Raw genomic sequence first — 55,777 nt, forward strand, 5'->3', positions numbered from 1 at the left:
CGGGTGCGCTCGTCGACGGGGAGCACCTCGCCCATCAGGGCCCGCAGGCGGGCGAGTCCGCGGAGCCCGGTCGTGGCTGCGGCGATGCGCTCGTCGGTGCGGCGGGTGACCTCGGCCGCCGCGGCGCGCACGACGTCGTCGAAGCCGTCGAAGTAGTGCCACAGGGAGCCGGTTGCGACGCCGAGCTCCTTCGCGACCGCCCGCGAGGACACGCTCTCATGACCGTCCCTGGCGGCGACAACGAGCAGCGCGTCGGCGATCTGGCGGCGACGCTCATCATGGTCGACGATGCGGGGCACGTGCTCATTGTGTCGCATTGCGACCGGGTCTCGCTTTTTTGAGCGACCGATCAATATACTTCGGCTGTGGACCTCCTGCTCCCGGCAGCATCGTGGCGATGGCGGCGGCGGCGCTCGTGTCGGCCGGCGCCTGCCTCGCTGCGCGCCGTGCCGTGCCGTGGCAGGGACGCCAGGCGGCAGTGGTGATGGCGTCGGGGATGCTGCTGATGGCCGCGGGGGTCCTCGACGCGCTGGGCGACATCATCTGGGGTGCGTTGCTGCTGCTCTCGGCCATGCTCGGGACGATGGGGGTGCGCGGAATGCCGTCCGCGCCCGCGTGCTGCCACCGGGCGCTGGGCTCGCTCGTGATGGCGGCGTGCATGTTCGAATCCGCCTCGACCCCGGGGTCGGTCGCCGGCGTCGAGGCCGCTCTTGGTCACGGCGGGCATGGTCTCGGCGGTGTGCTCTCGGCGTTCGTGCTGGTGGGTGCTCTCGGGGTCGTCGGGTGGGCGTTCGCGGCCTCGTGGCGCCGTTCCGAGCTGCACCGCGGGGGAGCGGCGCGGTCGCTGACGGTCGAGTCCTGGGCGATGGCCGGCGGTGTCGTCGTGATGTGCGCCGGGATGTGATCGTGGAGCGTGAGGGAGGTCCGCTACCGTGAACGCATGCCCCTCGCCCTGATCACCGGTGCCGCCCGCGCGAACAGCATCGCCGCCGGCATCGTCCCGCGCCTGCGCGCCGCGGGGTGGACGGTCGTCACCAGCGATCTGCGCGACGCCGACCACCCGGCGGACCTGTCGACGCCGGACGGCCCCGCATCCCTCGTGGCGGAGGTGAATGCAGAGCACGGCCCGATCTCGGCGCTGATCCTCAGCCACGCGCACGATGTCGAGTCCGGAATCCTCGACACCACGGCGGAGAGCTTCGACCTGCACGTCGCTGTGAACGCGCGGGCGAGCCTGCTCCTGATCGCAGCGTTCGCACGCCAGGTCGGCGAGGACGGCGGCGCGATCGTGGCGCTCACGAGCGATCACGTCACCGGCAACCTTCCGTACGGCGCTTCCAAGGGCGCGCTCGATCGGCTCGTCATCTCCGCCGCCCGCGAACTCGGTCCGCGCGGCATCTCCGCGAACGTGCTGAACCCCGGCCCGATCGACACCGGCTGGATGGATGACGAGACCCGCACCTCCCTGGGGGAGATGACGCCGCTGGGCAGGCTCGGGCGACCCGCCGACATCGCCGCCGTCGTCGAGTTCCTCGTCTCAGAAGAGGGGCGATGGATCTCGGGTCAGCTCCTGCAGGCGGACGGCGCCTTCTCGGCCCGCTACTGATCGCGGGCCGCGGGCCGGACGAAGGCCCAGGCGGCGAACGCCGCTGCCGCAGCCGCGACCGTCATCGTCACGGCCATCGTGATGGCCGTGGTCCCGCCGAGACCGGCGGCCACGGGGGCGAGCACGGGGCCGAACAGGAATGTCGCCATCCCGAGAAGGGCCGAAGCGGTGCCGGCACGGACTCCGTGATGGGCGAGCGCCAGCGTCTGACCATTGGGCCCGCCGATGCCGGAGCACAGCATGAACGCGACCAACGCGATGACGACACCCCTCATGCCGACGCCCAGAAGCGCCAGCACGAGGAAAGCCGTCGTCACCAGGAGCGTCGCGGTGATCCCGCCCAGGTAGACGCGCAGGGGCCCCCAACGCCGCACCACGAGTCGGCTCAACTGGCTGCCCGCGATACTCGCCAGGGCGCCGGCCGCGAAGGCGACGCTGAACTCCTGCGGGCTGAGACCGAACTCGTCCTGCAGCACGAACGACGACATCGACAGGTAGGTGAAGAACGCGACACCGCCTCCGGCCGCGGCGCACAGCACGGCGACGAAGAGCCGGTCGCGGACGACCGCTCCGGCGTGCGCGCTCCAGACCCGGAGGCCCCCGCGGTGACGGGCGCATGGCGACAGGGTCTCCGGCAGGGCGAACACCACCACGAGCAGCAACAGCACGCCGACCGCGGACAGCACCCCGAAGATCCCGCGCCAGTCCATGATGCGGGCGAGCTGACCGCCCACCACCGGCGCGATGATCGGGGCGGTGCCCGAGACGAGGAACAGCAGCGAGAGCATGCGGGAGAGCTCGACCCCCTCGAACTGGTCGCGGGCGATCGCCAGGCAGATCACGATGCCCGCCGATCCCGCCAGCCCCTGCAGGAAGCGCGCGACGAGCAGCAGCTCGATGTTCGGAGCGACGGCGCACACCGCGGAGAGCACCGCGAACGCCGCGACGCCGACCAGCAGTGGCAGGCGTCTGCCCAGCCGGTCGCTGAGAGGACCGGCGACGAGCTGTCCCAGGCCGAGGCCGATCATGCACGCCGACATCGTCGCCTGCGCCAAGGCCTCGGTCGTGCCGAGCGAGGCCGCGAGCTGGGGGAGCTGCGGCAGGTAGAGGTCCATCGACAGCGGACCGAAGGCTTCCAGCATGCCCAGCACCAGCATCGCCCGCAGAGTGCCCATGCGGGGCCGCGGGGCGTCAGCGGCGAACGGAAGACTCATCCCTCGAGGCGCAGCACGCGGCGCAGCCAGCTCTCCCGCGCGGCCACTGCGGCCCGGGAGACCTCGGCATCGGGGGAGAACCCGGAGAAGCCGTGGTAGCCGCCCGCCCAGACGTGCAGTTCGGCCTGCCCGCCCGTGGCCCAGATCCGCGACGCGTAGTCGACGGCCTCGTCGCGGAAGGTCTCGGCGGCGCCCACCTCGATGAACGCCGGAGCGAGTCCCGACAGATCCGTGGCCCGTGCCGGTGCCGTGTACGGCGACACGCGATCGGTGAACCGGTCCGCCCCGGCGATCGCGTCCCACGCGGTGTCGTTGTTGTTCCGGTCCCAGGCGCCGAAGCCGTCGTACTGGTGGCTCGACGGGGTCTCGTTGCGGTCGTCGAGCATCGGGCAGCCGAGGAGCTGCCCGGCCAGCCGGGGCCCGCCGCGGTCACGGGAGAGCAGCGCGACCGCCGCCGAGAGCCCGCCCCCGGCGCTCTGCCCGGAGGCGATGATGCGGGAGGTGTCGATGCCGAGCTCGTCGGCGTGGGCGACCATCCACTCCAGCGCCGCGTAGCAGTCCTCCGCCTGTGCCGGTCCGGGGTGCTCGGGGGCGAGGCGGTACTCGACCGCGACCCCGACGACGCCGTGCCGCGCGGCGAGGTCGATGAGCTCGGCGGTGCCGAAGAAGCGCGTGCCGAGCACCATGCCGCCGCCGTGGATCGACAGCACCGCCGGTGCCGGGTCCGTGGGCGCCGGCGCCGGGCGCACGACGGTGATCTCGAGGTCCGGAGACCCGACGGGGCCGGGGATGACCCGGTCCTCCCAGGTCACGGCGCGACCGTCCGCCTGCACGGCCATCGGCGGGATGATCGTGGCGAAGTGGTCGCGGTTGGCGTGGATCGTGTCCGCGCGCAGCGGGATGACCTCCACGAGGTCGACGAAGGCGTCGAGTCCGGCGACGAGCTCCGGGTCGTAGGGCACCGGCTCCGGCGTGCTCATGCGGCGGCCCGCCAGATCCGTCGCAGCCAGGAGGCGCGGGCGGCGAGGGCGGCGCGGGTGATCTCGGCCTCCGGCATGTACATGTCGAAGCCGTGGGCGCCGCCGCCCCAGACGTGCAGTTCGGCCTGTCCACCGGTCTCCCAGATCCGGAGGGCGTACGCGGTGTCCTCGTCACGGAACATCTCCGCCTCGCCGACCTCGATGTACGCGGGCGGGAGGCCGGAGACGTCCGTCGCGCGGCTCGGCGCGGCGTAGGCCGGGGCCTCGGTGCTGAACGCGAGCTCCTCGCCGAGGACGCATGACCAGGCGAGGAGGTTCATGTCGCGCTGCCAGGTGCCGATGCCGTCATACTGCCGACTGGCGACCGTGGTGTTGGTGTTGTCGATCATGGGGCACAGCAGCAGCTGCCCGGCCATGACAGGGCCCCGCCGATCGCGCGCCAGCAGGGCGACGGCCGCAGTGAGACCGCCGCCCGCGCTGCCTCCGCCCACGACGATGCGCGCGGGGTCGATGCCGAGCTCCGCGGCGTGGGCGTGCGTCCACACGAAGGCCGCGTAGCAGTCCTCCACGCCCGCGGGGTACGGGTCCTCCGGTGCGAGGCGGTACTCGACGTTCACGGCCACGACGCCGTGCTCCGCGACGATGTCGACGACCCGCGCCGTCTCCCACGAGCGGTGGCCGACGATCATGCCGCCGCCGTGGATGTTCACGAAGCCCGGGAGCGTCGAGGTCTCGGACCCCGCGGGGCGGAAGATCGTGACCTCGATGTCCGGGGCTCCGGGCGGGCCGGGGATGACGCGGTCCTCCCACGTGATGTCCCGGCCGGCGATCACGGTGTCGTTGTCCGGGAACATCCGGTCGACGCCGTCGCGCGGCAGGGTCTCGCGGGTGAGCGGGGGCTGCGGGTTCTTCGCGATCTCGTCGAGCACGGCCTGCACGTCGGGATCGAAGGGGACGGGGATGGTCATGGTTCTCCTCGGGTGGGACGGCGTCAGGGGCCTTCGGGGTCGACGACCCCGCGGTCGGCCCAGAAGGGCTCGACGAGACGGCGCAGCTCGGCGGCGCCGATGCGGTCGACGAGGGCGGCCGCGTCGAGGTTCGCCTGCAGCTGCGCGAGGCGGGAGGCGCCGAACAGGGTGGTCGTCAGGGCGGGGTGGGTGAGGGTGAAGGCGATGCCGAGCTGGGCCGGGGTCACGCCGAGGTCTTCCGCGACCGCGGTGAACGCAGGGACGTCGGCGATGATCCGCTCGCGGATGTCGCCGGGGTCGCGCCCGATCTGCCGGCCGCCGTTCACCGTCCCGGCGAGGATCCCGCCCTCCAGGCAGTCTGAGGCCTGCAGCGTGAGGCCCTGCTCCCAGAGGCGCGCGAACGGCTCGCCGTCCGGGATCGACCGGCGCGAGACGCTGTACTTGAGCTGCGCGATCTGCGGACCGGGCACGCCTTCCGCGGCGGCGAGGTCGATCAGGGTCTGGATGCTCCCCGCCGACCAGTTGTTCACGCCCCACGCGCGGATGAGGCCGGCGTCGGTGAGGGCGGCGAGGTCGAGCACGAGATCGCGCAGCTCGAGGTCGTCGCGGCGCAGGTCGCCGAGGATCACGAGGTCGGCGTGCTCCGTGCCCACCCGCATCAGGGCGTTCTCGAGCTGCGGGCGGAAGCCGTCGGCGCCGAAGGCCTCCAGCCAGAGCTTCGACGACAGCAGCCACTCCTCCCGGCGCAGCCCCGCCGCGCGCACCATCGCCGAGAAGATCACGTCGGTGAAGACGGGCGGGGCGCCGGGTGCGGAGTACACGCCCACATCGAAGAGGTTCACGCCACGGTCGGTGGCCTCGCGCAGGAGTGCGACCGCGTCGGCGAAGTCCATGCGGTCGTAGGTGTGCCACGAGCCCAGCGAGAACAGGGAGGCATGCAGGCCGCTGCGGCCGATCTCGCGAAGGGGGAGGGGAGTGGTCATGATGCTCCTCAGAGGCTCGGGTCGATGACGGCCTTGACCTCATCGAGGTGGTGCATGTGGGCGATCTTCGCGGAGGCGTCGGCGAGTCCGACCGGGGCGCTGAACAGGTCGTCCCACGGGAAGCGGTCGGCGAAGGCCGTGAAGAAGTCGATCGCGCGGGCGTAGTCGGAGATGTCGCCGTTGAGCGAGCCGACCACCGTGAGCTCCTTGCCCATGATCGTGCTGAGGGCGAAGCCGTCTCCGGCGGGGCCGGTCGAGCCGACGATCGCGACGGTGCCGCGCTGGGCGGCCATGCCGACCGCGTCCGGCCCGACGCTCGGGGCGCCCGCGAAGTCGAACACGTGGTCCGCCCCCTGGTCTCCGGTCAGCGCCAGGACCTGGTCGACGACGGGTCCGTCGCGGAAGTCCACGACGGCGTCGGCGCCGAAGCGGGCGGCGAGCTCCAGACGGGCCGCGGGAGCGCCGACGGTGATGACCTGCCCGGCACCCGCGATCTTCGCGACTGCCGTGGCGAAGATGCCGAGGGCGCCGGAGCCCTGCACCACCACGCGGGAGCCGGGGCGGATGCGGCCGGCCCGCTCGAACGCGCGGAGGACGGTCTTCGCGGCGCAGCCTGCCATGGAGGCCCAGGTGTCCTTCACCGCCGCCGGGAGCAGGAGCTTGGCGGCACCCGGGGTCACGTACGCGTACTCGGAGAGCCCGGCCGTCGCGAACGGCGGCACGTCGGCGCGCTGGAGGAAGCCGTAGCCGCGGCGGGAGCAGGCGACCGGTTCCCGCAGCACGACGCACCCGTGGCACTCGCCGCAGGTGGACTCCGACCAGCCGATCCGGTCGCCAGGGGAGAGCGGGCGGCCGAGCGCGTCGCGGGTGTCGGGTCCGGTGGCCACGATCTCGCCGACCATCTCGTGACCGAGGACCATGGGCAGCATGCCGGGGAACGACATCCTCCCCTCCCAGATCTCGATGTCCGTGCCGCACAGCGTGGTGCAGGCGATGCGGACGAGGGCGGCGCCGGGTTCGATCTCGGCGGGCAGCGGGAGATCCTGCAGGGTGAGCGGCTCGCCGTGCGCGGTGAGCACCGCGGCGCGGGTGGTGGTGGGGAGGGTCATGGTTCTCCAGTCGCGGGGCGGGTGGCGGGATCGAAGACGGTCCTCCGCGGTGCCCGGGAGGGGCGGAATCGATCCCGCACGGAGGGGGACGGGGGTCAGACGAGGAGCTGGCCGCCGTCGACGGGGACCGAGACCCCGGTGATGTGGCTGGCGGCCTCGCTCGCGAGGAACAGCACGAGCGGGGTGACCTGGTCGACCTCGGCGATGGTGCCGAGCGGGATGCGCGACTCCCACGAGGCGCGGGCATCGGGGTTCGAGGCGAAGTCGGCGGTCAGGGGCGTGAGCACGGGGCCGGGGGCGACGGCGTTGACCCGCACCCCGGAGCCGGCGAGCTCGATGGCCGCCGTCCGGGTGAGCGCGTCGACCGCGGCCTTCGTGGCCTCGTAGTGCCCGAGGCCGGGAGTGGGCTGCCGGGCGCCGATCGAGGAGATGTTGACGATGGCCCCGTGACCGGCCGCGGCGAGCAGCCCGCCGAAGACCCGCAACATGAGGAACGTGCCGCGGACGTTGACGCGCAGGGCCGCATCGACCGCATCGACCGCGACCTCCTGGAGCGTTCCCCCGCCGGCGACGACGCCGGCGTTGTTGACGAGGACGTCGAGTCCGCCGGCCTCGCGGATCCGTCCGGCCGCCGCCTGCGCCGACGCTTCGTCGCCGATGTCGAGGGGGAGGGCGGTGGCGCCGATCTCGGCGGCGACGGCTGCCGCGGCGCCCTCGTCCACGTCGCCGATGAACACATCATCCCCGGCGGCGCGGAAGGCGGTGGCGATGCCGCGGCCGAGCCCGGAGGCTCCTCCGGTGACGAGGATACGGCGCGGGGAAGCGGTCATGGTCGTCCTCACTGACGGGTGTTCTGACGGGATGAGTCCGTTATATTCTACAAACATAGAAAAATACAACCCCGTGCCCCGAGACGGCGAAGGAGCCCTCATGCCTGATGCGACATACCCCCGCAAGCCGCTGTCTCCGGGAGGCGCGACGGTGCCGCCGCTCGCCCTCGGATCGTGGAACACCTGGGATCGCATGGAGTTCGACGACGCCGTGCAGCTCATCCACCGGGCGGTCGAGCTCGACGCCGGATTCTTCGACATCGCGTACTACAACATGGGACCGCACGCCGAGAACTCACGGACCGACATCCTCTTCGGGGAGGCCTTTCGCGCGAGCGGGGTGGACCGTGCCGACGTCGTGCTGTGCGGCAAGCTCTGGCTCTGGGACTGGCCGAACCAGGGCTTCCGTGGGCAGATCGAGGAGTCGCTCGAGCGGGCCGGCCTCGACCGCTTCGACACCCTCGTGGTGGGGGACTACCTCGACGCCCCGGACATGCCGCGACTCGTCGCCGACGTGAACGCCCTCCTCGTGGACGGCCTGGTCGACTCGTGGGGGATCAACAACTGGCGGATCGCGGACACCAGGGCGGCGCTCGCCGAGGCGGACGCGCAGGGGCTGATCGGCCCCGCGTTCGCGCAGCTCAAGTACGGCATCGCCCGACGGGCCATGGCGGAGGGTGACGCGTACGGCCCGCTGTTCGCCGACGGAACCCTCGCGCTGCAGGCCTCGGACGTGTTCGAGGGCGGAATCCTCGCCACGGGACGGATGCCTCAGCGCAAGATCGGTGCCGATGTCGGGGGTATCCGCGAGCGGATCCTCGCCGTGTACCCCGAGGTCGCGCGGGTCGCGGGGGAGTTCGGGGTGACCCCGGCCGCCCTCGGCATCGCCTTCTGTCTGGCGAACCCCGCGACGGCCACCGTGCTCTTCGGTGCCTCCCGCGTCGCGCAGCTCGAGGAGAACCACGCCGCCCTCGCCCTCGCCCGCGACCACGGAGCCGAGGTCCGCGCCGCCCTCGCCGACTGCCGCGTCGACCATGCCGTCCGCCCCGACGGCACCTGGTGACCCCCGTACCTCCCACGGGATCCCCCTCCGGCGTCCCGCGCCGGCGTCCGCCCCGCCTCCGCCGCCGGTGTCCGGGATCACTTCCGCACCTCCCGCGCGCCCCGCAGGCCCTTTCCTGATCCCGCCTTGCTCCGCGCCCGCGCTCCACTCCGCGTGCGGGATCACTTCCGCACCTCTCGGGCGCCCCACGGGCACGCTTCTGATCCCGCACGGTGTCACCTACTGCGTCCCGGCGGGAAAACGTGCCTCGAGAAGAGAGGGTGCGCCGGGAGGCGACCCTGGTGCCCCGCCCTGTGCCCCTGAGGACCGCTTCGCCCGCGGGATCAGTTCCGCCCCTCGCGCGCGCTCTGCGGGCACGTTTGTGATCCCGTCTTGCTCCGCCTCCACCCCCACCCCGCTGCGGGATCCATTCCGCGCCTCGTCGGCGGCCCGCTGGCACGTTTGTGATCCCGCACGGCGCGACGCTCCGCGCGCCGATTCGAGAACGTGCCGCGTGGGGAGGATGTGTGGTCGATTCTGATCCCGCTTCTGGTGGCGGCTGTGGGTCCGTCGCCGAGTCTGCTGTCCTCGCACGACCGAACCGCTCTCCGGCACCCCGGATCAGAAACGCTCCTCGCCTCCGTGCTGGATCAGAAATGCTCCTAGCCTCCGTGCCGGATCAGAAGTGCTCCTCGGACCGGGGTGGGAGGTGCGTTCTTGATCCCGGGAGGGTGGGTGTGGTCTCCCTCGGGAGCGGCAGCGGAGACCGTTCCCGCCGTCACTCGCTCCGGTTCGGGGTGAAAAGAGTGCCTTGAAGGCGCCGCGGAGGGGTGTTTCTGATCCGGCTGGAGGGGTGCGCGCAGTGGCGGGAGCAAGAACGGGCCCCGCGGGGAGGGGGCGGGTGCGGTATTGATCCCGGCACCGCCACCGGCACCGCCACCGGCACCGGCACCGGCACCGGCACCGGTACCCGCACCGGCACCGCCACAGGCACCCGGGGGACGGGGGTGTGCGCGGGGGAGCAAGGTGCGTGCGCGCTGAGGCATCGGTCCGTGCGGCCGGGGGCGGAAACACGCTTGCGCTCTTTTTCCACGCATGTAGACTAACCAGCACGACACATCGAAGTGGCGTCGGTCCCGGTCTCCGGTCAGCGGCTCTTCGAACCTTCTTCACCACCCCCTGCACCCGAGAGAAGGAACCATGAAACGAATGCCCCTCGCGGTCGCCGCCGCCGTCGCCGCGACCCTCGCGCTCGCCGGCTGCAGCGGCGGCGGAACGCCCTCGCCGTCCGACGGCGGTGGCGCCGAAGGCCCCGACGCCCTCAACATCGGCAACTTCCTCGATGTCACGTCGTGGGATCCGTCCCTCGCCGACATCGGCTTCGACGGCCCCTACCTGTCCGCGGTGTACGACGCCCTGATCGCCCTCGACGCCGACGGCACCCCGATCCCGTCGCTCGCGACGAAGTGGACCGTGGCCGACGACGACCTCAGCATCGACCTCGACATCCGCACCGACGCCGTGTTCAGCGACGGCACCCCGGTCGACGCCGACGCCGTCGTCGCGAGCCTCGAGTACCTCAAGGCCGGCGCCCGGTCCGGTGAGGCCTACGTCAACGCGAAGGGCTTCGAGAAGGTCGACGACGACACCGTCCGCATCGCCCTCACGCAGCGCGACGACACGATCCTCTACCTGATGGGCCTCGGCCGCAGCTACGTCATGCCCCCGGCCTCCATCGAGGCGGGCACGCTCGGCAGCGACCCGGTCGGCTCCGGCCCCTATGTGCTCGACAGCGACACCAGCGTCGCGGGCGCCGAGTACCACTTCACCAAGACCGAGGACCACTGGGACGCGAAGACGTACCCGTTCGCCGAGCTCGCGATCTACCCGATCACCGACGCGACCGCCCGTCACAACGCGATGCTCAGCGGCCAGATCAACGTGCAGTACGGCGACGTGGCCAACCTCGACCAGGCCGAGCAGCAGGGCTGGAACACCGCCCAGCGGGTCTCCGGGTGGGCGGGCCTCGTCATCACCGACCACACCGGCGCGAAGAGCGAGCCCCTCGGCAAGCTCGAGGTGCGCCAGGCGCTGAACTACGCGTTCGACGGTGCGGCCGTCCTCGCGGCGGTCGGCAGCGGTGCGGGCGTGGCCACCAACCAGGTGTTCCCGGACGGCGGCGACATCAACGATCCCGAGCTCAACGACGCCTACGCGTTCAACATGGACAAGGCGAAGGAGCTTCTGGCCGACGCCGGCTACCCGGACGGCTTCGACATCTCGATGCCGATGTCCCCGATCTTCGAGATGTGGAAGCCGTCGGCCGAGCAGGCCCTCAACGAGCTCGGCATCACCGTCACCTGGGACAACATGCAGATGCCGGACTACCAGCTCAACGCACCGAACTACCCGATGTTCATCTCCTTCCTCGCGATGGACGGCAACGACGTGGCCACCGTCTCCCGGCAGCTGACGAGCGTGCAGTGGTTCAACCCGGAGCCCGACTACGCGAAGAACGAGGTCATCGCCCCGCTCGTCGAGAAGGTGCAGACGGAGCGCGGCGACGCGCAGACCGCCGCCATCAAGGAGCTCAACGAGGCCCTCGTCGACCAGGCCTGGTGGTCGGTCTGGTACCAGGCGAACAACATCTACTACACGGCGCCCGGCATCCAGCTGCAGCCCGTCGTGGGGATGATGTTCCCGACGCTGCGGTACATCACGCAGGGCTGAACGCCCGCCGGGGCGGTCGCCACGCGGCCGCCCCGGCACCCCTTCCCCTCCTCCTCACCCTCGAGAGGCCCCCATGCTCCTCTTCACGGCGAAGCGGGTGCTGTCCGGCATCCTCCTGCTCGTCGCGGTCTCGATCGGCACGTTCTTCCTCGCCCACCTCGCGATCAGCGATCCGACCGCGTCGCTCCTCGGGACCACGGCGAGTCCCGCGCAGCAGGAGGCGCTGGCAGCGAAGATCGGTCTCGACCGCCCCCTGATCGTGCAGTTCTGGGACTGGTTCTCCCACGCCGTGCTGCTCGACTTCGGCGTCTCGTGGCGCAACTTCCAGCCGGTCGGTGCGCAGCTCGCGGTCAAGGTCCCCGTCACGCTCTCCGTCGTGACCCTCGCGACCCTCATCACCGCGGTCATCGGCGTCGCCTTCGGCATGATCACCGGACTCCGCCCCGGCACCTGGTTCGACCGGATCATCAAGGGGATCTCCGTCGTCCTCTTCGCGCTCCCCGGATTCTGGGTGAGCCTGGTCCTGGTGATGTGGCTGGCCGTGCAGCTCCAGTGGTTCCCCGCCGTCGGCTACGTCCCGCCGACCCAGTCCGTCGAAGGGTGGCTGCGCTCGATCACGCTGCCGGCGATCTCCCTCGCCCTGGGCGGCATCGTCGCCGTGTCCGAGCAGCTGCGGAACGCCGTGATCGCCCAGAGCCGCCAGGACTGGGTGCGCACCCTCCGCAGCCGGGGCCTGTCCGCCGCCCGGGTGAACCTGCACATCCTCCGCAACGCCTCGCCCGCCGCGCTCACGGTGATCGCCCTGATGTTCGTGGGCCTGCTCTCCGGTGCCATCGTGGTGGAGCAGATCTTCAGCCTCCCCGGTCTGGGGCAGCTCACGAACCAGTCGTCGCAGAACGGCGACATCCCCATGCTGCTCGGGATCACGGTGGTCTCCATCGTCTTCGTCGTCCTCATCAACCTCCTGCTCGACCTCGTGCTCGGCTGGATCAACCCGAAGGTGCGCGTCGCATGACCACGACAGACATCCGCGTCGCCTTCGACCGGGCCGCCCAGAAGCGCCGGTCGAGCCTGTTCCGACGCTTCCTCCGCCACCCCGGCGGCTCCATCCCGCTCGCCATCTTCGTACTCATCGTGCTCGTCGGGGTGTTCGCGCCACTGCTGGCGCCGATGGACCCGAACCTCGTCGACCTCGCAGCCGCGAAGGCCCCGCCCTCCCCGGAGCACCTCCTCGGCGGCGACTCCACCGGCCGCGACATCCTCAGCCGCCTCATCTACGGGACGAGGACGACGCTGTGGGGTGCGCTCATCACGATCGTCACGGCGCTCGTCATCGGGGTTCCGTCGGGTGTCGCAGCCGGGTACTTCGGCGGTGTCTTCGACCGGGTCGCGACCTGGATCAGCGACGCCCTCCAATCGATCCCCGGGATGATCATCCTCCTCGTGGTCGCCGCCGGCAGCCGCAACAACTTCGAGCTGCTGATGGTCACCGTCGGCGTCTTCATGGTCCCGGGGTACTTCCGCATCGCGCGGTCGCAGACGCTCGCCGTCCGCGGCGAGGCGTACATCGACGCCGCCCGTGTGTCGGGCCTGTCGGACGCGCGCATCATCTTCCGCCACGTCATCACGGCCGTCTATCCGCCGGTCATCATCCAGACCGCGCTCACGGCGGGTATCGCCATGGGCATGCAGGCGGGGCTCCAGTTCCTCGGCATCGGCGACTCGAACGTGCCGAGCTGGGGCGCGATGATGCTCGAGGGCTTCCGGCTCATGCTCACCTACCCGCTCATGCTGCTGTGGCCCTCCGCTGCGCTCGGTCTCACGATCGCCGTCCTCGCGATCATGGGCTCCACGCTCGCCGAGCTCGTGCAGGTGCGCACGCCGCGCGCGGCCCGACGGCGGCGGCGCGGAGTGCTCGAGACCGCGGACGAGGTCGCCGCGGCTCCCGCCACGGGCAGTGTCCGCCACGAGGCTCCGGCATCGGCCCTCCGCGTCGAGAACCTGCACGTCGTCCACGCGACGCCGACGGGGGAGACCGAGGTCGTGCACGGCGTGACGCTCGACGTCGCGCCAGGGGAGGTCGTCGGGATCGTCGGCGAGTCCGGGTCGGGCAAGTCGCAGACCGTGTTCTCGGTGCTCGACCTGCTCCCCGCGACCGGCCGGGCGACCGCCGACGCGATCTGGGTCGGTGGAGCGGAGGTCACCCACGCGACGCCGAAGGAGCGCCAGGCCCTGCTCGGACGAACGATCGGCTACGTGCCGCAGGAGCCGATGAGCAATCTCGACCCCTCGTACACGATCGGGCATCAGCTCATCGAGCCGCTGCGCCGCACGCACGGGCTCGCGAAGGCCGCCGCCCGGCAGCGCGCGCGGGAGGTGCTCCTGCGGGTCGGGCTGTCCGACCCCGATCGCGTGATGCGCAGCTATCCGCATCAGGTGTCCGGCGGCATGGCCCAGCGCGTGCTCATCGCCGGCGCGATCGCCGGTCGGCCGTCGCTTCTCGTGGCGGACGAGCCCACCACCGCCCTCGACGTCACCGTGCAGGCCGAGGTCCTCGAACTGCTGCGGGAGCTGCAGGCCGAGTACGGCATGGCGCTGCTCATCGTGACGCACAACTTCGGCGTCGTCGCCGACATCTGCGACCGCGTGATCGTCATGCGCGGCGGCGACATCGTGGAGACGGGGCCTGTGGACGACCTCTTCGCCGCGCCCACCCAGGAGTACACGCGCGAGCTCATCGCCGCGTCGCTCGATGAAGCCGACGGTCGCGCCGCGCTCGACGGACGGCGGACGGAGGTCCCCGCGTGAACACCGCTCCGGTGAACCCCCTGCTGCAGGTGGACGACCTCGTGGTCGAGTACGGCCGGGGTCGGCATGCCTTCCGCGCGCTGCACGGCGTCTCCCTCGACATCGCCCCCGGTGAGTGCCTGGGCCTGGTCGGCGAGTCCGGATCCGGGAAGTCGACGCTCGGCAAGGCCATCCTCGGCCTGGCCCCGGTGACGGCGGGCCGCATCCGCTTCGACGGCCGGGACATCGGCCGGCTCGGCGGCCGGGCCCGACGGGCGCTCGCCGACGACGTGCAGGTCGTGTTCCAGGACCCGTACGGCTCCCTCAACCCGGCACTGACCATCGGCGATATCCTCGCCGAGCCGCTGCTGACGACGGGGATCGGGGCGAAGGCCGCCGAGAAGCGCGTGCGCGACATGCTCGACCGCGTGCGGCTGCCCTCCGCGAGCATGGACCGGTACCCGAGCGAGTTCTCCGGCGGGCAGCGGCAGCGCATCGCGATCGCCCGCGCCCTCGTGCGCGGTCCGCGGCTGATCGTGTGCGACGAGCCGGTCAGTGCGCTCGATCTCACCACGCAGGCCACCATCCTCGACCTCTTCATCGAGCTGCAGCGCGACACCGGCGTGGCCTACCTGTTCGTCTCGCACGACCTCGGCGTCGTCCGGCGGGTCTGTCACCGGGTCGCCGTGATGTACCGGGGCGAGATCGTCGAGATCGGAGACGGGGAGCAGGTCACGCGCGCGCCGCGTCACCCGTACGCCGAGCGCCTGCGGCTGGCCTCGCCCGTCGCGGACCCGGTGGCTCAGCGGGAACGCCGGGCGCAATGGCTCGCTCTGCGGGAGGTGCCCGATGCGGCGGTACGGTAGCTCCAGGCCGGAACACGCCACACCCCGGACTCGGCCGGAAGGACGCCATGCCGAAGATCATCGACCACGACCAGCGGCGACGGGACATCGTCGAGGTGGCCAAGAGCATCATCCTGAAGGGTGGGTTCGAGGCGGCGACCATGCGCAGCATCGCCGCGGAGGCGGGCTTCGCGAACGGTGCGCTGAAGCACTACTTCCCCGGGAAGGAGAGCATCGTCGCGGCGACGTTCGAGACGATCCTGCAGCAGATGTCCGAGGGCGTGGAGGCCGCGGGGCAGGAGCCGGTGGCGGCGGACGACGCGCTGCGGGGCTTCCTGCAGGCCACCGTGCCGCGCGACCCGGAGCAGATCGCCGCGGGCCGGGTGCTCCTGGCGCTCTGGGAGTACGCGATGGCGAACGAGTCGCTGGCCGAGCTCTACCGCGGACACCTGGGCTCCTGGCGAGCCTCGCTCATCGCGCGCATGGAGGCGGCCCGCGACGAGGGGTCGATCCGCGATCAGGACTACGGCCCGCTGGCGGACGAGTACATCTCCGCGGCGGTCGGGGCGACGGTCATCAACCTCATGTACCCGGACGGCGACCGCATCGCCGACTACGAGAACTACATCGACCGGTTCCTCGCGCGGCTGCGCTGAGGGCGAGGGGCCGGTCCCGAGAGGACGGCCCGTCATGACCCTTCCCCCCGAACGACCCGTGGTGTTCCTGCACGGCCTCGCCTCGCGCGGCACGCAGGACTGGCCGGACAGCGAGTGGACGGCGGTGCTCGGCGACCGGCCGCGCCGGGTCCTCGACCTGCCGGCGCACGGCGACGCCCCCGGGCTCGGCGTCGTGCCGACCTCCGCGGTGCTCGACGCGCTCGCCGACGCGATCGGCCCGGACGAGGTCGACCTCGTCGGCTACTCGCTCGGTGCCCGGCTCGCGTGGGACCTCGCGCGGCACCCGGGTGTCACGGTGCGGCGCCTCGTGCTCGGCGGCCTCAGCGCGGGGGAGCCCTTCGCGCTCGTCGACCTCTCCGCCGCGCGGGCCGCGCTCGCCGGCGGACCGGCTCCCGTCGACCCGCTGACCGGGATGATCGTGCACATGGTGAGCCTGCCCGGCAACCGCCCGGACGATCTGCTCGACCTCATCGAGGGGCTCGCGACCGAGCCGTTCGCGCCCGAAGCCGGAGCGCCGGCGGTGCCGGTGCTGCTCCTGGGCGGCGAGGACGATCCGATGGCCGCGGGCATCGACGAGCTCGCCGCGCGGCTGCCGGACGTCCGGGTGCGGCGCGTCCCCGGCGATCACCTCGTGGCGTTGCACACCGCCGCGTTCCGCGACGCCGTGCGCGGGTTCCTCGCGGACTGACCTCCGCGACCGCCGCCCGGCCTCTTCCTGCCCTTTATTTCCCACGTTCGTAGACATACCGAAAGGCATCCGCCATGACCGACACCCCCACTCCCGATGCCGCCCGCATCCTCGACATCGCCACCGGCTACATGGCCGCGAAGCAGCTCTTCCAGGCCAGCCGCATCGGCCTGTTCGCCGCCGTCGCCGCCGGCGCCGACACGGCCGCGGCGATCGCCGAGCGCTGCGGGGTGAGCGAGCGGATCGCCCGGCTGCTCGCCGACGCCCTCGCCGCGAAGGGTCTCCTCGTCCGGACGGAGGGGCGCTACGCCCTGGCTCCCGACGCGTCCGCCTACCTCACGGGGGACGACGCGGTCATCGACCTCGCTCCGTTCCTGACGTTCCTCGACGAGATCAGCTACCCGCACTGGCTGCAGTTCGCGCACACGGTCGACACGACCGAGCCCGGCGACCTGCAGATGGACGACGCCCGGTGGGGCACGTTCATGGCCGGCGTCATGACGTACAACCGCCTGCACGCGCAGGAGTTCGGCCGGCTCGTCGACCTCGCCGGCGCGACGAAGGCCCTCGACTTCGGTGGCCTGTCCGCCGAGTTCGCCCTCGCCGTCATGGCGCGCAACCCCGAGCTGCACACGACGTTCGTGTACGCCCCGGGATTCGAGGACGGCGTGGCCGAGGCGGTCGCGGCCGCGGGTGTCGCCGACCGGGCTGCCGTCGAGGTGGGGGACACGGCGACCGCGGCCCCCGAGGGCGCCTACGACGCGGTGTTCGCCAACCACGTGATCCACCGCTTCTCCGCGGAGGAGAACGCGCAGATCTTCCGGCGGCTCCGTGCTTCGGCGGTCGACGGGGCGACGCTCACCGTGCTCGACTTCTTCCTCGACGACGATGACGAGCAGCGCGCGCTGGACGCCCTGCACGCGGGGGAGTACCTCGTGATCGACGGCACCGTCGTGTACCCCGAGTCGCAGGTCCGCGGCTGGCTGACGGACGCCGGATGGGCGGTGCGCGACACCGTCGCCCTGCCGGGGAGCCCGCGCGTGCTCCTGGCCACCGCGGTCTGACGACCGCGGTTCGAGACTGGTCCGAGGGGGATCAGAGGCGGGCGGCATGCGTGAACATGCCGCCCGCCGTTTTCGTGGGGCGGGTGGTCAGCCGCGCGCGAACACCGTGCGGCCGTCGACGATCGTGCGCTCGACCTGGAGGGCGGCGAACGGGCGCCCCGGGCTGCACGGATCCTCGTCGAGCACCGTGATGTCGGCGACCTTGCCGGGCTCGAGGGTGCCCTTCCAGCTCGCGGCGCCGTCCTGGATCGCGGCGTCGGCCGTCATGGTGCGCAGTAGCCGGCGCCGCGTCGCGGCGTCGTCCGCGCGGCCGTCGGCGGCGAGGAGGGCGAGGGACGCATCGAGGCTGGGGCGCCAGTCCGGCGTGGCGATCGGGGCGTCGCTGGTCACGGTGGTCAGCGCCCCGGAGGAGAGCATCTCGGCCAGCGGCCACGCGGCGGCGACACGGGCCTCGCCGAGCTGCACCGCCGCCCAGGAGTGCGTGTGCGCGGCGATGAGGGGCTGCACGGCGAAGCCGACGCCGAGGCGTTCCGCGCGACGGATCTGCGCGGGGGTCGCCAGGTCGCCGTGCACGATGTGGTGGGGCGCCGGCGGCGGAGGCGTCCGGCCGTGCCGTTCCAGTGCGGTCAGGAACTCCTCGATCGAGCGGTCGCCGGTGGCGTGCACCGCGATCTGGAAGCCGCGACTCGCAGCCAGCGCGATCATCTGCTGGAAGGCGCTGAGCGGATCCGCATCGCCGCGCGTGAGGAGGTGCCCGGTCGTCCCGTCGGGGTAGGGGTCCGACGTCCAGGCAGTGGCCATCGGCGGGATGCCGTCGGCGAAGATCTTCACCCCGGGGATCGCGAGCCAGCGGGAATCGGTCGACGGGGGCGGCACCGGGAGCCCGGCGGCGAAGTCGTCCAGGGAGCTCTCGCCGTCGATCGTCCCGAACAGGCGCAGCAGCGTGACGCGCGAGGTCTGCGCGCCCTCCCGGTGCAGCTCCACGTACGCGTCGAGCATGTCGGTGCCGAAGCAGCCGGTCTCGCCGTGGTCCTCTCCGGGGCCGATGCCCGGCTCCGTGTAGCTCGTGACGCCGAGCTCCGCGAGGAGGCCCCAGGCCCGACGCAGGGCCGCGCGTCGCTCATCGGCCGTGGCCACGAGGCGGCCGGTGGGCTGCTCCTCGGGCGTGGTGTCGGAGAAGAACAGGTGCGGCCAGCGCGCGCCCAGCCAGGCGGCGTGGAGGTGGGCGTCGTTGAGGCCGGGGATCGCGGTGCGACCGTCGAGCTGCACCACTTCGCGGGCCGAGAGGGCTTCGGCAGCGGCGTCGGTGGCGACGATCACCCCGTCCCGGACGGCGATCGCGGTGGCGACGGAATCGGTGGCGTCGACGGTGTGGATGCGGCCGCCGCGGACGAGGAGGTCGGCGTCGTCGCCGAGGAGTGCGCTGCTCATTATTCCACCAGTGTAGACGTAAAACTCTCGTGCACGGGAGGTCCCGTGCCGGCCGATTCGGCGCGCGGTTCCGCGGCTTGTACCCTGGACTCATCCCCCGAACACCCCGGCAACCTCGCGCGCGCCGGCGACCTCGGCGCGCGCTCACACATGCAAGGACGCAGATGAACGATTCCGCGGCACACCGCGACGAATGGACGGCGAGCGAAGAGCTGGCGGAGCGGATGATCCCGCTCATCGGGGCTCTCAAGCGCGAGCGCGACGTGGTCACCTCGTTGCACGGCCACCGCCTGCTCGGCCTCTCGGCGACCGGCCTCGTCGAGGTGCACGAGCGCGTGGCCCAGCTCGGGCACGAGCGCCTCGAGGTCGAGGACAGCCTGGCCGTGCTCGAGGGCATCCACGCCCTGGCCCCCGGCGCCTCGTCGATCGACGTGGCCCGCCTCGTGGAAGGGTACGCGGAGAGCGGCCGCCCGCTCGAGGAGTATCTCGCCGAGACCCTGGCGCCGGCCGTCGGCGCGGTCCCGGCATCGCCGACCGACGTCGTGCTCTACGGCTTCGGGCGCATTGGCCGCCTGCTGGTCCGCATCCTCATCGCGCACACCGGCGGCGGGAGCGGACTCCGGCTCCGCGCCATCGTCGTGCGCCGCGGCTCCGAGAACGATCTCGTCAAGCGCGCGTCGCTGCTGCTGCGCGACTCGGTGCACGGCCGCTTCGCGGGCTCGGTCACGGTGGACGAGGATGCCGAGCAGATCATCGCCAACGGCACGCGCATCCAGGTCATCTACTCCGACGACCCGGCCGCCGTCGACTACACCGCCTACGGCATCGACGACGCGATCGTCGTCGACAACACCGGCCGCTGGCGTGACGAGGCGGGACTCTCCCAGCACCTCCGCGCGAAGGGCGTCGCCCGCGTGCTGCTGACCGCCCCCGGCAAGGGCCCGCTGAAGAACATCGTGCAGGGCATCAACGACGACACGATCACCGACGAGGACCGCATCGTCTCGGCGGCGTCGTGCACGACCAACGCCATCACCCCGGTGCTCGCCGCGATCGACGAGGCCTACGGCGTCGTGAAGGGCCACGTCGAGACCGTGCACTCGTTCACGAACGACCAGAACCTCATCGACAACTTCCACAAGGGCGACCGCCGCGGCCGCTCCGCCGTGCTGAACATGGTCATCACCGAGACCGGGGCGGCGAAGGCCGTGGCCAAGGCCCTCCCGCAATTGGAGGGCAAGCTCACGGGCAGCGCGATCCGCGTCCCCACGCCGGACGTCTCGCTCGCGGTGCTGCACCTCACGCTGGAGAGCCCCGCCACCAAGGGCCAGGTCAACGACTACCTGCGCCGCGTGTCGCTGCACTCGAAGCTCCGGCAGCAGATCGACTACGTGGAGAGCCCCGAGGTCGTCTCCACGGACTTCGTCGGCTCGCACCGCGCGGGCATCATCGACGGCCTGGCCACCATCGCCGACGAGGACACCCTCATCCTCTACGTCTGGTACGACAACGAGTTCGGCTACTCCTGCCAGGTGATCCGGGTGCTGGAGACCATGGCGGGGTCGCACCCCGTCGTCCTCCCCGCCCGCCGCGAAGTCACCCTCTGACCGTCGACCCACCCCCTTCCGCTCGACCCGGCCCCCTGGGTGCGCACGCAACGGGCCGGGGCACGCGAAAGGGGGTGGGTCGCGGCATGATGAGGGGCATGAAGACCTCACGATGGCGGGAGGAGCGGCTGCGGTGGCAGGGGCTGACCGCGCCGGGGCGGGACGTGGTAGGGGCGGCGGCGCGGCTGCTCGCGGTGCAGAGCCAGGACTTCACGGCCGGACGGTGGGCGCTGGCCGTGCGGACGAAGGGCGATGTACGGCTTCGTGACGTCGACGCCGCGTTCGACCGTGGGGACCTCGTCCGGGCCTGGACCATGCGGGGGACGCTGCACACGATCCCCGCACGTGACCTCGGCTGGGCGCTGGAGGTCACGGCCGCACGACAGCAGCAGCAGGCGGCCTCCCGACAGCGGCAGCTCGGCATCGACGACGCCATGATCGACGCGGTCGTCCGGGAGCTCACGCCGCGGCTCCGTGACGGCGGCCTCACCAGGGGCGAGATCTTCCCGGTGCTCGAGGGCATCGGCATCGACCCCTCGGGCCAGCGCGGCATCCATCTGCTGTTCGCGCTGACGGTCTCCGGCGTGCTCGTGCAGGGGCCGGTCGTGCCGCGGGAGGGCATCACGCGGGAGCAGCGGTTCGTGCTCGCGGCGGACCACATCCGCGACCACGCCCACCCGGAGCACCCGCTGGCCGAGCTGTTCGTCCGCTACGTCGAGGGACACGGGCCCGCCGGGGTCGCGGACTTCGCGTGGTGGTCGGGGCTGACGCTCGGGCGGTCCCGGGAGGCGGCGGAGCGGGCGGCGACCAGGGTGAGCGAGGTCGAGGACGGGGTCTTCGTCGGACGCACCCCGCCCCGGCGCGCGGCGGGCCGTCCGTCCGTGTTCGCCCTCGGAGCCTTCGACGAGTACTACATCTCCTACGCCGACCGCACCGTCGTCTGCGCTCCGGAACACCTCGCCGCCGTCGGCCCGGGGAAGAACGGGATGGTCCGGGCGACCGTGGTGGAGCACGGCCGCGTGATCGGCTGCTGGACCCACGCCGCCGCCGCCCACACCACCCCTCCGGCTCTCTTCGAGCCACCCGAGGACCCCGCCGCCGTCACCGCCGCCCTCGCCCGCTTCGCCGCGTTCCTCGCCTGACCCCTCGTCGACCCGCCCCCTTCCGTGCCTCCCGGCCCCCTACGCCCGCGCGTAACGGGCCGGGGCGGACGCAAGGGGGTGGGTCGACAGTGTCACTCGCCGGCGAGGGCAGCGATCGCGGGTGCCAGGGCGATGAGGCGGTCGTTCGCCTCGGTCTCGGCGACGGTGGCGCGAAGGCCCTCCCCGGCGAACGGGCGCACCAGCAGGCCGTTCTGCTCCAGGAGCGCTGCAGCCGCGCTCGTCGCGGCGCCGAGCGGCAGCCACACGAAGTTCCCTCTGCTCTCCGGAAGGGGGAGGCCTGCGCGGGCGAAGGCGGCGAGGACGCGCCGCCGCTCGGTGACCAGCTCCGCAACCCGGCGATCGAGCTCGTCCTCGGCCCCGAGCGAAGCCACCGCCGCGGTCTGTGCCAGATCGGTCACTCCGAACGGGATCGCGACCTTGCGCAGCGCGATGCCCAGCTGCTCCGGTGCGATCGCGTATCCCACACGCAGGCCGGCGAGGCCGTACGCCTTCGAGAACGTGTGGGCCACGGCGACGTTCGGGTACCGGCGGAAGTACTCGATACCGACGGGAGAGTCGGCGCGGTCGTTGAACTGCACGTACGCCTCGTCGATCACCACCACGATGTGATCGGGCACCTGTGACAGGAATCGGTCGAGGTCGGCGTCCCCGACGGCCGTTCCGGTCGGATTGTTCGGGTTGCACACGAGGATGAGGCGGGTGCGGTCCGTGATGGCGGCGAGCATGGCGTCGAGGTCGTGGCGGTGCTCCGTGGTCAGCGGCACCATGACCGGTACTGCTCCGGCGGCCCTCGCGAGCATCGGGTACGCCTCGAAGGAGCGCCATGCGAACATCACCTCATCGCCCTCACCGGCCGTCGCCCGCATCAACTGCGACACGACCTCGACCGACCCGCTGCCGAGCACCACGTTGACCGGCTCGACGCCGAAGCGCGTGCACAGCTCGCGGGTGAGGGTGGAGGCTGCGGTCTCGGGGTAGCGGTTGATGTGCGCCAGCGCGTCGGCGATCGCGGCGGTCACCGAAGGTAGCGGGGCGTAGGGGTTCTCATTGGAGGAGATCTTGTAGACGGGCCCGGTGGTCTCGGCCTGCGGTGCCGCCTTGCCCGGCTTGTAGCCGGGGATCGCGTCCAGATCTCCCCGCAGTCTCAGCTCCGACATCCGATGGCCCTTCTCTCGTTGCGCTCCGGGACCGTGTCCGTTTGACAGGCCCGCGCGGACTTCATACTATCGCAATTGAATATAAAGAATGTTGTCATTCTGATCCGCGGCGATCGGATGCGATGGAAGGAGCGGAGCGACGGTGCCCCACACTGCGGTCGATTCCCCGGACCAGCGGCTCACTCTGCGCGTGCGCGCCATGCGTCAGGAGGCGCGGGACGTGCTGTCCCTCGAACTGGACGATCCCACCGGTGCTGACCTGCCGGCGTGGGAACCGGGCGCCCACATCGACCTCCGCTTCGCGAACGGCGTCGAACGCCAGTACTCGCTGTGCTCCGACCCCGACGACCGCACCGCCTGGCGCGTGGCGGTGCTCGCCGAGAGCCCGAGTCGCGGGGGCTCCCGCTACGTCCACCAGACGCTGCGCGTCGGCGACCCGGTGACAGCCTCCGGCCCCATCAACCACTTCGAGCTCATCCCCGCAAGCGAGTACGTGTTCGTGGCGGGCGGGATCGGCATCACCCCCATCCTCCCGATGGCCCAGGCGGCCACCCGACGCGGAGTCCCCTGGCGCCTGGCGTACCTCGGCTCGGCGGGGGAGCGCATGGCGTTCCTCCCGGCGACGCAGCTCGTGGGCGGCGAACTGCTTCTGGTGCGCGGCGACATCGACGACCGGCTCGATCTGGAAGCCTGGATCGGCACGCCGACCGCGGAGACCGGAGTGTACGCGTGCGGTCCGGAGCGCATGCTCGACGCGCTGGAGGAGATGAGTGCCGCATGGCCGCGCGGCGCGCTGCACGTCGAGAGATTCCAGGCGAAGACCTTCGGTGAGTCGCAGGGGGCCGAGTCATTCGAGGTGGTGGCCAGCCGATCCGATCTCGTCGTCACGGTGGACCGCGGCTGCAGCATCCTCGAGATGCTCGAGAGCGCGGGGATCGGCGTGCCCAGCTCCTGCCTGGAGGGCGTGTGCGGCACATGTGAGACGGCCGTCGTCGACGGTGCGCCGGAGCACCGCGACTCAATCCTCACCCCTGACGAGCGTGAGAGCAACGAGACGATGATGATCTGCGTCTCCCGTTCGCTCGGCGATCGCCTCGTCCTCGACATCTGACAACGAACGGAGCCACATGGACACCGGAACCGCATACGGGCTGCGACTCGGCCAGCCCCTCAACGAGCTCGCCCAGGTCGGTCCTGGCACCCCGTACGGCGAAGTGCTGCGCCGCTACTGGCACCCGGTCGCGAAGGTGGAGGACGCGACCACGCGCCCGGTCTCGCTACGGGTGCTGGGCGAGGAGCTCGTGCTCTTCCGCACACGGAAGGGCAAAGCGGGCCTGCTGCACCCTCGCTGCATCCATCGCGGGGCGTCGCTGTTCTACGGCGGAGTCGAGGACGAGGGCATCCGCTGCTGCTATCACGGCTGGGTGTTCGACACCGAAGGGCACTGCCTGGAGCAGCCGTGCGAACCCGACCTGGGCCTGCACCGCGACCGCGTGCGGCAGCCCTGGTATCCCGTCGAGGAGCAGTACGGACTGATCTGGGCCTACATGGGCCCACCGGACAAGAAGCCCGTGCTGCCGCGGTACGACACCCTCGAGGCGCTGGCCGCCGACGAGCAGCTCATCGTGAACGACCAGGGGGTGGGGGGAGGCGGTCCGGCGCAGCTCGACTTCAACTGGCTGCAGCACTGGGAGAACGTGATGGACCCCTTCCACGTGCCGATCCTGCACGCGAGGTTCAGCGGGAACCAGTTCACGCCGGAGATGGCGCTCATTCCTGAGGTCGAGTACGAGTACACGCCGCTGGGCGTGCGCAGCATCCAGATGCGCGACCTCGGCGACGGTCGCCAGCTGCGGCGCGTGACCGAGGTGATCTTCCCGAATCTGCGCGTGGTCGCCAGCCCGAAGCTCGCCTCGGGTCAAACGAACATGATCGGGTGGGTGGTGCCGATGGACGACACGAACTTCCGTATCTTCACGGTGGCGCGCGACAGCGATCCCGACTTCCTCGCCAAGCTGCGGTCCACGCACGAGGGGAAGCCGTGGAAGGAGCTCACCGACCTCGAGCACCAGCGCCTGCCCGGAGATTACGAGGCGCAGAAGTCGCAGGGGCCCATCTCGCTGCACTCCGAGGACCACCTGACCACCACCGATCAGGGGATCGCGATGATTCGTCGCATGATGGCCAAGCAGCATCGGGCAGTGGCCGGCGGCGGCGACCCGGTGGGGGTCTTCTTCGATGAATCCGAGCGGCTGATCCGTATCGAGGGCGGCAACTACTTCGAGGGTGCTCCTGACGCGCCTCTGCTCGCCGACGCCGTGGACGACTGACATGGCCAAGTACACGGCGCGGCCACCCGGCGGGGATCGTCCGGTGCTCGTCCTGGGGATCAGCGACGTGGTCGTGATCGAGGGCGAGCCCGCCGTGCCCGTGAGCGTGCACCACTTGTCCGCCTGGGGGCGCTGGGTGCGCGACGTCGCGATCCCCGACGCTGCGGCGCAGCGACTGCACGAGCTGGCCGAGCACTTCGACATCGTCTGGGCGTCGGAATGGGGGCATAACGCGCACACCGCGTTCCGTGAGGCGCTGGAGCTGCCGGAGGAACCGTGGCCGTTCCTGCCGGTGCAGTTCGACAAGCTCGCCCACATCCGTCGATACGCCGGAGGGCTGCCGTGGATCTGGGTGGACGATCCGCTGGTGGACCTGAGTGGCGAGCCCCCGGAATGCGACGACGGCATCGTGGTGCGGGTAGACCCGGCGGCGGGCATCCTCAGTCTGGACGTCGACGATCTGCAGGAGAAGACGCGGGAGCTGATGCGACGCCGCACGAACGACGAGGAGAGAGCATGACGGACGCGGTCGCGATCGTCGGAGGTCGGGTCGTGACCGGCCTGGGCCAGGAGTTCGACGGCGGCACCGTGCTGCTGTCCGACGGGCGCATTGATGCCGTCGGGTCGGACCTCGCGGTGCCGGGCGGTGCCAGGGTGCTCGATGCCACCGGATGCTGGGTGCTGCCCGGCCTCATCGATCCGCACAGCCACATCGGCGCGCATGAGGAGGCCAACGGTCCGGCCGGGTTCGACGGCAGCGAGGTCTCGTCGCCGGTGACCGCGGGGGTGCGAGCGATCGACGCGATCAACATCGAGGACAGCGCGTTCCGTGACGCGCTCGCCGGAGGCATCACCGCTGTGGTCGTGAAGCCCGGATCGGGCAATCCGATCGGCGGGCAGAGCGTCGCCATCAAGACGGCCGGCGGACGGTCGGTCGATGAGCGGGTGATCCGTGCCGCGCTCGGCATGAAATCGGCGCTCGGCGAGAACCCCAAGCAGACCTACGGGGAGCGCAAGCAGCTGCCCTCCACCCGGCTCGGCATCGCGCTCGTCATCCGGCAGGCGCTGCGAGACGCCCAGGACTATGCCGCGCGCCGTGACAAGGCTCATGCCGACGGCACGCCGTTCGCCGTGGATCTCGGGAAGCACGCACTCACCCAAGCGCTCGACGGCACGCTCACGTGGGAGCAGCACGCGCATCGGCATGACGACATCGCGACGGCGCTACGCATCGCCGACGAATTCGGCCTCCGGCTCGTGCTCAACCACGGCACCGAGGCGCACAAGCTCGCCGGTGTCCTCGCCGAACGCGATGTGCCCGTGATCTACGGGCCCATCCTGTCAAGCCGCTCCAAGGTGGAGGTGCGCGAGGCTGACCCCGCGAACCTCGCCGCGCTCGCCGCCGCGGGCGTACGTGTCGCGCTCACCACCGACCACCCCGTCGTGCCGATCGGTCTGCTCGCGATGCAGGCGGCCGTGGCCGTGCGGGCCGGGCTGGCGAGGGAGACCGCGCTCGCCGCGATGACCTCGACCGCTGCGGCGATCGCCGGCATCGACGACCGAGTCGGCGCGCTGGAGCCCGGCAGGGACGCGGACGTGGTTCTGTGGACCGGAGACCCGCTCGACGTCGCCTCGACCGTCCGGGAGGTGCTCATCGAGGGCCGCACGGTGTACACCGCACCGTTCGCGCCGCGAGAGGAGAACGGATGACGCTGCGCGACGACGCCGTCGGAATGCAGTCGGACCTGGTGGAGCTGCGCCGTCGGCTGCACCGCATCCCCGAGCCCGGCTTCGACCTGCCGCTCACACAAGGCGCCGTGCTCGACGCGCTCGACGGTCTGGGGCTGGAGATCACCACCGGATCCGACCTCAGCTCGGTCACGGCCGTGCTGCGCGGTGCGACCGAGGGGCCGTCCGTGCTGCTGCGCGGTGACATGGACGCCCTCGCCATCGTCGAGGAGACCGACCTCGACTACGCGTCGACCAATGGGGCGATGCACGCCTGCGGGCACGATCTGCACGTCGCCGGGCTGGTGGGAGCCGCACGTCTGCTGGCGGCCCGACGCGACCGCTTAGCCGGTTCTGTCGTCTTCATGTTCCAGCCCGGCGAGGAGGCCGGCGGGGGTGCTCCGCTCATGATCCGCGACGGCGTGCTCGACGCTGCGGGCTCACGGGTCGAGGCCGCATACGGTATCCACGTCGGGCCGGGGGAGCGCGGCGTGTTCCAGCTCAAGGCCGGCACGATCATGGCGGGGGCGAACGTGCTGCGGGTGCGCGTGCACGGACGCGGAGGGCACGGGTCGCGGCCGCAGCAGGCCGTGGACCCGGTACCGGTGGTGGCCGAGCTGATCCTCGCGCTGCAGGCGTGGGTCACTCGCCGTGTCGATGTGTTCGACCCCATCGTGCTGTCGGTCACCACGCTCTACGCCGGGGAGATCACGAACGTGATCCCGGACGACGCCGGCTTCGCGGCAACCCTGCGCACGCTGTCCGAGAAGTCGATCGCGCACGCGCAGGCCGAGCTCCCTCGGCTGATCGAGCGCGTCGCCGCGGCGCACGGCTGTACGGCTGACGTCGAGGTGATCATCGGCTATCCGGTCACGGTCAACACGGCGGCCGAGACGACGGCCGCTGCCGCGGTGCTGCGGTCGGAGTTCGGCGCCGACCGGGTCGAGGAGATCACCGTCCCCTGGATGGCGTCGGAGGATTTCTCCTTCGTGCTTCGCGAGGTGCCGGGAGCGTTCCTGTTCTTGTGCGCGACCCCGCCGGACGAGGACCCCGACGACATCCCGATGAACCACTCTCCGCGCGCCCGGTTCGACGACGCGGTGCTCGGAGACCAGGCTGCGGCCCTCGCCGCCCTCGCCTGGCGCCACGTGGGGGTCGGGGACGCCTAGATCAGCGGTGCGGATCTCGGGCGCGGTTCGTCACCGCCCGAGTGTGCGGTGGTCCAGCACGGCCTTGCGGCCGACCTCCACGTCACCGGAGCGGATCGCCTCGATGAGGGCCTGATGGATGTTCAGGCGTTCGTCCGTGTCTTGGCGGAAGCCAGGGACGGCCAGGGCATCGTCGGTCGCCGCCCCCGCGGTCTCGCCCTCGATGTAGTCGACGAGGTTCAGGTAGAACGTGCGCAGGACGGCGTTGGGGGAGATCTCGGCGATGCGCCGGTGAAGTCGCCAGTTGCCGTGCAGGCCCTCGATGGGGTCGTGCCAGTGCTCCACGAGATCCGCCATCACGGCTTCGAGGTCGGCGATGTCGGCGTCGGTGCGGTTCTGCACGGCGTCGTGCATGACCGCCTCGTCGAGCGCGTCGAGCACCTTGATCACGTCGTTCACCGGAGCACCGGTTTGCCGCAGACGCAGCACGGAGTGGGCGAGGCGGATCAGCGGCGATTGGTCGGCGACGAAGATGCCACCCCCGGGGCCGGGGCGCAGATCGACCGAGCCGCGGGCCCGCAGCACCCGCAGCGCTTCGCCGAGCGTCGCAGGGGCCACACCGAACTGCTCGCACAGCTCCTGGCGAGTACCGATGCGGTGGCCGGGCTCGAGGCCCTCGGTCTTGATCATCGCTTCGACTTCGGTGACCACACGGTCGGCGACGGACTGCGCTGGCGCGACCCGCTGGAACGTGCGCGCTTCATCCTGAGTGGTGGTCATGACTCACATCCTAAGGAGCGCGCGCAGCGCTGCGGCGCTGGTTCTGGGCGATTCCTCTATTTGCGCTAATTGAATGTATCTAATACAGTCAATCTCGCTATCCTACTCACGAGAGGAAACAGATGACCGACCCCACCGGTGGCGATCTGCTCGCAGACTCCCTCATCAACCAGGGCGTCTCACGGATCTTCGGCATCCCGGGCGTTCAGCTCGATGCCGCCGCAGACGCCCTCCACTCCCGCACCGACCAGGTCGACTTCATCTGCGCGCGCAACGAGCAGGCCACCACCTACATGGCCGACGGGTACGCGCGGAGCACCGGCGACGTCGGCGTCGCGATGGTCGTACCAGGCCCCGGGGTGCTGAACGCTCTGTCGGGACTCGCGACGGGGTACTCGGCCAACTCGCCGATGCTCCTCATCGCCGGCCAGATCGACTCGCAGGCCATCGGTCGCGGGCTCGGCGCCCTCCACGAGATCCCCGACCAGACGGGGATCCTGCAGCGCCTCACGAAGTGGACAGGCGCTGCTCGATCCGCCGACGAGATCCCCGGACTCGTGCGCGAGGCGTTCACGCAGCTCCGCAGCGGTCGCCCGCGCCCCGTCGCGCTGGAGGTGCCGCCCGATGTGCTGGCCGCCACGTCGCGCACCGCTGCCGCGGAGCTCGTGGCCGCCGCGCCTCTCGCTCCGGACGAGCGGCAGATCCGCGAAGCGGCCGCCCGCCTGCTCGCGGCGAAGCGTCCGATGATCGTCGTCGGCGGGGGAGTGCTCGCTGCGGACGCGTCGGTCGCGCTCCAGGCCCTCGCCGAGGCGCTGGAAGCTCCCGTTCTCATGACGGAGAACGGCAGAGGCGCGCTCGACGCCCGCCACCGTCTGGCGTTCGACTCCCTCGCCCTCCGGGCGTTCCGCGAGGACGCGGACCTGGTGCTCGCCGTCGGCACGCGCTTCGTCTCGACGTTCGGCACCCAGGTCGACACGAACGGCGCCCCCGTGATCCTCGTGAACGCGGAGGCTGCCGACCTCGAGGGTCCACGTGTCGCCGCGCAGACGCTGCACGCCGATGCCCGCCTCGCCCTCGCCGCGCTGGCCGCCGAGGTCGGCACCCCGACGCGGGACTCGCGGGAGAGCGAGTTCGCGCGCGTGCGCACCTGGCTCGCCGAGCAGTTCGCCGACATCGCCCCGCAGCGCGAGTACCTGTCCGCCATCCGCGTCGCGCTCCCTGAGGACGGCGTCTTCGTGAGCGAGTTCACGCAGGTGGGCTACGCCGCCAGCGCCTGCTATCCGGCGTACCAACCGCGCACCTACATCGGCCCCGGTTACCAGGGCACGCTCGGCTATGGCTTCGCCACGGCTCTCGGCGTCAAGGCGGCCGACCCCGACCGCGCCGTCGTGTCGGTGAACGGCGACGGCGGCTTCTCGTGGACGCTGCAGGAGCTGTCCACGGCCAAGCGCTACGGTCTCGGCCTCGTCACGATCGTGTTCCACGACGGGTTCTACGGCAACGTGCGCCGCATCCAGAAGAACCGGTACGGGGCTCGCTACTTCGCCAGCGACCTCACCAACCCGGACTACGGCACGCTCGCCGAGGCGTTCGGCATCCGCTCCGCACGGGCGACCACCCCGCAGGAGCTCTCGGGGGTGCTGGCCGACGCCGTGCCCGCGAACGAGCCGATCCTCATCAACGTGCCCGTCGGCGAGTTCCCCTCGCCGTGGCACCTGATCCACGAGGGTGTGCCGCGCCCGGCGCCGCTCGCCCCCGACGCGCATCTCGTGCGGCAGGCGGGGGTCTGACATGGTCATCGGGCACGACATCGCCGGCATCAGGGAGGATGCCGCAGGGCAGGCCTCGATCGATGTCGTCAGCCCGGCCGACGGCATCGTGATCGGTGCCGTCGTGGCAGGCGGCCCTGCCGATGTGGATCGTGCGGTGGCTGCGGCCGCGGACGCGTTCGGCACCTGGTCGACGACGCCGATGTCGCAGCGGATCGCTCATGTCGAGGCGCTCGCCGAGGGGTTGGCGCGCCACCGTGAGCTGCTCGCTGCGACGTTGAGTGCGGAGATGGGGTCGCCGATCGCGTTCGCGCGCTCCGCCCAGGTGGGGGTCGCGATCGCCGACCTCGCCCGGCTGGTCGAGGCCGCCCGCGCGCACGTCGAGCGCGAGGCGGTCTCGAACTCCCTCGTGGTCGCAGAGCCGGTAGGTGTGGTCGCCGCGATCACGCCCTGGAACTTCCCCCTGCACCAGATCATGCTCAAGGTGGGCGCCGCGATCCTCGCCGGCTGTACCGTGGTGCTCAAGCCGAGCGAGGTCGCGCCGCTGAACGCCGCGATCGTGGGCGACATCCTCCGCGAGACCGGGCTGCCGGCCGGCGTCGTGAACATCGTGCACGGCGACGGTGCCGGTGTCGGCTCGCCACTGGTGGCGCACCCCGGCGTGGACATGGTCACCTTCACGGGTTCGCGTCAGGTGGGGGAGCAGGTGGCGCGCGCCGCCGCCGCGACCATCAAGAAGGTCGCGCTTGAGCTCGGGGGCAAGTCGGCGGCGATCGTGCTCGACGACGCGCCGCTGGACGACTCCGTGCGGGGGGTGCTCGCCTCGTGTTTCGCGAACGCCGGACAGACCTGCGCGGCGCAGACGCGCGTGCTGGTGCCGGAGGGCATGCGGGAGGCGTGGGAGCGCGCGGCCGTCGAGGCCGCGGCGGGCTGGGCTCCCGGCGACCCGCGTGCGGAGGGGACGGCCACCGGTCCGGTCGCCTCGGCGCTGCAGCGCGAGCGGGTGCGGTCGCACATCGAGACGGCGATCGCCGAGGGTGCGCGCGTGCTGACCGGCGGCCTCGATATCGTCGAACCGACGGCGGGCGGCGCCTACGTGCAGCCCACGATCTTCACCGATGTGACACCCGACATGAGGATCTTCCACGAGGAGGTCTTCGGTCCGGTGCTCACGATCACTCCGTACGCCACGGTCGATGAGGCTGTCGACCTGGCGAACGACAGCGTGTACGGCCTGTCGGGCGGCGTGTGGTCGAGCGACCCTCGACGCGCCCTCGAGGTAGCGCTGCGCATGCGCACCGGCACCGTCGGCATCAATGGCGCCGGGCTCGACGTGGGGGCTCCCTTCGGGGGGTACAAGCAGTCGGGCGTCGGCCGGGAGTGCGGCGTGCACGGGTTCGAGGAGTTCCTCGAACTGAAGTCGGTGATGGGCGCCGCCGCCCTTCTCGACGACCACTCGTGACCGGTAACAAACTCGAAACACCGCCGACACGAGGCGATATAGAGCAATTCATAATATTCAATAAGTGGGACCCGCCCGAGGGTTCTGTGAAGAGAGGACACCCATGAGACGCAGCATCGTAGCCGCGGTCGTCGGCGTGACGGCACTCGCCCTGACCGGCTGCGCCGGCGGGGGAGACGGGTCGGGAGGCGGAGCGGTCGAGAAGGCCACCATCGCCATCGCCGCCGACCCGGGTTCGCTCAACCCGATCACGAACGCGACGCAGGCGGGGCAGGAGGTCTCGGCCTACCTGTACGAGACCCTCATGTCGTTCGCCCACGGCAAGGACGCCGAGGGCCTGCTCGCCGAGAGCTGGACGGAATCGACGACCGAGGTGTCGTTCGTGCTGAAGGAGGGGATCGTCTGCACGGACGGCTCCGAGCTCACCGCCTCCGACGTCAAGGCCTCGTTCGACTACGCTGCAGACCCCGAGACAGCATCGCCGTACTCCGGCGTCTACTTCCCCGCCGAGGGCCTGACCGTCGAGGCTGACGACGCCTCGCGCACCGTCACGTTCACCAGCGCGCAGCCACAGAGCTTCCTGCTCAGCAACATCGGCCAGATGCCGGTCGTGTGCGCGGCGGGTATTGAGGACCCCGCGTCGCTCGACACCACCCCCGTCGGCACCGGTATCTACACGCTCGAGGACTCCTCGCCCGGGCAGACCTACACGCTCGCCCTGCGCGACGACTATACGTGGGGTCCCGGCGACGTCACGAGCGACACCGAGGGGCTGCCGAAGACCGTCGAGCTGGAGGTCGTCGACACCGAGCCCACGCGCGCGAACATGCTCCTGTCTTCCGAGATCAACGTCGCCGAGGTCGGCGGCACGGATCGCGACCGGCTGGAGAGCGGCGATCTGTTCACGATCGACGTGCCCGCCCGTCCCGGCCTGATGTTCTTCAACCAGTCGGAGGGACGCCCGACCAACGACCTGCTGGTGCGGGAGGGCATCGCCGGCGGCATCGACCGCGACGAGGTCGCCTCGGTCTCCACTGGTGGTCGCGGCGAACTGATGACCTCGCTCGTCTCCTCGTTCACCGCGGTGTGCGTCGGGGCGGATGCCACCACGTCGCTCATCGGCTTCGACGCCGACGCGGCAGCCGCATCGCTCGACGACGCCGGCTGGACCGTGGGCGCCGACGGCGTGCGGGAGAAGGACGGTGCGAAGCTGGAGCTCACCTTCGTCTACCCGTCCACGGAGGCGCAGTCGGTCGTGGCCGGCATCGAGCTCATCCAGCAGCAGCTGGGCGAGATCGGCGTCGAGGTCACTCCGGCACCGTCGTCGTCGTACACCGACGTCATCTTCCAGGGCGGCGACTGGGACCTCATCTGGGCCCCGATCTCCACCACGCTGCCCTCCACCTGGGCAGGCATCCTCTCGGGTCCGTTCCCCCCGAACGGCGGCAACTGGACGTACAACACCAACCAGGAGTTCTTCGACCTGACGGCCGAGGCGCAGCAGCTGGCCGGCGATGACAGCTGCGACGCGTGGACTGCCGCGCAGGCCTCGGCGATCGCTAACCTCGAGGTGATGCCGTTCGCGGAGTCCACGAGCACGATGTACGGAGCGGGCGTGAAGTTCGAGGTCACCACCAACGGACTGCTGATCCCGACGAGCCTCCGAGGCTAGGAGCCGCATGCTGGATCACGCGTCCGCCAGGACGGACACCGTGGCGGTGTTTCTTCGGAAGCGCCGCCACGGCAACCCCTGGCTGAGATTCCTCCTCCGCCGCGCGCTGCGCATGCTGGTGGCGATGTTCGTGATCATCGCGGTCGCGTTCTTCGTGCTCAGGGCATCCGGCGGCGACCCCGTGCGCGCCGCACTCGGCGCGACGGCCGACGAGGCCGTGGTCCAGGCCCGGCGCGATCAGCTGGGTCTCAACGACCCGCTGATCGTGCAGTTCTGGAACTATCTCACCGGCATCCTCCAGGGTGATCTGGGCTCGTCCCTCATCACTGGACGGTCGGTGTCGGAGCTCGTGCAGAAACGGCTCCCGGCCACCCTGGAGCTCGCCGGCATCTCGTTCGTGATCGTGCTGCTGGTGGCCGTGCCGGTGGGCCTCGGCATCGCGATCCTCACGCAGGGCAACCGACGCCGCGGCGTTGAGGTGACGTTCACCGGCATCACCGGCGTGATCGCCGCGATCCCGGAGTACCTCCTGGGCGTGGCACTCGTCGTGATCTTCGCGGTGGGGCTGCACTGGTTCCCCGTGGCCGGACGCTCGGGCCCCGCGTCGTACGTGCTGCCCGTGCTGGCCATGACGGTCGCCTCGTGGGCGTCGCTGTCGCGCATCGCCCGCGTCGAGGCGCTGAATACCCTGTCCGACGACTACGTGCGCACGGCCCGTTCCAAGCGCATCCCCGCATCGTGGGTGTACTTCCGCCACGCGCTGCCCAACATGCTCACCGCCACGCTGACGATCGGCGGCACGCTGCTGTCGACCATGGTCGCCTCCAGCGTGCTCGTGGAGAAGGTGTTCAACTGGCCGGGTCTCGGCTCGGCTTTCGTCGACGCCATCGCCACGAAGGACTACGGCATCGTGCAGGGCCTCGCGCTCGTGTACGCGGCCATCATCCTCGTCATCACCCTCGCGGTCGACATCGTGCTGTCGCTCCTCGACCGGCGCACCACCCTCCTGGAGACGACCTGATGCGCTCGATCCTCACCTTCCTGCGCAACCCGCTCGGCGCGATCAGCGCCTTCATGGTGCTCGTGCTGGTGTTCCTCGCGCTGTTCGCCCCGGAGATCTGGGGTACGCAGGCGAACCAGACCGACACGTCGGCGTTGCTGCAGGGACCCAGCGCCGCGCACCCGCTCGGCACCGACGGCCTTGGGCGCGACCTCCTGCTCCGCACGCTCGTCGCCGCACGGCTGTCGCTGGGGATGGCGCTGATCGCCACCGTCATCGGCCTCGTGTTCGGTCTGCTGCTCGGTGCCCTCCCGTCGGTGCTCGGGCCGCGGGTGCAGCGCCTCTTCAGCTCCGTCATCAGCACATGGCTGGCGTTCCCGGTGCTGCTGGTGGCAATGCTGACCGTGATCTTGCTCGGTCCGAGCTCGTCCTCTGCCGTGATCGCGCTCGGCCTCACGATGGTGCCGTCCTTCGCCCGCCTCGCGCAGACGCTGTCCTCGCGCGTCGGAGGGTCGGAGTACCTGGCGGCGGCCCGCATGATGGGCGTCTCGCGCGGGCGGCAGTTCACCCGCTACGTTCTGCCGAACATCGCCGAGCCCATCATCGTCAACGTGACGCTGTCGATCGGCGGCGGCCTGCTCGCCCTATCGAGCCTCAGCTTCCTCGGCGTCGGCGTGCAGCCACCGGATTACGACTGGGGGCGCATGCTCAGCGAGGCATTCGACCAGGTCTACACCAACCCGACCGCCGTCGTGGGTCCCGGTGTCGCGGTCGTGTTCGCGGGCGTCGCGTTCGGCACGCTGGGCGAGTCGCTCGCCGCGCACCTGCGCAGCCACGGCAAGGGGAGCGTGCTCTCCCGCCGCAAGCTCGGCGCGCCTCCGCGCGTCGAAGCCCGCGAGCGCGCGGCCGAAGACGACGCCCTGCTCGTGGTCGACGGTCTTTCGGTCTCGTTCCCGTCACCGACCGGATGGGTGCGTCCCGTGCAGGACGTGTCGTTCTCGGTCGCACCAGGGGAGATCGTGGGAGTGGTCGGCGAGTCCGGCAGCGGAAAATCCGTCGCGCTGATGGCGGTCGCGCAGCTGTCGGCCGCGGGTGCCGCCGTCACTGCGCAGGAACTGCGCTTCGACGGAGACGCCGTGCTCGAGCTGCCGCCCGCGGTCATGAAGAAGCGGCTCGGCACGAAGATCGGTGTCGTCTTCCAAGACTCCCTCACGGCCCTCAACCCCGCGCTCCGCGTCGGCACGCAGCTCGCTGAGATCCCGCGCTTCCACGCCAAAGACTCGCGAGGCGGTGCGCACGACAAGGCCGTCGCGGCACTCACGGACGTCGCGATCGACGAACCCGAACGCCGCGCACGGCAGTTCCCGCACGAGTACTCGGGTGGAATGCGCCAGCGCGCCCTCATCGCGATGTCGCAGATCGGCAAGCCGCGACTCATCATCGCCGACGAGCCGACCACGGCACTCGACGTCACCGTCCAGCAGCGCGTGCTCGCCCTTCTCCGCCGCGAGTGCGAGGAGACCGGGGCGGCAGCGATCGTGGTGTCGCACGACATCGCCGTGCTCGCCGAGTTGTGCCAGCGCATCCTGGTGATGTACGCGGGCCGGATCGTGGAGGACGTCGATGTGCGTCTGCTCGCCACACCCGAGAAGCTGGCGCACCCGTACACGCGCGCGCTCGCCGAGTCGTTGCCCGATCTGGACACCGACCGCACCCAGCCTCTCGCGACGATCCCGGGTGAACCGCCGGATCTCTCGCTGCGGCTCGTGGGCTGCGGGTTCGCGCCGCGCTGCCCGTTCGCGACAGAGCAGTGCCGCATGGTCACTCCGGAGCCGGTTGCCCATGGTCACGGCGGCCGAGTGGCGTGCTGGCATCCGCAGGACGGCATGCCGATCGAAGGCATCCTCGGGGAGCCGGTCGTGCTCACCGGATCGCAGACGACGCAGGAGGTGCGCTGATGGCAGAGCTCGTCGTCGACGATCTGGTGGTGACCTTCGGGCACGGTGACTCGTCGTTCAACGCCGTGGACGGCGTGTCGCTCACGGTGCCGCACGGCAGCATCGTCGGGCTGGTGGGGGAGTCCGGCTCAGGCAAGTCCACCATCGCGCGTGTGATCGCCGGCCTCCAGCCCGCCACGGCTGGACGTCTGCTGCTCGACGGCGAAGAGCTGCGTCCGGCGACCGGGCGGCGCCGACTCGCCCGCGCGCGCGATGTGCAGATGATCTTCCAGGACCCGTACTCGTCGCTGAACCCGCGCATGACCATCGGCGCCACTCTCGACGAGGCCCTCGCGCTGCACGGCAGCGGTGGCGCGAAGGCGCGCGCCGAAAGCGTGAAAGAGCTGCTGCGGCTCGTGCGCCTGAAACCGGGCACGGTCGATCAGTATCCGTCTCAGCTGTCCGGCGGCATGCGGCAGCGCGTCGCGATCGCGCGCTGTCTCGCGGTGAAGCCACGACTCATCATCGCCGACGAGATCACCTCGGCGCTGGACGCCTCGGTGCAAGGCGCGGTGTTGAATCTCGTGCGCGACCTGCAGCGCGAGCTGGAGCTGTCGGTGCTGTTCATCACGCACAACCTCGCCGCTGTGCGCTACATCGCCGACACGACGGCCGTGATGCGCAAGGGCCGGATCGTCGAGCACGGCGGCGCCGACGAGATCGTCTCGAACCCTCAGCATGCCTACACGCAGGCGCTCGTGGCTGCGATCCCGCGCATCCAGAACGCCGGCACCGACCACCTCCTGCACACGATCGGATCCTGATGACCCTGCTCGACGCCCGGACCGATCTGCTCGATGATGCGCGCGCCCTGCTTCCCGGGCTGGTCGACCTGCGTCGTGCGATCCACGCCGACCCTGAGCTCGGGCTCGAGCTGCCGCGCACGCAGCGGCGCATCCTCGACGCGCTGGAGCCGCTGGGTGCGGAGGTTACCCTCGGCGCCGGCCTGAGCTCGATCGCGGCCGTGATCCGCGGCACCCATTCCGGCCCGACCGTGTTGCTGCGCGCCGACATGGACGCGTTGCCACTCGCAGAGGACACCGGCCTCGACTATGCCGCGACGGGAGAGCGGATGCACGCGTGCGGCCACGACCTGCACGTGGCAGGGCTCGTCGGTGCCGCGCAGCTGCTTGCGGCGCGCAGGCACGAGCTGCACGGCGACGTGCTGCTGATGTTCCAGCCCGGCGAGGAGCTCGGCGACGGCGCCACCCGGATGCTCGCCGAGGGGCTCCTCGATGCGACCGGCTCCCGACCGGTCGCGGCGTTCGGCATCCACGTGGTTCCCGGCGAGTTCGGAGTGTTCTCCACCCGGCCGGGCCCCCTGATGGCAGGCGCGATCGAGGTGGAGATCACGGTCACCGGCGCGGGGGGACACGCCTCGGCGCCGCATCTGACGCGTGACCCCATCCCGGTCGCCGCCGAGCTTGTCACGGCGCTGCAGTCGTTCGTCACGCGACGCTTCGACGTGTTCGACCCCGTGGTGCTCAGCGTGACGCAGCTGCATGCGGGAGGGCCCGCGCGCAACATCATCTCAGACACCGCGACGCTCGTCGCGTCCGTCCGCGTGCTCTCGCACGAGAACAGCGCCCGCGTGCAGTCCGAGATCCCCGCGCTCGCGCGGCAGATCGCCGACGCACACGGCTGCACCGCCGAGGTCGACATGACGGTGCTGTGCGCGCCGACCGTGAACGACGCGAAGGCCGTCGAGCACGTGCGCACGACTCTCGTGGCGCTCTTCGGCGAGGAGAGGGTCTGGGAGACCGCGCACCCTGTGATGGGCTCGGAGGACTTCTCCTACGTGCTCGAGCAGGTGCCCGGCGCCTTCCTGTTCCTGCGGGCGACACCCGTCGGGATGGACCTCGAGACCGCGTCGCCGAACCATTCGCCCACGGTCGTGTTCGACGACACGGTGCTGGCGGATCAGGCGGCGGCTCTCGCGGCCTTCGCCCTCGGTCGTCTCGCCGCCTGAGCCTCGCCGGACGCAGGCCGAGGCACGGCATTCTGGATCGGTGCGCCGGGCCGAGCTCTCAGCCCGTCAGGAACGCTCGCAGGTCGGCGTTCAGCTGCGCTGAGACCTCGGGGTCGCTGTACATCATGTGCCCGGCGCGGTACGCGTGGGAGCGGGTGCGCGCGCGCGGCAGGTCGAAGTGCCGCAGCAGATGGTCGGCCGCGCCGACGGTCGTCAGGGCGTCGTAGACCCCTGTGCCGATGAACAGCCGCGCCTGTGCGTTCTGCTTCATCCACCGCGACAGCCGTGCCGGGTACGGGTAGGTATGGAACGGCGATGGCCGCCCGTAGGTCGGGAACGCGGCGCCGCCCTGTTCCTGCCAGTCCCAGTCGCGGCCGGCGTCGGGGTCGACGAACCGGTAGAGTTCCTCCGGGGCGTCGCCGAACGCCTCGCGCAGCAGACGGGCGAGTCCGGTGACATAGCGCGGCGACAGAGCCACGTCGGCGGGGTCGGCGTCGAGTTCACCGAGCCGGCGGTCCGCCGCGGGTGCACGGTAGCGGCTGTCGGTGACACCGAGCACTTCGCCGGGTAGCAGCCGCGCGCGGAAGTCGCTCTTGCCGATCCACAACCGGTCGCGCATGAGTTCGTCCGCCGGGATCCCGATCATGGCGGACAGTCGCGCGGCGACCGCGGCGCGTTCGGCGGTGGGCAGCTCATCGCCCTGCAGCATGGCTGCGGCCAAGTCACCGCGTGCGAAGTCCAGGGCCGCCGCGATGGCGTCTTCGACCGATGGGTGCTCGCGCGATCCGACGCCGTGGTACCAGGCGACGGCGGCCTTGAAGGGGAGGTTGGCGAGTGCGCCCACGATGTTCCCTGGACGGTCCTGCGTCTCCTGGATGTTCACTGCCTGCCCCAGCAGCGCGATGCCGCTGAGCGGCGCGGTGTCCATGCCGTGCGGGTTCGTCGCGAGGAACGCCGCCCGCAACGTCCCGTAGCTCTCGCCGAGGAAGAACGTCGGGGCGTCCCAACGACCGTGTCTGTCACGCCAGTCGCCGATGGCGGCGGCGACCGCGTCCGCATCGCCCTCCACGGTGCGGAAGGCGGAGCGGTCGGCACCTTCGGCGAAGACGCCGAAGCCGGTTCCCGGGGCATCGAGGAACACGAGGTCGGCGGCATCGAGGATCGTCGACCGACTCTCCTGGATGCCGTAGGGCGGCAGGCCGTCGTCGCCGGGACCGACCGGGATCCGCGCACGCCAGGGGCCGATGCCGCTCAGGTGCAGGTACATCGATGAGACGCCGGGGCCGCCGTTGGTGAGGAAGAGCACGGGGCGACCCGGCGCGTCGACCGTGTAGCTGAACGCCGACAGCGTGCCCTGAGCCGTGCCGCCTGAGCGACGCAGCGGCAGCTCTTCGAGACGTACCGTGTAGTCGAGGTCTCCGATGCGGCCCGTGGCCTCCCTGCTCGGCATCAGCGCGCGGTCGCGTCGCGGTAGAACGCGTCGAGATCTTCCTTCATCCGCACGACCGCCGCCTCGTCGACGAACGTCATGTGACCGGACTCGTAGAACGCGAAGCGGATGTTCTCGCGCAGCGACGGCGCCAGGTACAGGTGGGCCACGTCGACCTCGGGACCGAAGAACGGTGTCGCGAGGTCGTAGTAGCCGCCCATCACGAAGACCTGCAGGTTGGGGTTGCGGCGCACAGCGGCGGAGAGGTCGAGCGAGACATCGGGCACGAGCTGTGGCGCATCGACGCCCGGTGCCTTGTGCTTCCAGTCCCAGGCGCGTGAGATCGGCATGTTGTGCAGGTGCCGGTAGTGTAGGTCGCTCGTGTAGCCAATGTCGTCGACCAGGTGCATGCGGTATGTCGACAGATGTGCGCTGTTGACGCCGGCGGTGGCGGCGTCGTCGGTCGCGGGGTCGTGCGATCCTCCACCCACCACGTACTGGTGGTCTGCCGTGAACCGGGTGTCGAAGCGGCCGATGACACGGCCCTCGTCGGCGAGCAACGCGTAGCGGTACTGCTCCATGCCGACGCGGAAGTGGTTCTTCTTCAGCATGTCGACATCGAGTCCGACGAGCGCGCTCATGCGCTCGGCGATCGCGTCCTCCTCCTCGACGGGCAGCAGGTCTCCGCGCAGCAGGGCGATGGCGAACGGGCCCTGAGCGAACTCACGCGCCTCGGCGAGGAAGGGCTCGAGCGCGGTGTGCGCCGTGCGGGCCTTGCCGTGGTACCAGGCGGTCGCCGCGAAGGAGGGGAGCAGGTTGATGTACTCGCGCGGGCCTCCGAGGTTGCTCTCGCCCCAGTTGAGCACGGTGGACAGCAGCACGACGCCGTTGAAGTCGAGCCCCTGGTTTTGCAGGCGATGCACCAGGGAGGCGGCGCGCGTGGTGCCGTACGACTCGCCGAACAGGAAGCGCGGCGCGTTCCAGTTGTTGGTGATCGTGAGCCAGCGGGTGATGGCCTTGGCGAAGGCGTCGACGTCCTGGTCGACGCCCCACACCTGCGCGGGAGTCGTGTCGCCGATCAGCCGCGAGTACCCGGTGCCGGGTGCGTCGATGAAGACGAGGTCCGAAGCCGTGAGCAGGGTGTGCGGGTTGTCGCCGGAGAGGTAGGGGGCCGGCGGCGTGGCCTTCGGCGTGTTCGTCGGTGTGCGCTTCGGGCCGAAGCCGCCGATGTTGAGCCACAGGCTGGCCGATCCGGGGCCGCCGTTGAACAGGAAGGTGACCGGCCGCGGGGGAGCATCCTCGGCGCGGTCCGCGACGTACGACGTGTAGAAGACGCTGGCGAGCGGGCGGTGTTCATCGTCGCGCACGATGACCGTGCCTGCGCCCGCCGTGTAGTCGAGGGTCTGTCCGCCGGCGGTGACGCGGTGGCGTCGAGAGGTGAAGGTCTCAGCGTCGGCGGTGTCTGCGGCAGGGGTCTGCTCGGTCACGGGGCTCCCTCGAGGATCAGCAAAGAGTGAATTGAATATAGCTTAATCACTCACTCGCGTGGCGACCGAGGAAGTTGTAGACCTCGTTGTCGTCCACGCCGGGGAACATGCCGCGGGGGAGCGGCGAAAACATGTGGGTGTGCACGCGGGCGCTCGGCCAGGCCCGGCCCTTCCAGCGCTCCGTGAGCTCGGGCGACGGACGACGGCAGCATGCCTCGTCGGGGCAGGTCGACACGGCCCTGTCGTTCGTCTCGCGTCCCCGCCACCACCGGGCGTCGTCGAACGGCACGCCGACCGTGACGGAGAACTCGCCCTCGCTCGACGACCCGGTCTGCGTGGAGCACCAGAACGTGCCGGACGGGGTGTCGGTGTACTGGTGGTGCTCGACGGTGCGGTTCTGCTCCGTGAAGGCGGAACGGGCCTGGAACTTCCGGCACACCCGCTGCCCCTCCACGGCCCCCGTCACGTCCATCGGCAGCGGCAGGTCGTCGTTCTCGTAGACGCGCGTGATGGCCCCGGTCGAGTCGACGCGCAGGAAGTGCAGCGACATGCCGAGGTGCTGCGTGAGCAGGTTCGTCATGCGCATGCCGGCGGCCTCGTGCGTCACGCCGAAACCGTCGCGGAAGTCCTCCACCGCGAGGTTGCGGTCCTTCTTCGCCTGCTGCAGGAAGGCCACCGCGGCGGTCTCCGGCATCAGGCAGCATGCGGCGAAGTAGTTGATCTCCAGGCGCTGCTGCAGGAAGTCTGCGTAGTCGGTCGGCGGCGTGTGCCCGAGCAGGCGGTGCGCCATGGCCTGCAGCGCCATGGACCGCAGGCCGTGTCCGCCGGGGATGGACGCCGGGGGCAGGTAGATGCGGCCGTTCTCGAGGTCGGTGACCGAGCGCGTCGAGTGCGGCAGATCGTTGACGTAGATGAGCTCGAAGCCGAGCTTCTCAGCCATGATGCTCACGGTGCGGTGGGTCAGGGCGCCCTGCGAATGGCCGGCCGCCTTGAGCTGCTTCTCCGCGAGCTTCTCGATGTCCGGCAGGTAGTTGTTCTGCGCGCGCATCCGCAGGCGCAGCTCCGTGTTGGCGCGACGGGCCTCCTCCGGGGTCGCGATGGCCTCGCGCTCCCGCCGCTGCAGCTCGCGGTGCAGCCCGAGGATGGACTCGATGGTCTCGTCGCTCATGCCCTTCGTGACGCGGACGGGCGAGACCCCGAGCTGACGGAACACCGGACTCTCCTGCGCCCGCTCCAGCTCGATCTCCAGGGCCGCGCGGCGGTTCGGCGGCTCGCCGGAGATGAGATCGGTCACCTCCGTGCCGGTGGCCTGCGCGATCGCCTGGAGGAGCGACAGCTTGGGCTCGCGCTTGCCGTTCTCGATAAGGCTGAGCTGGGAGCCGGCGACCCCGACGAGGGCTCCGAGCTCGTCGAGCGTGTAGCCCTTCTCCAGGCGGCGGTGCCGGATGCGGTGGCCGAGGGTCGTGAGGTGGATGCCGGAGGACGCCATAGTTTGAGTCTAGCGAAAGAAGTGTGATTCTTATCGTTCGATTTGGCCGAAAGTCCGCACCGAGGGCGAAGAAGATGGAAGCAACGCCCCACACTTCGAAGGAGCAGTCATGGCCATGGCCGAAGTTCTCACCCCTCGCACGTCCCCTGTCGCCCCGACGCGCACGTTCGGCACCGCCCCCTCCTACGACACCCCTGCGATGGCGGAGCTCGCCGCCTGGGTCGAGGAGATCCGCGCGCTCACGCAGCCGGACGCCGTGCACTGGGTGGACGGCTCGCGTGCCGAGAACGACTGGCTGCTGCGCGGACTCGTCGACGAGGGCAAGCTCATCAAGCTGAACCCCGAGTGGCGTCCCGGCTCGTACCTGGCGCGCTCGCACCCCAGCGACGTCGCCCGCACCGAGGCGCGCACCTTCATCGCCTCGGAGCGCGAGGAGGACGCCGGCCCCACCAACAACTGGGCCGACCCCGCCGAGATGCACGCGAAGATGGACGAGATCTTCGAGGGCTCGATGCGCGGCCGCACGATGTACGTCGTGCCGTTCTCGATGGGTCGCGTCGGCGGCCCCCTGTCGCACATCGGCGTGCAGATCACCGACAGCGCCTACGCCGTCGCGTCGATCGGCATCATGACCCGCGTGGGCGACGAGGTCACCCGCCAGATCGCCGAGGGCGCGCCCTGGGTCAAGACCGTGCACTCCGTCGGCGCTCCGCTGGAGGCGGGCGAGCCGGACGTCGAGTGGCCCTGCAATGACGACAAGTACATCGTGCACTTCCCGGAGACGCTCGAGGTCTACTCGTACGGCTCGGGCTACGGCGGCAATGCGATCCTCGCGAAGAAGTGCTTCGCGCTGCGCATCGCGTCGGTGATCGCCCGGGACGAGGGCTGGCTCGCCGAGCACATGCTCCTCATCCGCGTGATCGACCCGCAGGGCAAGGCGTACCACGTGGCCGCCGCGTTCCCGTCGGCGTGTGGCAAGACCAACCTCGCGATGCTGCGTCCGACGATCCCGGGCTGGAAGGTCGAGACCCTCGGCGACGACATCGCCTGGATCCGTCCCGGCGAGGACGGACGACTCTGGGCGATCAACCCGGAGGCCGGCTTCTTCGGCGTCGCGCCCGGCACGGGTGAGTCGACCAACGTCACCGCGGTCGAGACGCTGTGGGGCAACACGATCTTCACCAACGTCGCGCTCCGCCCCGACGGCGACGTGTGGTGGGAGGGGCTGACCGACGAGGCGCCCGCGAACCTCATCGACTGGGAGGGCAACGACTGGACGCCCGACTCCGGTCGTCCCGCGGCGCACCCCAACTCGCGTTTCACGGTGTCGGCGGCCCAGTGCCCGCAGATCTCCGAGGACTGGGAGGAGGCCGTGCCGCTCGATGTCATCCTGTTCGGCGGACGCCGCGCGAGCAACGTACCGCTCGTGGTCGAGGCCACCGACTGGACCCACGGCGTGTTCCTCGGCTCGAACATCTCCTCCGAGCGCACGGCGGCCGCCGAGGGCACGGTCGGCGAGCTGCGCCGCGACCCCTTCGCGATGCTGCCGTTCTGCGGCTACAACATGGCCGACTACTTCGGTCACTGGCTGAAGGTCGGCCGCGGCCTGCGCTTCGACCGTGCACCGCGCATCTTCCAGGTGAACTGGTTCCGTCGCGGAGCGGACGGCCGGTTCCTCTGGCCCGGCTTCGGCGACAACTCCCGCGTCGTCGACTGGATCATCCGCCGCGTGGCCGGTGACGTGCCGGCGGTGGACAGCCCCATCGGACGCCTGCCGCGCGTGGAGGACCTCAACCTCGACGGGCTCGACATCCCCGCGGAAGACCTCGACGAGCTCTTCTCGGTCGACCCCGAGGCGTGGAAGGCCGAGGCCGACCTCACGGAGGAGTTCTACGACACCTTCGGCGACCGCGTTCCGGCGGCGCTGCGCACCGAGCTCGCTTCGCTGCGCTACCGCCTCGCGAAGGCGTAGCCCCCAGACCGGTGCCGGTTCGGGGGAGCCGGCACCCTCGGCCTCCGGGTCGAGACAGACCCGCGAAGGCGGGGCATCAGAGACGAACCCATGGCTGAGTGGTCTCCGACGCCCCGCCTTCGTGGCACCCACTTCCGCCGAGACCCCGGTTTCGCGTCGAGACCCCGCCCCGCACACGTGCGGAAGGCGGGGTCTCGACGGAAACGCGGGGTCTCGGCGGTGGACAGAGGGGGGGAGGGGGGAGTCAGGCGAGGAGCTGGTGGCGGGCGAGGTCGCGGTAGAGCGGGGTCGACTCCACGAGCTCGGCGTGCGTGCCCTGTCCGACGACCACGCCGTCCTGCAGCACCACGATGAGGTCGCTGTCGACGACGGTGGACAGACGGTGCGCGATCACGACGAGCGTGCGGTCGGTGGCGACCGCGTCGATGGCCTCGCGCATGCGCTGCTCGTTCACGCCGTCGAGCGACGAGGTCGACTCGTCCAGCAGGAGGATCGGGGCGTCGGTGAGGAGCGCCCGGGCGATCGCGAGCCGCTGCCGTTCGCCGCCGGAGAGCATCACGCCGTCCTCGCCGACCGGAGCATCGACCCCGAGGGGGTTCCGCTCCAGCACGTCGCCGAGGTTCACGGCGCGGAGCACGCGCTCGCAGTCCGCATCGGTGGCGTCGGGGGAGGCGAGCCGCAGGTTCTCGGCGAGGGTGCCGGCGAGAGTCGGGGCGTCCTGCTCGACGTAGCCGAAGTGGGCGCGGAGCTCGTCGCGCGCGTAGGTGCGGGTGTCGTGTCCCTTCAGACGGATGGAGCCGCCCGTGGGGTCGTAGAAGCGCTCGATGAGGGAGAGGATGGTGCTCTTCCCCGCCCCGCTGGGGCCGACCAATGCCACCCGTGCCCCCCGGGGGACCGCGAAGGACACCCCGCGGAGCACCTCGTGGTCCTGGAGGTCGGCGGCGGCCTCGGCCTGCTCCAGGTGCGCGTCGGCGAGCAGGGTCTGTGCCTCCCTCGCGGCGGCGCGGCGGGCGGCGACGACGTTCTCCGGGTAGCGGAAGCGCACGTCGCGGAACTCCAGGACCGGGGCGTCCGCACCGGGCTCCTCGTCACGGGGGAGGGCGGCGGCGGTGGCCGCGTCGTCCTGGGTCTCGGTGGGCAGGTCGAGCACCTCCTGGATGCGGCCGAGCGCGCCGAGGGCCTGGTTGACGGAGGTGATCGCGCCGAAGGTCGAGGCGAGCGGCATCACCAGCAGGAAGAGGAACATCACGAACGAGATGAGGGCCGCGATCGAGATGGCTCCGGCGGCGACGCGGAAGCCGCCCACGCCGAGCACGACGAGCAGGGAGAGCTGGAGGGCGATGCCGGCGACCGGCACCACGAGCGAGGAGATCTTCGCGATCCGCACGCCGATGCCGTACGCCTCGGAGGCCCGCTCCGTCACCGCCGCGGTCTCCCGCTCGGTCGCGCCGGAGGCTCGGATGGTGCGGATGGAGCCGACGGCCCGCTCGACGCCCGAGGCCAGCTCGCCGACCTTCTCCTGCTGGGCGGTGGACGCCGTGCGGATCCGGCCGCTGAGGGCGACGACGACCACGACGGAGACGCCGATCACCACGACGATGAGCAGCAGCAGCACCGGGTCGATGAGCAGCATCGCGATGAGCGCCCCCGCGAAGAGCACGACGTTGCCGACCGCGTCGGCGAGCCCCTGCGTGAGGACGGCGTAGAGGAGCGTCGTGTCGGTCCCGACGCGCGAGACGAGGTCGCCGGTGCGCCGGGCGTCGAACTCGGACGTCGGCAGGTGCAGGATGCGGGCGATGAGCTTGCGGCGGCTGGAGTACACGACCGCGGTGCCGGTGCGCTGCAGCAGATAGTGCTGGAAGCCGGAGATGATCGACGACACGATCACGAAGCCGACGAGCAGCCACACGAGCACGCCGATCGTGCCGTCGGATTGCACGGCTTCGATGACCTGGCCGACGAGGAGGGGTTGCACGAGCGAGGTCGCGGCGCCGAACACGCTGAGGACGGCGACGACGACGAGGGTGCGCTTGTGCTCGAAGAGGAAGGGGAGGAGCTGGCGGAAGGTGGCGCGGGGCCCGTCGGCCGGTGCGCCCCGTCCGCGTCGGCGTGCTGTCGCCGTGCGGGACATGGGGGACCTCGATCTGGAGATGGTACTTCGACCGTACTCGGGGGACGGTCGTTTCCTATGGGGCGGCTGTATGGGCTCAGGTGCGACCGAAGCGCCGATGTGCCGCCTGCTTGGTGACGCCGAGGGCACTCGCGATCGCCTGCCACGAGTAGCCGCTCGTGCGGGCGCGGCGGACCTGCGCCTCTTCGGCGCGCGCGAGCTCCTTGCGCAGCGCGGCCAGGCGGTGGAGCTCGGCGAGGGGTTCGCCGCCCTCGGCAGCGGCGACGGTGGTCGGTTGAGACATGGGGACCTCCTTCGCGTCAATATTCGTTGACGCGGCCGGCTGGTGTCAAGAAGTGTTGACGAGCACGTTGTCCACAGCACGGCCTTGCCCGCATGTGGAGCGCATGCGATGCTGGCAGGATGGCTCGCATGCTGCAAGTGAGGAACCTGCCCGATGAGGTTCACGCCCGGCTCAAAGAGCGTGCCGCGGCGGAACGCATGAGCCTGTCGGACTACGTCGCGCGCGAGCTGGAAGACCTCGTCCGGTACCGCAGCAATGCCGAGGTCCTCGAGGCGTCGCGGGCACGGGCGCGCGCGGCCGGCGTCTCCCTGACGCGCGAGGGCATCCTCGCCGCCCGTGATCGCGAACGGGACGAGCGCGAGTGAGCGGGACGTCCGAGGCGGTCGTGCTCGATGCCTCAGCGGCGATCGAGGCCCTGCTCGGCGAGGAGGTCTGGACGCACGGCGAGGGGTTCCATGCGCACGCGGGTCTCGATATCGAGGTCCTCTCCGTGCTCCGACGCCTCACGATGCGGTCCTCGATGCCGGCGCATGCTGCTCGTGAGGCTCTCGACGCGTTCGGAGCGCTGCAGATCACCCGCCATCCGCTGCGTCGGCTCATCCCGCGGATCTGGTCGCTGCGCGATGACGTCTCCGCGTACGACGCCGGTTATGTCGCGCTCGCGGAGGCCCTCGACGTCCCTCTGCTCACGGCCGATCGCCGGCTGGCGAAGACGGCGGCCCGGTACTGCGACGTCGTGGTGCTGTGAGCGTCTGGCCAGGAAGACAGGAACGGCTGCACCCCCGAGGGAGTGCAGCCGTTCCTGTCGTTCGGTCGGCCTAGAGCTCGACGGCGGAGGCGAGACCGAGGTCGTCCTCGTAGTCGTGGTCCTTCGTCTCCGGGGTGAAGATGAGTGCGATGAAGGTCAGCACCGCCATCGACGAGAGGTACAGTCCCACGAGCCAGGGCTCGCCGCCGACGGCCGCCCACAGGGCCACCGCGATGAACGGCGCCACGGCCGCACCGAGGATCGACGACACGTTGTATGCGATCGCCGAGCCGGAGTAGCGAACGTTCGTCGGGAAGAGCTCCGGCAGGAGGGCGCCCATCGGGCCGAACGTCGTGCCCATGAGCATGAAGCCGAACACGAGGAAGGCCTGAGTGAGAGCGCCGGTGAACTTCGGGTCCGCCTGCGGGAGCAGGAAGATGTTGAACGACAGGCCGAAGACGACGATGAGTCCGGTGACCCACAGCAGCAGCTTGCGGCGCCCGATGGCGTCGGCGATCGGCCCGGACAGCAGCGTGAAGATGCCGAAGAACACGACGCCGATGATCTGCATGAGCACGAAGTCCGTGTAGCCGAAGCCGAGGCCCGGGTAGAACTGCGCCGCGAACGCGCTCGGGTCGAAGTCCTTTCCGGTGGCTTCCGCGGCAGCACGGGCGGCGGCCGAGGCGGTCTCCAGGTCGGCGGCCTTCGTGCCGTAGGTGAGCGTGAAGTTCGTCATCAGGTAGAACAGCACGTACGTCGCCAGCATGATGAACGTGCCGAGGATGAGCTGCTTCCAGTGGTGCCGGAACACGGTCGCGAGCGGGAGCTTGCGGATGGCGCCGGTCTTCTCCGCCTTCTTGAACGTGTCCGACTCGACGAGCCGGAGCCGCACCCACAGGCCGATGATGACCATGACGGCGGAGAACAGGAACGGCACACGCCAGCCCCAGGAGAGGAAGGCCTCCGACTTCAGCGCCGGGTCCTCCGGGTGGGGGAGCGCAAAGTTGATGGCGAGGAAGATGCCGTTCGCGATGATGAACCCGAGCGGCGCGCCGAGCTGCGGGAACGAGCCGTACCAGGCGCGCTTGCCCTTCGGGGCGTTCTCGGTGGCCACCAGCGCCGCGCCCGACCACTCGCCGCCCAGCGCGAAGCCCTGGGCGAGACGGAGGATCAGCAGGAGCAGCGGGGCGACCCAGCCGATCTGCTGGAAGGTGGGCAGGAGACCGATCACGAACGTCGCGATACCCATGGTGAGGAGCGATGCGACGAGGGTCGCCTTGCGCCCGAACTTGTCACCGAAGTGCCCGAAGACGACGGCGCCGATCGGGCGGGCGACCATCGCCGCACCGAAGACGGCGAACGACGACAGCAGCGACGCGGTGTCGTTCGTGCTCGGGAAGAAGAGTGTGGGGAAGACGAGCACGGCTGCCGTCGCATAGACGTAGAAGTCGTAGAACTCGATGGTGGTGCCGACGAGGCTCGCGGTGATGACGCGCGAGCGGGGGTTCGCGGGGGTGGTGGCGGTGCTCAAGGGGTCTCCGATCCTCCGCCGGTATACCAGCGGACTCGGGCGAGTCTACGCCTTCCTGGGAGTTCGCTGGACGTTGATGACGGGAGGGGGGCGAGCGCGTCGGTGCCCCCGCGTAGAGTCGGGGGAGGCCGGCCGGAGGAGGACCATGACCACGCGGATGCTGCTCCTCGCCGACACGCACGTCCCGAAGCGGGCGAAGCGGTTGCCGGACGCGGTGCTCCAGGCGATCGACGAGGCCGACGTCGTCGTGCACGCGGGGGACTGGGTCGATCTCGCCACCGTCGAGCTGCTCCAGGCCCGCGCGCGCGTGCTCCACGGCGTGCACGGCAACAACGACGGGCCCGAGATCCGCCGGGTGCTGCCTGAGATCGCGCGGTTCACCGTGGAGGACACCGCCGTCGCCGTCATCCACGAGACGGGCGCCGCGACGGGGCGGGAGAAGCGGATGGATCTCGCCTTCCCGGACTCCGACCTGCTGGTCTTCGGACACTCGCACATCCCGTGGGACACCGTGACACCGAACGGGCTGCGGCTGCTCAACCCGGGCTCTCCCACCGACCGGCGCCGGCAGCCGGTGCACACGATGATGCGCGTCGTGGTCGACGGGCGCGATGTCGAGGCGACCCTGGTGCCGCTCCGATGACCGAAGACGGAGCCGACGGGCCGATCGCCTACCGGGCACCGATGCGCTCCCGCGACGACGCCGTCGCCCCGGGGGGCGCCGTCGAGCGCGCGCTCGCCGGAGGTGTGTGCGGCATGGGCGGGCGGCTCGACAGCCCGCCTCGCTCACTGACCACGGCGCTCGCGGCCGTCGACGCCCGTCATGGCGAGCGGGCGGCGCGGCGGCTGGAGCGCTTCGCGGCGCTTCCGACGGGAACCCTCGTCTGGACGCGGGACGTCGACGGGTACTTCTGGCTCGGGACGCTGACGGGGCCGTGGCGCTACGACGACGATCCGGCGGCGGTGGCGGCAGACCTCGTGCATGTGCGCGACTGCACCTGGTCGTCGCGCCCGGTGGCGCCTTCCGATGTCCCGCCGGGCGTCACGGCCACGTTCGCCCGCGGGGGACGCAACGGCCAGCGCATCCGCACGGCCGAGGTCGGGGAGCAGTCAGCCGCACTCTGGGAGCGCGGCCTCCGCTGATCCGCGCCTCAGCGCCAGATCGCGGCGATGGCCGCGTTGACCGCGGTGAGGATGCCCACGAGCCAGAAGACCGCGGGCGGCACCACCTGGTCGCGCTTCTGGCGCGCCGTCCCGATCCCGAGCAGGGCGCCGATCGCGAGGAGGATGACGAGCTTCGTGCCGATCTTGGCGTAGTTCATCTCGACGCCCTCGGGAAGGCCCCACGGGGCGGCGAGGGCGAGGCCGGCGACCGCGGCGATCGTCATGCCGATGGTCATCAGACGCGTGAACACCCGCTTGCCACCGAACGCCTGCGCCGCCCAGGCCCCGAAGAGCACGGCGAAGCCGATGAGGTGGACGAAGAGCACGATGTGGCGCAGGGTCTCCATGCCCTCACCGTACGAGAGCGCGGCGTTCCGCGCCACCAAGGCACGCCTGACCTCGCGCCCGCGATGGGGCGCGAGGCGGAGGGGGTCAGCCGCGCAGCTCGCGGATCACGAGGGCGGTGCGCAGCGCGGCATCCGCGGCCTCCGCGCCCTTGTCCTCCTTCGAGCCCTCCAGGCCCGCGCGGTCCAGCCCCTGCTTCTCGTCGTCGAGCGTGAGGAGCCCGAACCCGACGGGCTTGCCGGCATCGAGGGAGACGCGGGTGAGGCCGTCGGTCGCCGCCGCCGAGACGTATTCGAAGTGCGGCGTGCCGCCACGGATGATGACCCCGAGGGCGACCACCGCGTCCGCACCGCCGGCGAAGGCGGCCTGTGCGGCCACGGCGAGCTCGAACGAACCGGGCACTCGCACCAGGCGATACGTCGCCCCCGCCTCGTCGAGCACCCGCTGGGCGCCGGCGATCAGGCCGTTCGAGATCACCTCGTGCCAGGTGCCGGCGATCACGACGACCTCCAGCCCCCGCCCGTCGATGTTCCCCGTCTTCGGTGCTCCGGCGCCGCTCATTCCTCGTCCTTTCCTGCCGCGAGGGCCTCGGCGAGCTCTGCTTCGCCGATGATGTGGCCCATGCGGTCGCGCTTGGTCTCCAGGTACTGGTGGTTGTTCGGGCCCACGCCCACGATCAGCGGCACCTGCTCGACGACGTCGAGGCCGAGCTCGCGCAGCTTGTTCACCTTGTCGGTGTTGTTGGTGAGCAGCCGGACCTTCGAGACGCCCAGGTCGGTGAGGATCCCGGCCGCCGCGGCGTAGTCGCGGGCGTCCGCGGGGAGCCCCAGCGCCAGGTTCGCGTCGACGGTGTCCAGGCCGTCCTCCTGCAGGCTGTAGGCCCGCAGCTTGTTGATGAGCCCGATGCCGCGTCCCTCGTGCCCCCGCATGTAGATGACGATCCCGCCCTCGCGGTCGATCGCGTCCAGCGCGGCGTCCAGCTGCGGCCCGCACTCGCATTTCTGGGAGCCGAACGCCTCGCCGGTCAGGCACTCGGAGTGCACGCGCACGAGGGCGGTCTCGGTCGGCTCGCCCGACACGACCGCGATGTGGTCGGTGCCGGTGACGCGGTCCTTGTAGGCGAGGAAGCGGAACGTGCCGTGGTCGGTGGGCACGGTGGCGTCGGCACGGAGGCTCACACGGCGTCCACGCTGGGCGGCCGGTGTCGCTCCGTCCGGGTCGATCTCGTTGAGGTGCGCGATCAGCTGCTCGATCGTGATGACCGGCACGCCGTCGCGGGCGCCCAGTTCGAGAAGCCCGGGAAGCCGCATCATGCTGCCATCCTCGGCGACGACCTCCGCGATCGCGCCGACCGGCCGGAGGCCGGCGAGCTTCATGAGCTCGACCGCGGCCTCCGTGTGACCGCTGCGCTCGCGCACACCGCCGTCGACGGCCCGGAGCGGCAGCACGTGGCCGGGGCGGATGATGCTCGTCGCCGTCGAGGACGGATCGGCCAGGACGTTGAGGGTGTGCGCGCGGTCGCTCGCGCTGATCCCCGTCGTCACTCCTTCCGCGGCGTCGACGCTCACGGTGTAGGCGGTGGAGCGGGCGTCTTCACTGGCCGCGACCATCGGCGGGAGGTTGAGGCTGTCCGCGAGGTCGGTGGGCATCGGCGCGCAGATGAAGCCGGACGACCAGCGCACCGTCCACGCCACCCATTCGGGGGTGGCGAGCTCGGCGGAGAGGACGACGTCCCCCTCGTTCTCGCGGTTCTCGTCGTCGGCCACGAGCACGGGCCGGCCGGCGCGCAGCGCCTCCAGGGCCTCGGGGATGGTTGCCAGGCTCATCGCGAGCCCCCTTCCGGTGCGGCGCGGAACGCGAGCAGGCGCTCGACGTGCCGCGCGAGGATGTCGGTCTCGAGGTTCACGCGGTCGCCGACCGCGCGGGTGCCGAGGGTGGTCGCCGCCAGGGTCTCCGGGATGAGCGAAACTTCGAACCAGTGCCCGCCCCGGGCCCCCGAGCCGTCCTGGGTCCCTGAGCCTGTCGAAGGGTCCGGCGGGCTCACCGCACTCACCGTCAGCGAGGTGCCGTCGACCGAGATGGAGCCCTTGTCGACGACGAGCGGCGCGAGGTCGTCCGGAAGGCTGATGCGGAGCACGCTCCACTGCGCGCCCGGGCGCACCTCGAGCACGACACCGGTCCCGTCGACGTGGCCCTGCACGATGTGCCCGCCGAGCCGTGCGCCGACGGGCATCGCCTTCTCGATGTTGACCCTGGTCCCGACGCTCGCCGTACCGAGGGCCGCGACGTCGAGCGTCTGCTTCATGACGTCGGCGTCGAAGGTCTCGGCGGTGGAGCCGACGACGGTCAGACAGACGCCGGAGACCGCGATCGACTCCCCGTGCACGGCGTCGGCGGCCGCCTTCGGGGCGCGGACGGTGAGCCGCCAGCCGTCGCCCGACTCGGCGATGGCGGTGATCACGCCGATCTCCTCGATGATTCCGGTGAACATCAGAGGCTTCCCTCCTTCTCCGGGCCCGCGTGGTCCGGGTCGTCCGCGTCCGCAGGATGCGCGATCGCGAGCAGGTCTGCGCCCAACGGCAGCCATTCGTCCACGACGAGGCGGCGCGCCTGGTCGATCGAGCGGACGCCGATGTCGGTCACGGCCAGGCGGCTCCCGCCCAGGAGGACCGGGGCGACATAGGCGAGCACACGGTCCGCGAGCCCGGCGGCGAGGAACGCGCTGGCGAGCGTCGGGCCGCCCTCCACGAACAGCGTCTGGATGCCGCGCTCGTGCAGCGCAGCGAGGACCGCCGACAGGTCGTGCGTGTCGAAGAACAACGGCGTGTGCGGATGACGGTGCACCGCCGCATCCGCAGGGGTGGGTCGCGCGCCGATCACGACCGGGACGGGCTGATGCGGCAGGAGCTCGTCGCCGGCGCGGGCGGTGAGCGCGGGGTCGTCGGCGAGCACGGTGCCGGTGCCGACCGCGATGGCGTCGGCCGCGGCGCGTCGCCGGTGCACGTCGGCACGCGCCTCGGGCCCGGTGATCCACTGGCTGGTGCCGTCGTCCGCCGCGGCCCTGCCGTCGAGGCTCTGCGCCCACTTGACGGTGACGTGCGGACGGCCGCGTCGCGCCGCGAAGAGCCAGTCGCCGATCAGCGCGCGTGCCTCCGCGGCCCGTTCGCCGGACTCGACGCCGACGCCCGCGGCGCGCAGCCGCTCTGCGCCGCCGCCGGAGACGTCACCCGGGTCGTCGAGGGCGTAGACGACCCGGGCCACCCCGGCCTCGATGAGCGCGAGCGCGCACGGACCGGTGCGACCGGTGTGGTTGCACGGTTCGAGGGTGACGACCGCGGTCGCGCCGCGTGCGGCGCCGGGGGTGAGCTTCGACAGCGCGTCGACCTCGGCGTGCGGAGTGCCGGAGCCCCGGTGCCAGCCCTCGGCCAGCACCTCGCCGTCGGGGGAGAGGAGCACGGCGCCCACCTGCGGATTGACTCCGCGGGGGCCACGGGTCGCGAGGGCGAGCGCGCGATCCATCGCGCGGCGCTCTGTCGCGGTCACTGCCATCCGTCGTCCTCTCTGCGGCCTCGGGGTCGCTGCAGGGTGGCGGAACGGACGCACGCGCGTGCGCCTCGTGCTGCCTCCCTTCCGGACTAGCGAGGTGTCCCTCGCATCACCGTCGGTTCCGGAATTCCACCGGATCGGCATCCCGATCACTCGGAACGCTCGCGGACTGTCACCGCCGGTTCGGATTCCCACCGACCCCGGAGCACGTTGCTGCTCTGAGTGTACTCAACGCGTCCGCGCCCGTTTCATTCCGTGGCAGGGGCCCTTCCCCGCCCCTCACTTGAGCAGGCGGGAGAGCCGCCGATCGGCGAGCACCTTGCCGCCGGTCTGACAGGTGGGGCAGTACTCCAGGGAGCGGTCGGCGAAGAACACGCTGCGCACCTCATCGCCGCAGACCGGACACGCCTCGCCCCGGCGGGCGTGCACCCGCATGCCGCGGCGCTTGGCGTCCTTGAGATCAGCCGGAGGTTTGCCCGCGGCGGCCGCGACGGCCTCGGCGAGGGTCTCCTGCATCGCCGCGAACAGGCGGTCGATCTCGGCGTCGTCCAGCGTGCCGGCGATCGCATACGGCGACATGCGGGCCGCGTGCAGGATCTCGTCCGAGTAGGCGTTGCCGATGCCCGCGATCACGCCCTGGTCGCGGAGCAGCCCCTTGATCTGCATCCGACGGTCGTCCAGCAGCGCGGCGAAGGCGTCGCGCGTGAAGGACGGATCGAGCGGGTCGGGGCCGAGCCGAGCGATGCCGGGCACCTCGGCGGGGTCGCGGACCACGTACACGGCGAGCGACTTCTTCGTCCCGGCCTCGGTCAGGTCGAAGCCGCTGCCGTCGTCGAGGGCGATCCGCAGCGCGATGGGCGACTTGCCCGGCTTGAGGAGCGTCGTCGGCAGGGTGTCGTACCAGCGCAGCCATCCG

Annotated in this window: 51 protein-coding genes and 1 riboswitch (2 of these 52 only partly in view); of the genes, 29 read left to right on the forward strand and 22 right to left on the reverse strand. The window is 71.0% G+C overall.

Features of this window, described 5'->3' with window-relative positions; genetic code table 11:
- A protein-coding gene (locus ACFU8V_RS07040) for a TetR/AcrR family transcriptional regulator (RefSeq protein ID WP_025103874.1) crosses the window boundary here: on the reverse strand, positions 1-299 show its 5' portion. The gene continues 286 nt to the left of window position 1, outside the view; the window shows 299 of its 585 coding nt (coding positions 1-299); its start codon is at positions 297-299; the stop codon falls past the left edge of the window.
- A gap of 98 nt (positions 300-397) precedes the next feature.
- On the opposite strand from ACFU8V_RS07040, the gene ACFU8V_RS07045 reads away from it, so the two are divergent.
- Positions 398-904: a hypothetical protein gene (locus ACFU8V_RS07045; RefSeq protein ID WP_085606731.1), complete on the forward strand. Its 507-nt coding sequence runs from the start codon at positions 398-400 to the stop codon at positions 902-904.
- 36 nt (positions 905-940) lie between these two features.
- The gene (locus ACFU8V_RS07050; protein ID WP_085606729.1) at positions 941-1,606 is read left to right on the forward strand and encodes an SDR family oxidoreductase; all 666 of its coding nucleotides are present in this window, start codon (positions 941-943) and stop codon (positions 1,604-1,606) included.
- Here ACFU8V_RS07050 and ACFU8V_RS07055 read toward each other — a convergent pair.
- From ACFU8V_RS07055 to ACFU8V_RS07080, 6 genes are all read right to left on the reverse strand, one after another.
- Positions 1,600-2,820 carry a multidrug effflux MFS transporter gene (locus tag ACFU8V_RS07055; protein ID WP_231729416.1) on the reverse strand — a complete coding sequence of 407 codons (1,221 nt, stop codon included), beginning with the start codon at positions 2,818-2,820 and terminating at the stop codon, positions 1,600-1,602. The two genes, ACFU8V_RS07050 and ACFU8V_RS07055, sit on opposite strands and share 7 nt — an antisense overlap.
- Entirely contained in the window at positions 2,817-3,800 is a 984-nt protein-coding gene (locus ACFU8V_RS07060) for an alpha/beta hydrolase (protein ID WP_062766349.1), read from the reverse strand. The genes ACFU8V_RS07055 and ACFU8V_RS07060 overlap by 4 nt, the downstream gene beginning before the upstream one ends.
- Positions 3,797-4,768, reverse strand: a complete 972-nt coding sequence (locus tag ACFU8V_RS07065) for an alpha/beta hydrolase (RefSeq protein ID WP_062766352.1) — start codon at positions 4,766-4,768, stop codon at positions 3,797-3,799. The genes ACFU8V_RS07060 and ACFU8V_RS07065 overlap by 4 nt, the downstream gene beginning before the upstream one ends.
- A gap of 23 nt (positions 4,769-4,791) precedes the next feature.
- Complete coding sequence (locus ACFU8V_RS07070) at positions 4,792-5,751, reverse strand: aldo/keto reductase (protein WP_062766355.1); 960 nt, start codon at positions 5,749-5,751, stop codon at positions 4,792-4,794.
- 8 nt (positions 5,752-5,759) lie between these two features.
- Positions 5,760-6,860, reverse strand: a complete 1,101-nt coding sequence (locus ACFU8V_RS07075; RefSeq protein ID WP_025103880.1) for a zinc-binding dehydrogenase — start codon at positions 6,858-6,860, stop codon at positions 5,760-5,762.
- Between the two features lie 95 nt (positions 6,861-6,955).
- The gene (locus tag ACFU8V_RS07080) at positions 6,956-7,690 is read right to left on the reverse strand and encodes an SDR family NAD(P)-dependent oxidoreductase (protein ID WP_303708327.1); all 735 of its coding nucleotides are present in this window, start codon (positions 7,688-7,690) and stop codon (positions 6,956-6,958) included.
- A gap of 100 nt (positions 7,691-7,790) precedes the next feature.
- Here ACFU8V_RS07080 and ACFU8V_RS07085 point away from each other — a divergent pair, with 100 nt between their 5' ends.
- The 8 genes from ACFU8V_RS07085 (at position 7,791) to ACFU8V_RS07120 (ending at position 17,523) form a co-directional block, all read left to right on the forward strand.
- Entirely contained in the window at positions 7,791-8,753 is a 963-nt protein-coding gene (locus ACFU8V_RS07085) for an aldo/keto reductase (protein ID WP_025103882.1), read from the forward strand.
- Between the two features lie 1,179 nt (positions 8,754-9,932).
- Positions 9,933-11,462: an ABC transporter substrate-binding protein gene (locus tag ACFU8V_RS07090; RefSeq protein WP_315107658.1), complete on the forward strand. Its 1,530-nt coding sequence runs from the start codon at positions 9,933-9,935 to the stop codon at positions 11,460-11,462.
- Positions 11,463-11,535: 73 nt separating this feature from the next.
- Entirely contained in the window at positions 11,536-12,477 is a 942-nt protein-coding gene (locus ACFU8V_RS07095) for an ABC transporter permease (RefSeq protein WP_025103884.1), read from the forward strand.
- A complete protein-coding gene (locus ACFU8V_RS07100) occupies positions 12,474-14,270 on the forward strand; it encodes a dipeptide/oligopeptide/nickel ABC transporter permease/ATP-binding protein (RefSeq protein WP_025103885.1) in 1,797 nt (598 codons plus the stop codon). The genes ACFU8V_RS07095 and ACFU8V_RS07100 overlap by 4 nt, the downstream gene beginning before the upstream one ends.
- Complete coding sequence (locus tag ACFU8V_RS07105; RefSeq protein ID WP_029989391.1) at positions 14,267-15,115, forward strand: ATP-binding cassette domain-containing protein; 849 nt, start codon at positions 14,267-14,269, stop codon at positions 15,113-15,115. Before ACFU8V_RS07100 ends, ACFU8V_RS07105 begins: the two co-directional genes overlap by 4 nt.
- A 47-nt stretch (positions 15,116-15,162) precedes the next feature.
- Positions 15,163-15,750 carry a TetR/AcrR family transcriptional regulator gene (locus ACFU8V_RS07110; RefSeq protein WP_025103887.1) on the forward strand — a complete coding sequence of 196 codons (588 nt, stop codon included), beginning with the start codon at positions 15,163-15,165 and terminating at the stop codon, positions 15,748-15,750.
- 34 nt (positions 15,751-15,784) lie between these two features.
- A complete protein-coding gene (locus ACFU8V_RS07115; RefSeq protein ID WP_029989394.1) occupies positions 15,785-16,459 on the forward strand; it encodes an alpha/beta fold hydrolase in 675 nt (224 codons plus the stop codon).
- Positions 16,460-16,533: 74 nt separating this feature from the next.
- A complete protein-coding gene (locus tag ACFU8V_RS07120; RefSeq protein WP_338565650.1) occupies positions 16,534-17,523 on the forward strand; it encodes a methyltransferase dimerization domain-containing protein in 990 nt (329 codons plus the stop codon).
- Positions 17,524-17,610: 87 nt separating this feature from the next.
- Here the strand turns inward: ACFU8V_RS07120 and ACFU8V_RS07125 are convergent, their stop codons facing one another.
- Positions 17,611-18,954 (reverse strand): amidohydrolase, encoded by a 1,344-nt coding sequence (locus ACFU8V_RS07125; RefSeq protein ID WP_378870037.1) that lies wholly within the window; start codon positions 18,952-18,954, stop codon positions 17,611-17,613.
- 164 nt (positions 18,955-19,118) lie between these two features.
- On the opposite strand from ACFU8V_RS07125, the gene ACFU8V_RS07130 reads away from it, so the two are divergent.
- Positions 19,119-20,561, forward strand: coding sequence for a glyceraldehyde-3-phosphate dehydrogenase (locus ACFU8V_RS07130; RefSeq protein WP_378870040.1), 1,443 nt, complete (start codon positions 19,119-19,121; stop codon positions 20,559-20,561).
- A 98-nt stretch (positions 20,562-20,659) separates the two neighbouring features.
- Positions 20,660-21,703, forward strand: a complete 1,044-nt coding sequence (locus tag ACFU8V_RS07135; RefSeq protein ID WP_378870043.1) for a winged helix DNA-binding domain-containing protein — start codon at positions 20,660-20,662, stop codon at positions 21,701-21,703.
- 92 nt (positions 21,704-21,795) lie between these two features.
- On the opposite strand, the gene ACFU8V_RS07140 is transcribed toward ACFU8V_RS07135, so the two are convergent.
- Positions 21,796-22,881 (reverse strand): histidinol-phosphate transaminase, encoded by a 1,086-nt coding sequence (locus ACFU8V_RS07140; RefSeq protein WP_378870046.1) that lies wholly within the window; start codon positions 22,879-22,881, stop codon positions 21,796-21,798.
- A 142-nt stretch (positions 22,882-23,023) separates the two neighbouring features.
- On the opposite strand from ACFU8V_RS07140, the gene ACFU8V_RS07145 reads away from it, so the two are divergent.
- The 5 genes from ACFU8V_RS07145 to ACFU8V_RS07165 are packed head-to-tail and all read left to right on the forward strand — an operon-like array spanning position 23,024 to position 28,108.
- Positions 23,024-23,992 (forward strand): PDR/VanB family oxidoreductase, encoded by a 969-nt coding sequence (locus ACFU8V_RS07145; RefSeq protein ID WP_378870049.1) that lies wholly within the window; start codon positions 23,024-23,026, stop codon positions 23,990-23,992.
- Positions 23,993-24,008: 16 nt separating this feature from the next.
- Positions 24,009-25,211, forward strand: a complete 1,203-nt coding sequence (locus ACFU8V_RS07150) for a Rieske 2Fe-2S domain-containing protein (protein ID WP_378870052.1) — start codon at positions 24,009-24,011, stop codon at positions 25,209-25,211.
- A gap of 1 nt (position 25,212) precedes the next feature.
- Entirely contained in the window at positions 25,213-25,731 is a 519-nt protein-coding gene (locus tag ACFU8V_RS07155; RefSeq protein WP_378870055.1) for a hypothetical protein, read from the forward strand.
- A complete protein-coding gene (locus ACFU8V_RS07160) occupies positions 25,728-26,921 on the forward strand; it encodes an amidohydrolase (protein WP_378870058.1) in 1,194 nt (397 codons plus the stop codon). The genes ACFU8V_RS07155 and ACFU8V_RS07160 overlap by 4 nt, the downstream gene beginning before the upstream one ends.
- The gene (locus ACFU8V_RS07165; RefSeq protein ID WP_378870061.1) at positions 26,918-28,108 is read left to right on the forward strand and encodes a M20 family metallopeptidase; all 1,191 of its coding nucleotides are present in this window, start codon (positions 26,918-26,920) and stop codon (positions 28,106-28,108) included. The genes ACFU8V_RS07160 and ACFU8V_RS07165 overlap by 4 nt, the downstream gene beginning before the upstream one ends.
- 30 nt (positions 28,109-28,138) lie before the next feature.
- On the opposite strand, the gene ACFU8V_RS07170 is transcribed toward ACFU8V_RS07165, so the two are convergent.
- Positions 28,139-28,867 carry a FadR/GntR family transcriptional regulator gene (locus tag ACFU8V_RS07170; RefSeq protein ID WP_378870064.1) on the reverse strand — a complete coding sequence of 243 codons (729 nt, stop codon included), beginning with the start codon at positions 28,865-28,867 and terminating at the stop codon, positions 28,139-28,141.
- Positions 28,868-28,989: 122 nt separating this feature from the next.
- Between ACFU8V_RS07170 and ACFU8V_RS07175 the strand changes: the two genes are divergently transcribed.
- From ACFU8V_RS07175 to ACFU8V_RS07205, 7 genes are all read left to right on the forward strand, one after another.
- The gene (locus ACFU8V_RS07175; RefSeq protein WP_378870067.1) at positions 28,990-30,657 is read left to right on the forward strand and encodes a thiamine pyrophosphate-dependent enzyme; all 1,668 of its coding nucleotides are present in this window, start codon (positions 28,990-28,992) and stop codon (positions 30,655-30,657) included.
- Position 30,658: 1 nt separating this feature from the next.
- The gene (locus ACFU8V_RS07180) at positions 30,659-32,098 is read left to right on the forward strand and encodes an aldehyde dehydrogenase family protein (protein WP_378870070.1); all 1,440 of its coding nucleotides are present in this window, start codon (positions 30,659-30,661) and stop codon (positions 32,096-32,098) included.
- 103 nt (positions 32,099-32,201) lie between these two features.
- Entirely contained in the window at positions 32,202-33,770 is a 1,569-nt protein-coding gene (locus ACFU8V_RS07185; protein ID WP_378870073.1) for an ABC transporter substrate-binding protein, read from the forward strand.
- Positions 33,771-33,777: 7 nt separating this feature from the next.
- Complete coding sequence (locus tag ACFU8V_RS07190) at positions 33,778-34,791, forward strand: ABC transporter permease (protein ID WP_378870076.1); 1,014 nt, start codon at positions 33,778-33,780, stop codon at positions 34,789-34,791.
- Positions 34,791-36,728, forward strand: a complete 1,938-nt coding sequence (locus ACFU8V_RS07195; protein ID WP_378870079.1) for a dipeptide/oligopeptide/nickel ABC transporter permease/ATP-binding protein — start codon at positions 34,791-34,793, stop codon at positions 36,726-36,728. The genes ACFU8V_RS07190 and ACFU8V_RS07195 overlap by 1 nt, the downstream gene beginning before the upstream one ends.
- Positions 36,728-37,531 (forward strand): ABC transporter ATP-binding protein, encoded by an 804-nt coding sequence (locus ACFU8V_RS07200; protein ID WP_378870082.1) that lies wholly within the window; start codon positions 36,728-36,730, stop codon positions 37,529-37,531. The genes ACFU8V_RS07195 and ACFU8V_RS07200 overlap by 1 nt, the downstream gene beginning before the upstream one ends.
- Positions 37,531-38,736: a M20 family metallopeptidase gene (locus tag ACFU8V_RS07205; RefSeq protein WP_378870085.1), complete on the forward strand. Its 1,206-nt coding sequence runs from the start codon at positions 37,531-37,533 to the stop codon at positions 38,734-38,736. The genes ACFU8V_RS07200 and ACFU8V_RS07205 overlap by 1 nt, the downstream gene beginning before the upstream one ends.
- Positions 38,737-38,794: 58 nt before the next feature.
- Here ACFU8V_RS07205 and ACFU8V_RS07210 read toward each other — a convergent pair whose 3' ends face one another.
- Genes ACFU8V_RS07210 through ACFU8V_RS07220 form a run of 3 tightly spaced genes read right to left on the reverse strand, consistent with a single transcriptional unit; the run spans position 38,795 to position 43,141 of the window.
- Entirely contained in the window at positions 38,795-40,186 is a 1,392-nt protein-coding gene (locus tag ACFU8V_RS07210; RefSeq protein WP_378870088.1) for a hypothetical protein, read from the reverse strand.
- On the reverse strand, positions 40,186-41,652 hold the full coding sequence (locus ACFU8V_RS07215; protein WP_378870091.1) for a S10 family peptidase: 1,467 nt from the start codon (positions 41,650-41,652) through the stop codon (positions 40,186-40,188). The genes ACFU8V_RS07210 and ACFU8V_RS07215 overlap by 1 nt, the downstream gene beginning before the upstream one ends.
- A gap of 46 nt (positions 41,653-41,698) precedes the next feature.
- On the reverse strand, positions 41,699-43,141 hold the full coding sequence (locus tag ACFU8V_RS07220; RefSeq protein WP_025103893.1) for an XRE family transcriptional regulator: 1,443 nt from the start codon (positions 43,139-43,141) through the stop codon (positions 41,699-41,701).
- A gap of 109 nt (positions 43,142-43,250) precedes the next feature.
- On the opposite strand from ACFU8V_RS07220, the gene ACFU8V_RS07225 reads away from it, so the two are divergent.
- Positions 43,251-45,113, forward strand: a complete 1,863-nt coding sequence (locus ACFU8V_RS07225) for a phosphoenolpyruvate carboxykinase (GTP) (protein ID WP_025103894.1) — start codon at positions 43,251-43,253, stop codon at positions 45,111-45,113.
- Positions 45,114-45,357: 244 nt separating this feature from the next.
- On the opposite strand, the gene ACFU8V_RS07230 is transcribed toward ACFU8V_RS07225, so the two are convergent.
- Positions 45,358-47,244, reverse strand: coding sequence for an ABC transporter ATP-binding protein (locus ACFU8V_RS07230; protein ID WP_126894496.1), 1,887 nt, complete (start codon positions 47,242-47,244; stop codon positions 45,358-45,360).
- Between the two features lie 76 nt (positions 47,245-47,320).
- Entirely contained in the window at positions 47,321-47,527 is a 207-nt protein-coding gene (locus ACFU8V_RS07235) for a hypothetical protein (protein ID WP_025103896.1), read from the reverse strand.
- A 119-nt stretch (positions 47,528-47,646) separates the two neighbouring features.
- Between ACFU8V_RS07235 and ACFU8V_RS07240 the strand changes: the two genes are divergently transcribed.
- Together ACFU8V_RS07240 and ACFU8V_RS07245 are read left to right on the forward strand one after the other, a co-directional pair.
- A complete protein-coding gene (locus ACFU8V_RS07240; protein WP_126894495.1) occupies positions 47,647-47,892 on the forward strand; it encodes a hypothetical protein in 246 nt (81 codons plus the stop codon).
- Positions 47,889-48,275: a type II toxin-antitoxin system VapC family toxin gene (locus tag ACFU8V_RS07245; RefSeq protein WP_126894494.1), complete on the forward strand. Its 387-nt coding sequence runs from the start codon at positions 47,889-47,891 to the stop codon at positions 48,273-48,275. The genes ACFU8V_RS07240 and ACFU8V_RS07245 overlap by 4 nt, the downstream gene beginning before the upstream one ends.
- Before the next feature lie 70 nt (positions 48,276-48,345).
- On the opposite strand, the gene ACFU8V_RS07250 is transcribed toward ACFU8V_RS07245, so the two are convergent.
- Positions 48,346-49,806 carry an MFS transporter gene (locus ACFU8V_RS07250; protein ID WP_060923458.1) on the reverse strand — a complete coding sequence of 487 codons (1,461 nt, stop codon included), beginning with the start codon at positions 49,804-49,806 and terminating at the stop codon, positions 48,346-48,348.
- Between the two features lie 145 nt (positions 49,807-49,951).
- Here ACFU8V_RS07250 and ACFU8V_RS07255 point away from each other — a divergent pair, with 145 nt between their 5' ends.
- Both ACFU8V_RS07255 and ACFU8V_RS07260 read left to right on the forward strand, forming a co-directional pair.
- Positions 49,952-50,449: a metallophosphoesterase gene (locus tag ACFU8V_RS07255; protein WP_126894493.1), complete on the forward strand. Its 498-nt coding sequence runs from the start codon at positions 49,952-49,954 to the stop codon at positions 50,447-50,449.
- Positions 50,446-50,949 (forward strand): GAF domain-containing protein, encoded by a 504-nt coding sequence (locus ACFU8V_RS07260; protein WP_126894492.1) that lies wholly within the window; start codon positions 50,446-50,448, stop codon positions 50,947-50,949. Before ACFU8V_RS07255 ends, ACFU8V_RS07260 begins: the two co-directional genes overlap by 4 nt.
- An 8-nt stretch (positions 50,950-50,957) precedes the next feature.
- Here ACFU8V_RS07260 and ACFU8V_RS07265 read toward each other — a convergent pair whose 3' ends face one another.
- The 6 genes from ACFU8V_RS07265 to ACFU8V_RS07290 form a co-directional block, all read right to left on the reverse strand.
- On the reverse strand, positions 50,958-51,317 hold the full coding sequence (locus ACFU8V_RS07265; protein ID WP_025103902.1) for a hypothetical protein: 360 nt from the start codon (positions 51,315-51,317) through the stop codon (positions 50,958-50,960).
- Between the two features lie 85 nt (positions 51,318-51,402).
- The gene (gene ribH / locus ACFU8V_RS07270) at positions 51,403-51,876 is read right to left on the reverse strand and encodes a 6,7-dimethyl-8-ribityllumazine synthase (protein ID WP_062633494.1); all 474 of its coding nucleotides are present in this window, start codon (positions 51,874-51,876) and stop codon (positions 51,403-51,405) included.
- On the reverse strand, positions 51,873-53,141 hold the full coding sequence (gene ribA, locus ACFU8V_RS07275; RefSeq protein ID WP_025103904.1) for a GTP cyclohydrolase II: 1,269 nt from the start codon (positions 53,139-53,141) through the stop codon (positions 51,873-51,875). The genes ribH and ribA overlap by 4 nt, the downstream gene beginning before the upstream one ends.
- Positions 53,138-53,806, reverse strand: coding sequence for a riboflavin synthase (locus tag ACFU8V_RS07280; protein WP_085606689.1), 669 nt, complete (start codon positions 53,804-53,806; stop codon positions 53,138-53,140). The genes ribA and ACFU8V_RS07280 overlap by 4 nt, the downstream gene beginning before the upstream one ends.
- Complete coding sequence (gene ribD, locus ACFU8V_RS07285; RefSeq protein ID WP_085606687.1) at positions 53,806-54,864, reverse strand: bifunctional diaminohydroxyphosphoribosylaminopyrimidine deaminase/5-amino-6-(5-phosphoribosylamino)uracil reductase RibD; 1,059 nt, start codon at positions 54,862-54,864, stop codon at positions 53,806-53,808. The genes ACFU8V_RS07280 and ribD overlap by 1 nt, the downstream gene beginning before the upstream one ends.
- Positions 54,865-54,928: 64 nt before the next feature.
- Positions 54,929-55,073, reverse strand: a riboswitch (FMN riboswitch).
- Between the two features lie 67 nt (positions 55,074-55,140).
- On the reverse strand, positions 55,141-55,777 hold the 3' portion of the coding sequence (locus ACFU8V_RS07290) for an Fpg/Nei family DNA glycosylase (RefSeq protein ID WP_071328127.1). Its footprint extends 227 nt past the window's final position; 637 of the gene's 864 nt are visible here — the last part of the coding sequence; its start codon lies off the right edge, out of view; its stop codon occupies positions 55,141-55,143.

The organism is Microbacterium sp. NPDC057658, assembly GCF_042799975.1.
GTDB lineage: Bacteria > Actinomycetota > Actinomycetes > Actinomycetales > Microbacteriaceae > Microbacterium.

What these genes read in the sequence shown, in the direction of transcription:
- ACFU8V_RS07170 (WP_378870064.1), bottom strand. Translation starts at nt 28,867, where the DNA reads ATGACCACCACTCAGGATGAAGCGCGCACGTTCCAGCGGGTCGCGCCA.
- ACFU8V_RS07240 (WP_126894495.1), top strand. Translation starts at nt 47,647, where the DNA reads ATGGCTCGCATGCTGCAAGTGAGGAACCTGCCCGATGAGGTTCACGCC.
- ACFU8V_RS07130 (WP_378870040.1), top strand. Translation starts at nt 19,119, where the DNA reads ATGAACGATTCCGCGGCACACCGCGACGAATGGACGGCGAGCGAAGAG.
- ACFU8V_RS07095 (WP_025103884.1), top strand. Translation starts at nt 11,536, where the DNA reads ATGCTCCTCTTCACGGCGAAGCGGGTGCTGTCCGGCATCCTCCTGCTC.
- ACFU8V_RS07280 (WP_085606689.1), bottom strand. Translation starts at nt 53,806, where the DNA reads ATGTTCACCGGAATCATCGAGGAGATCGGCGTGATCACCGCCATCGCC.
- ACFU8V_RS07135 (WP_378870043.1), top strand. Translation starts at nt 20,660, where the DNA reads ATGAAGACCTCACGATGGCGGGAGGAGCGGCTGCGGTGGCAGGGGCTG.
- ACFU8V_RS07225 (WP_025103894.1), top strand. Translation starts at nt 43,251, where the DNA reads ATGGCCATGGCCGAAGTTCTCACCCCTCGCACGTCCCCTGTCGCCCCG.
- ACFU8V_RS07185 (WP_378870073.1), top strand. Translation starts at nt 32,202, where the DNA reads ATGAGACGCAGCATCGTAGCCGCGGTCGTCGGCGTGACGGCACTCGCC.
- ACFU8V_RS07050 (WP_085606729.1), top strand. Translation starts at nt 941, where the DNA reads ATGCCCCTCGCCCTGATCACCGGTGCCGCCCGCGCGAACAGCATCGCC.
- ACFU8V_RS07125 (WP_378870037.1), bottom strand. Translation starts at nt 18,954, where the DNA reads ATGAGCAGCGCACTCCTCGGCGACGACGCCGACCTCCTCGTCCGCGGC.
- ACFU8V_RS07180 (WP_378870070.1), top strand. Translation starts at nt 30,659, where the DNA reads ATGGTCATCGGGCACGACATCGCCGGCATCAGGGAGGATGCCGCAGGG.
- ACFU8V_RS07090 (WP_315107658.1), top strand. Translation starts at nt 9,933, where the DNA reads ATGAAACGAATGCCCCTCGCGGTCGCCGCCGCCGTCGCCGCGACCCTC.
- ACFU8V_RS07195 (WP_378870079.1), top strand. Translation starts at nt 34,791, where the DNA reads ATGCGCTCGATCCTCACCTTCCTGCGCAACCCGCTCGGCGCGATCAGC.
- ACFU8V_RS07085 (WP_025103882.1), top strand. Translation starts at nt 7,791, where the DNA reads ATGCCTGATGCGACATACCCCCGCAAGCCGCTGTCTCCGGGAGGCGCG.
- ACFU8V_RS07080 (WP_303708327.1), bottom strand. Translation starts at nt 7,690, where the DNA reads ATGACCGCTTCCCCGCGCCGTATCCTCGTCACCGGAGGAGCCTCCGGG.
- ACFU8V_RS07100 (WP_025103885.1), top strand. Translation starts at nt 12,474, where the DNA reads ATGACCACGACAGACATCCGCGTCGCCTTCGACCGGGCCGCCCAGAAG.
- ACFU8V_RS07175 (WP_378870067.1), top strand. Translation starts at nt 28,990, where the DNA reads ATGACCGACCCCACCGGTGGCGATCTGCTCGCAGACTCCCTCATCAAC.
- ACFU8V_RS07190 (WP_378870076.1), top strand. Translation starts at nt 33,778, where the DNA reads ATGCTGGATCACGCGTCCGCCAGGACGGACACCGTGGCGGTGTTTCTT.
- ACFU8V_RS07165 (WP_378870061.1), top strand. Translation starts at nt 26,918, where the DNA reads ATGACGCTGCGCGACGACGCCGTCGGAATGCAGTCGGACCTGGTGGAG.
- ACFU8V_RS07065 (WP_062766352.1), bottom strand. Translation starts at nt 4,768, where the DNA reads ATGACCATCCCCGTCCCCTTCGATCCCGACGTGCAGGCCGTGCTCGAC.
- ACFU8V_RS07205 (WP_378870085.1), top strand. Translation starts at nt 37,531, where the DNA reads ATGACCCTGCTCGACGCCCGGACCGATCTGCTCGATGATGCGCGCGCC.
- ACFU8V_RS07220 (WP_025103893.1), bottom strand. Translation starts at nt 43,141, where the DNA reads ATGGCGTCCTCCGGCATCCACCTCACGACCCTCGGCCACCGCATCCGG.
- ACFU8V_RS07120 (WP_338565650.1), top strand. Translation starts at nt 16,534, where the DNA reads ATGACCGACACCCCCACTCCCGATGCCGCCCGCATCCTCGACATCGCC.
- ACFU8V_RS07230 (WP_126894496.1), bottom strand. Translation starts at nt 47,244, where the DNA reads ATGTCCCGCACGGCGACAGCACGCCGACGCGGACGGGGCGCACCGGCC.
- ACFU8V_RS07075 (WP_025103880.1), bottom strand. Translation starts at nt 6,860, where the DNA reads ATGACCCTCCCCACCACCACCCGCGCCGCGGTGCTCACCGCGCACGGC.
- ACFU8V_RS07210 (WP_378870088.1), bottom strand. Translation starts at nt 40,186, where the DNA reads ATGCCGAGCAGGGAGGCCACGGGCCGCATCGGAGACCTCGACTACACG.
- ACFU8V_RS07055 (WP_231729416.1), bottom strand. Translation starts at nt 2,820, where the DNA reads ATGAGTCTTCCGTTCGCCGCTGACGCCCCGCGGCCCCGCATGGGCACT.
- ACFU8V_RS07235 (WP_025103896.1), bottom strand. Translation starts at nt 47,527, where the DNA reads ATGTCTCAACCGACCACCGTCGCCGCTGCCGAGGGCGGCGAACCCCTC.
- ACFU8V_RS07110 (WP_025103887.1), top strand. Translation starts at nt 15,163, where the DNA reads ATGCCGAAGATCATCGACCACGACCAGCGGCGACGGGACATCGTCGAG.
- ACFU8V_RS07255 (WP_126894493.1), top strand. Translation starts at nt 49,952, where the DNA reads ATGACCACGCGGATGCTGCTCCTCGCCGACACGCACGTCCCGAAGCGG.
- ribH (WP_062633494.1), bottom strand. Translation starts at nt 51,876, where the DNA reads ATGAGCGGCGCCGGAGCACCGAAGACGGGGAACATCGACGGGCGGGGG.
- ACFU8V_RS07200 (WP_378870082.1), top strand. Translation starts at nt 36,728, where the DNA reads ATGGCAGAGCTCGTCGTCGACGATCTGGTGGTGACCTTCGGGCACGGT.
- ACFU8V_RS07070 (WP_062766355.1), bottom strand. Translation starts at nt 5,751, where the DNA reads ATGACCACTCCCCTCCCCCTTCGCGAGATCGGCCGCAGCGGCCTGCAT.
- ACFU8V_RS07155 (WP_378870055.1), top strand. Translation starts at nt 25,213, where the DNA reads ATGGCCAAGTACACGGCGCGGCCACCCGGCGGGGATCGTCCGGTGCTC.
- ACFU8V_RS07260 (WP_126894492.1), top strand. Translation starts at nt 50,446, where the DNA reads ATGACCGAAGACGGAGCCGACGGGCCGATCGCCTACCGGGCACCGATG.
- ACFU8V_RS07115 (WP_029989394.1), top strand. Translation starts at nt 15,785, where the DNA reads ATGACCCTTCCCCCCGAACGACCCGTGGTGTTCCTGCACGGCCTCGCC.
- ACFU8V_RS07140 (WP_378870046.1), bottom strand. Translation starts at nt 22,881, where the DNA reads ATGTCGGAGCTGAGACTGCGGGGAGATCTGGACGCGATCCCCGGCTAC.
- ACFU8V_RS07150 (WP_378870052.1), top strand. Translation starts at nt 24,009, where the DNA reads ATGGACACCGGAACCGCATACGGGCTGCGACTCGGCCAGCCCCTCAAC.
- ACFU8V_RS07045 (WP_085606731.1), top strand. Translation starts at nt 398, where the DNA reads ATGGCGGCGGCGGCGCTCGTGTCGGCCGGCGCCTGCCTCGCTGCGCGC.
- ribA (WP_025103904.1), bottom strand. Translation starts at nt 53,141, where the DNA reads ATGAGCCTGGCAACCATCCCCGAGGCCCTGGAGGCGCTGCGCGCCGGC.
- ribD (WP_085606687.1), bottom strand. Translation starts at nt 54,864, where the DNA reads ATGGCAGTGACCGCGACAGAGCGCCGCGCGATGGATCGCGCGCTCGCC.
- ACFU8V_RS07160 (WP_378870058.1), top strand. Translation starts at nt 25,728, where the DNA reads ATGACGGACGCGGTCGCGATCGTCGGAGGTCGGGTCGTGACCGGCCTG.
- ACFU8V_RS07060 (WP_062766349.1), bottom strand. Translation starts at nt 3,800, where the DNA reads ATGAGCACGCCGGAGCCGGTGCCCTACGACCCGGAGCTCGTCGCCGGA.
- ACFU8V_RS07265 (WP_025103902.1), bottom strand. Translation starts at nt 51,317, where the DNA reads ATGGAGACCCTGCGCCACATCGTGCTCTTCGTCCACCTCATCGGCTTC.